This is a genomic window from Acidimicrobiales bacterium, assembly GCA_022452145.1.
GTDB lineage: Bacteria > Actinomycetota > Acidimicrobiia > Acidimicrobiales > MedAcidi-G1 > UBA9410.
In genome coordinates, this window is the sequence record JAKURY010000005.1 from 39,460 (window position 1) to 97,130 (window position 57,671).

At 69.5% G+C, this 57,671-nt stretch carries 52 protein-coding genes, 1 tRNA gene, 1 pseudogene and 2 riboswitches (1 of these 56 running past the window's edge); of the genes and pseudogenes, 48 read left to right on the forward strand and 6 right to left on the reverse strand.

Going from position 1 to position 57,671, the window contains the following annotated elements; all coding sequences use genetic code 11:
- The first annotated feature begins 91 nt into the window (after positions 1-91).
- From nusA to ribH, 10 genes and pseudogenes are all read left to right on the forward strand, one after another.
- On the forward strand, positions 92-1,216 hold the full coding sequence (gene nusA, locus MK177_02890; GenBank protein MCH2426264.1) for a transcription termination factor NusA: 1,125 nt from the start codon (positions 92-94) through the stop codon (positions 1,214-1,216).
- A gap of 519 nt (positions 1,217-1,735) precedes the next feature.
- Positions 1,736-1,753 (forward strand): annotated as a pseudogene (locus MK177_02895) (hypothetical protein).
- A 915-nt stretch (positions 1,754-2,668) separates the two neighbouring features.
- Complete coding sequence (infB, locus tag MK177_02900) at positions 2,669-4,492, forward strand: translation initiation factor IF-2 (GenBank protein MCH2426265.1); 1,824 nt, start codon at positions 2,669-2,671, stop codon at positions 4,490-4,492.
- A gap of 9 nt (positions 4,493-4,501) precedes the next feature.
- The gene (gene rbfA, locus MK177_02905; GenBank protein MCH2426266.1) at positions 4,502-4,894 is read left to right on the forward strand and encodes a 30S ribosome-binding factor RbfA; all 393 of its coding nucleotides are present in this window, start codon (positions 4,502-4,504) and stop codon (positions 4,892-4,894) included.
- A gap of 1 nt (position 4,895) precedes the next feature.
- Positions 4,896-5,798 carry a tRNA pseudouridine(55) synthase TruB gene (truB, locus tag MK177_02910; GenBank protein ID MCH2426267.1) on the forward strand — a complete coding sequence of 301 codons (903 nt, stop codon included), beginning with the start codon at positions 4,896-4,898 and terminating at the stop codon, positions 5,796-5,798.
- 110 nt (positions 5,799-5,908) lie between these two features.
- The gene (locus MK177_02915) at positions 5,909-6,874 is read left to right on the forward strand and encodes a bifunctional riboflavin kinase/FAD synthetase (protein MCH2426268.1); all 966 of its coding nucleotides are present in this window, start codon (positions 5,909-5,911) and stop codon (positions 6,872-6,874) included.
- Between the two features lie 15 nt (positions 6,875-6,889).
- A complete protein-coding gene (locus MK177_02920) occupies positions 6,890-7,624 on the forward strand; it encodes a TSUP family transporter (GenBank protein MCH2426269.1) in 735 nt (244 codons plus the stop codon).
- Positions 7,625-7,725: 101 nt separating this feature from the next.
- A riboswitch (FMN riboswitch) is annotated at positions 7,726-7,882 on the forward strand.
- A gap of 69 nt (positions 7,883-7,951) precedes the next feature.
- Entirely contained in the window at positions 7,952-8,626 is a 675-nt protein-coding gene (locus tag MK177_02925) for a riboflavin synthase (protein MCH2426270.1), read from the forward strand.
- Positions 8,626-9,870 carry a bifunctional 3,4-dihydroxy-2-butanone-4-phosphate synthase/GTP cyclohydrolase II gene (locus MK177_02930; protein MCH2426271.1) on the forward strand — a complete coding sequence of 415 codons (1,245 nt, stop codon included), beginning with the start codon at positions 8,626-8,628 and terminating at the stop codon, positions 9,868-9,870. Before MK177_02925 ends, MK177_02930 begins: the two co-directional genes overlap by 1 nt.
- The gene (gene ribH, locus MK177_02935; protein MCH2426272.1) at positions 9,867-10,337 is read left to right on the forward strand and encodes a 6,7-dimethyl-8-ribityllumazine synthase; all 471 of its coding nucleotides are present in this window, start codon (positions 9,867-9,869) and stop codon (positions 10,335-10,337) included. The genes MK177_02930 and ribH overlap by 4 nt, the downstream gene beginning before the upstream one ends.
- 38 nt (positions 10,338-10,375) lie before the next feature.
- On the opposite strand, the gene MK177_02940 is transcribed toward ribH, so the two are convergent.
- Entirely contained in the window at positions 10,376-10,777 is a 402-nt protein-coding gene (locus MK177_02940; protein MCH2426273.1) for a VOC family protein, read from the reverse strand.
- A 250-nt stretch (positions 10,778-11,027) separates the two neighbouring features.
- Between MK177_02940 and rpsO the strand changes: the two genes are divergently transcribed.
- The 14 genes from rpsO (at position 11,028) to MK177_03010 (ending at position 27,749) form a co-directional block, all read left to right on the forward strand.
- Positions 11,028-11,297, forward strand: coding sequence for a 30S ribosomal protein S15 (gene rpsO / locus MK177_02945; GenBank protein ID MCH2426274.1), 270 nt, complete (start codon positions 11,028-11,030; stop codon positions 11,295-11,297).
- Positions 11,298-11,480: 183 nt separating this feature from the next.
- Positions 11,481-13,976, forward strand: a complete 2,496-nt coding sequence (locus tag MK177_02950) for a polyribonucleotide nucleotidyltransferase (GenBank protein ID MCH2426275.1) — start codon at positions 11,481-11,483, stop codon at positions 13,974-13,976.
- 104 nt (positions 13,977-14,080) lie between these two features.
- Entirely contained in the window at positions 14,081-15,262 is a 1,182-nt protein-coding gene (locus tag MK177_02955; protein MCH2426276.1) for an insulinase family protein, read from the forward strand.
- 171 nt (positions 15,263-15,433) lie between these two features.
- Positions 15,434-16,210, forward strand: a complete 777-nt coding sequence (gene dapB, locus MK177_02960) for a 4-hydroxy-tetrahydrodipicolinate reductase (GenBank protein MCH2426277.1) — start codon at positions 15,434-15,436, stop codon at positions 16,208-16,210.
- Between the two features lie 19 nt (positions 16,211-16,229).
- Positions 16,230-16,970, forward strand: coding sequence for an SURF1 family protein (locus tag MK177_02965; GenBank protein ID MCH2426278.1), 741 nt, complete (start codon positions 16,230-16,232; stop codon positions 16,968-16,970).
- A 5-nt stretch (positions 16,971-16,975) separates the two neighbouring features.
- The gene (locus MK177_02970) at positions 16,976-17,626 is read left to right on the forward strand and encodes a hypothetical protein (protein MCH2426279.1); all 651 of its coding nucleotides are present in this window, start codon (positions 16,976-16,978) and stop codon (positions 17,624-17,626) included.
- A gap of 51 nt (positions 17,627-17,677) precedes the next feature.
- Positions 17,678-18,565: a 4-hydroxy-tetrahydrodipicolinate synthase gene (dapA, locus tag MK177_02975; GenBank protein ID MCH2426280.1), complete on the forward strand. Its 888-nt coding sequence runs from the start codon at positions 17,678-17,680 to the stop codon at positions 18,563-18,565.
- Positions 18,566-18,584: 19 nt separating this feature from the next.
- Positions 18,585-20,255, forward strand: coding sequence for a ribonuclease J (locus MK177_02980; GenBank protein ID MCH2426281.1), 1,671 nt, complete (start codon positions 18,585-18,587; stop codon positions 20,253-20,255).
- Positions 20,256-20,606: 351 nt separating this feature from the next.
- The gene (locus MK177_02985) at positions 20,607-22,937 is read left to right on the forward strand and encodes a DNA translocase FtsK (protein MCH2426282.1); all 2,331 of its coding nucleotides are present in this window, start codon (positions 20,607-20,609) and stop codon (positions 22,935-22,937) included.
- Positions 22,938-23,111: 174 nt separating this feature from the next.
- The gene (locus MK177_02990) at positions 23,112-24,065 is read left to right on the forward strand and encodes a sodium:calcium antiporter (protein ID MCH2426283.1); all 954 of its coding nucleotides are present in this window, start codon (positions 23,112-23,114) and stop codon (positions 24,063-24,065) included.
- A gap of 45 nt (positions 24,066-24,110) precedes the next feature.
- Positions 24,111-25,370: a 30S ribosomal protein S12 methylthiotransferase RimO gene (gene rimO / locus MK177_02995; GenBank protein MCH2426284.1), complete on the forward strand. Its 1,260-nt coding sequence runs from the start codon at positions 24,111-24,113 to the stop codon at positions 25,368-25,370.
- The gene (gene pgsA / locus MK177_03000; GenBank protein ID MCH2426285.1) at positions 25,367-25,939 is read left to right on the forward strand and encodes a CDP-diacylglycerol--glycerol-3-phosphate 3-phosphatidyltransferase; all 573 of its coding nucleotides are present in this window, start codon (positions 25,367-25,369) and stop codon (positions 25,937-25,939) included. The genes rimO and pgsA overlap by 4 nt, the downstream gene beginning before the upstream one ends.
- Before the next feature lie 33 nt (positions 25,940-25,972).
- Positions 25,973-27,235: a competence/damage-inducible protein A gene (locus MK177_03005; GenBank protein MCH2426286.1), complete on the forward strand. Its 1,263-nt coding sequence runs from the start codon at positions 25,973-25,975 to the stop codon at positions 27,233-27,235.
- A gap of 19 nt (positions 27,236-27,254) precedes the next feature.
- On the forward strand, positions 27,255-27,749 hold the full coding sequence (locus MK177_03010) for a hypothetical protein (protein ID MCH2426287.1): 495 nt from the start codon (positions 27,255-27,257) through the stop codon (positions 27,747-27,749).
- Positions 27,750-27,770: 21 nt separating this feature from the next.
- On the opposite strand, the gene msrB is transcribed toward MK177_03010, so the two are convergent.
- Positions 27,771-28,214 (reverse strand): peptide-methionine (R)-S-oxide reductase MsrB, encoded by a 444-nt coding sequence (gene msrB, locus MK177_03015; protein MCH2426288.1) that lies wholly within the window; start codon positions 28,212-28,214, stop codon positions 27,771-27,773.
- 223 nt (positions 28,215-28,437) lie between these two features.
- On the opposite strand from msrB, the gene recA reads away from it, so the two are divergent.
- From recA to dapE, 8 genes are all read left to right on the forward strand, one after another.
- A complete protein-coding gene (recA, locus tag MK177_03020) occupies positions 28,438-29,520 on the forward strand; it encodes a recombinase RecA (protein ID MCH2426289.1) in 1,083 nt (360 codons plus the stop codon).
- Positions 29,521-29,596: 76 nt separating this feature from the next.
- Complete coding sequence (locus MK177_03025; protein MCH2426290.1) at positions 29,597-31,060, forward strand: MiaB/RimO family radical SAM methylthiotransferase; 1,464 nt, start codon at positions 29,597-29,599, stop codon at positions 31,058-31,060.
- A 26-nt stretch (positions 31,061-31,086) separates the two neighbouring features.
- Complete coding sequence (gene miaA / locus MK177_03030) at positions 31,087-31,992, forward strand: tRNA (adenosine(37)-N6)-dimethylallyltransferase MiaA (GenBank protein ID MCH2426291.1); 906 nt, start codon at positions 31,087-31,089, stop codon at positions 31,990-31,992.
- A gap of 43 nt (positions 31,993-32,035) precedes the next feature.
- Positions 32,036-32,896: a diaminopimelate epimerase gene (gene dapF, locus MK177_03035; protein ID MCH2426292.1), complete on the forward strand. Its 861-nt coding sequence runs from the start codon at positions 32,036-32,038 to the stop codon at positions 32,894-32,896.
- Entirely contained in the window at positions 32,889-34,304 is a 1,416-nt protein-coding gene (gene hflX / locus MK177_03040; GenBank protein ID MCH2426293.1) for a GTPase HflX, read from the forward strand. Before dapF ends, hflX begins: the two co-directional genes overlap by 8 nt.
- Positions 34,301-35,434 (forward strand): aminotransferase class I/II-fold pyridoxal phosphate-dependent enzyme, encoded by a 1,134-nt coding sequence (locus MK177_03045; protein ID MCH2426294.1) that lies wholly within the window; start codon positions 34,301-34,303, stop codon positions 35,432-35,434. Before hflX ends, MK177_03045 begins: the two co-directional genes overlap by 4 nt.
- A 148-nt stretch (positions 35,435-35,582) precedes the next feature.
- Positions 35,583-36,407, forward strand: a complete 825-nt coding sequence (locus MK177_03050; GenBank protein ID MCH2426295.1) for a 2,3,4,5-tetrahydropyridine-2,6-dicarboxylate N-succinyltransferase — start codon at positions 35,583-35,585, stop codon at positions 36,405-36,407.
- A 20-nt stretch (positions 36,408-36,427) separates the two neighbouring features.
- The gene (gene dapE / locus MK177_03055) at positions 36,428-37,489 is read left to right on the forward strand and encodes a succinyl-diaminopimelate desuccinylase (GenBank protein ID MCH2426296.1); all 1,062 of its coding nucleotides are present in this window, start codon (positions 36,428-36,430) and stop codon (positions 37,487-37,489) included.
- A gap of 73 nt (positions 37,490-37,562) precedes the next feature.
- Here dapE and lexA read toward each other — a convergent pair whose 3' ends face one another.
- Positions 37,563-38,195: a transcriptional repressor LexA gene (gene lexA, locus MK177_03060; protein ID MCH2426297.1), complete on the reverse strand. Its 633-nt coding sequence runs from the start codon at positions 38,193-38,195 to the stop codon at positions 37,563-37,565.
- A gap of 190 nt (positions 38,196-38,385) precedes the next feature.
- Here lexA and MK177_03065 point away from each other — a divergent pair, with 190 nt between their 5' ends.
- Positions 38,386-38,868, forward strand: coding sequence for a LysM peptidoglycan-binding domain-containing protein (locus MK177_03065; protein MCH2426298.1), 483 nt, complete (start codon positions 38,386-38,388; stop codon positions 38,866-38,868).
- A 132-nt stretch (positions 38,869-39,000) separates the two neighbouring features.
- Here the strand turns inward: MK177_03065 and MK177_03070 are convergent, their stop codons facing one another.
- Positions 39,001-39,762 carry a dihydrofolate reductase family protein gene (locus MK177_03070; protein MCH2426299.1) on the reverse strand — a complete coding sequence of 254 codons (762 nt, stop codon included), beginning with the start codon at positions 39,760-39,762 and terminating at the stop codon, positions 39,001-39,003.
- A 342-nt stretch (positions 39,763-40,104) separates the two neighbouring features.
- Here MK177_03070 and MK177_03075 point away from each other — a divergent pair, with 342 nt between their 5' ends.
- Both MK177_03075 and MK177_03080 read left to right on the forward strand, forming a co-directional pair.
- A complete protein-coding gene (locus MK177_03075; GenBank protein ID MCH2426300.1) occupies positions 40,105-42,879 on the forward strand; it encodes a vitamin B12-dependent ribonucleotide reductase in 2,775 nt (924 codons plus the stop codon).
- 43 nt (positions 42,880-42,922) lie between these two features.
- Positions 42,923-43,573 (forward strand): thymidine kinase, encoded by a 651-nt coding sequence (locus tag MK177_03080; GenBank protein ID MCH2426301.1) that lies wholly within the window; start codon positions 42,923-42,925, stop codon positions 43,571-43,573.
- Here the strand turns inward: MK177_03080 and MK177_03085 are convergent.
- The gene (locus MK177_03085) at positions 43,541-43,993 is read right to left on the reverse strand and encodes a nuclear transport factor 2 family protein (GenBank protein MCH2426302.1); all 453 of its coding nucleotides are present in this window, start codon (positions 43,991-43,993) and stop codon (positions 43,541-43,543) included. The genes MK177_03080 and MK177_03085 overlap by 33 nt on opposite strands.
- 75 nt (positions 43,994-44,068) lie before the next feature.
- Between MK177_03085 and MK177_03090 the strand changes: the two genes are divergently transcribed.
- The 12 genes from MK177_03090 (at position 44,069) to MK177_03145 (ending at position 55,811) form a co-directional block, all read left to right on the forward strand.
- On the forward strand, positions 44,069-45,871 hold the full coding sequence (locus MK177_03090; GenBank protein ID MCH2426303.1) for an acyl-CoA dehydrogenase: 1,803 nt from the start codon (positions 44,069-44,071) through the stop codon (positions 45,869-45,871).
- Between the two features lie 21 nt (positions 45,872-45,892).
- Complete coding sequence (gene lgt, locus MK177_03095) at positions 45,893-46,723, forward strand: prolipoprotein diacylglyceryl transferase (protein ID MCH2426304.1); 831 nt, start codon at positions 45,893-45,895, stop codon at positions 46,721-46,723.
- Positions 46,720-47,253, forward strand: coding sequence for an adenylate/guanylate cyclase domain-containing protein (locus MK177_03100; GenBank protein MCH2426305.1), 534 nt, complete (start codon positions 46,720-46,722; stop codon positions 47,251-47,253). The genes lgt and MK177_03100 overlap by 4 nt, the downstream gene beginning before the upstream one ends.
- Before the next feature lie 6 nt (positions 47,254-47,259).
- Positions 47,260-47,559, forward strand: a complete 300-nt coding sequence (locus tag MK177_03105) for an MGMT family protein (protein ID MCH2426306.1) — start codon at positions 47,260-47,262, stop codon at positions 47,557-47,559.
- A gap of 187 nt (positions 47,560-47,746) precedes the next feature.
- Positions 47,747-48,916: a DEAD/DEAH box helicase gene (locus tag MK177_03110; GenBank protein ID MCH2426307.1), complete on the forward strand. Its 1,170-nt coding sequence runs from the start codon at positions 47,747-47,749 to the stop codon at positions 48,914-48,916.
- 30 nt (positions 48,917-48,946) lie between these two features.
- Positions 48,947-50,554 (forward strand): SAM-dependent methyltransferase, encoded by a 1,608-nt coding sequence (locus MK177_03115; GenBank protein MCH2426308.1) that lies wholly within the window; start codon positions 48,947-48,949, stop codon positions 50,552-50,554.
- Positions 50,555-50,613: 59 nt separating this feature from the next.
- Positions 50,614-50,731: riboswitch (SAM-I-IV-variant riboswitch) on the forward strand.
- Positions 50,732-50,795: 64 nt separating this feature from the next.
- Entirely contained in the window at positions 50,796-52,022 is a 1,227-nt protein-coding gene (locus MK177_03120) for a homoserine O-acetyltransferase (GenBank protein ID MCH2426309.1), read from the forward strand.
- Entirely contained in the window at positions 52,022-53,224 is a 1,203-nt protein-coding gene (locus MK177_03125; GenBank protein MCH2426310.1) for a PLP-dependent aspartate aminotransferase family protein, read from the forward strand. The genes MK177_03120 and MK177_03125 overlap by 1 nt, the downstream gene beginning before the upstream one ends.
- An 85-nt stretch (positions 53,225-53,309) precedes the next feature.
- On the forward strand, positions 53,310-53,702 hold the full coding sequence (locus MK177_03130) for a hypothetical protein (GenBank protein ID MCH2426311.1): 393 nt from the start codon (positions 53,310-53,312) through the stop codon (positions 53,700-53,702).
- Positions 53,703-53,711: 9 nt separating this feature from the next.
- On the forward strand, positions 53,712-53,942 hold the full coding sequence (locus MK177_03135) for a hypothetical protein (protein MCH2426312.1): 231 nt from the start codon (positions 53,712-53,714) through the stop codon (positions 53,940-53,942).
- A gap of 49 nt (positions 53,943-53,991) precedes the next feature.
- Positions 53,992-54,067: transfer RNA gene (locus tag MK177_03140), tRNA-Gly, on the forward strand.
- Positions 54,068-54,251: 184 nt separating this feature from the next.
- Complete coding sequence (locus tag MK177_03145; protein MCH2426313.1) at positions 54,252-55,811, forward strand: AMP-binding protein; 1,560 nt, start codon at positions 54,252-54,254, stop codon at positions 55,809-55,811.
- Positions 55,812-55,844: 33 nt separating this feature from the next.
- Here MK177_03145 and MK177_03150 read toward each other — a convergent pair whose 3' ends face one another.
- Positions 55,845-57,113, reverse strand: a complete 1,269-nt coding sequence (locus tag MK177_03150) for an MFS transporter (GenBank protein ID MCH2426314.1) — start codon at positions 57,111-57,113, stop codon at positions 55,845-55,847.
- 168 nt (positions 57,114-57,281) lie between these two features.
- On the opposite strand from MK177_03150, the gene MK177_03155 reads away from it, so the two are divergent.
- Positions 57,282-57,671, forward strand: the 5' end (the start) of a protein-coding gene (locus tag MK177_03155) for an NAD(P)(+) transhydrogenase (Re/Si-specific) subunit alpha (GenBank protein ID MCH2426315.1). It continues 762 nt past the right edge of the window; 390 of the gene's 1,152 nt are visible here — the first part of the coding sequence; it begins with the start codon at positions 57,282-57,284; the stop codon falls past the right edge of the window.

Genomic DNA, 57,671 nt, shown 5'->3' on the forward strand with positions numbered 1-57,671 from the left:
GCACCGTCTTCGTGTGGACCCCCGAGCCCAAGTCAGTACGCAAGGGGAAGGATCGGGGTGGCGTTGACGCCCCGGGAAGGAAGGTCGGGTCATGAATCCCGAGATGATGGAGGCCCTCGAGGCCCTGGCGGTCGACCGGGGGGTCTCCGTGGACCTCCTGTTCGCCGCACTCGCCGATGCGTTGGAGTCGGCCTACAAGCGCACGCCCGGAGCCCACGAGTTCTCGTGGGTGACCATCGATCCAGACACCATGGAGATCCGAGTGCTGGCCCAGGACCTCGACGAGGAGGGGGAGCCGGTCGGCGAGGAGTTCGACGTCACCCCGGAGAACTTCGGCCGGATCGCGGCCCAGACCGCCCGCCAGGTGATGACCCAGCGGATCCGTGAGGCCGAGCGGGACCTCAAGTACGAGGAGTACGCGGGCAGGGAGGGCGACATCGTCACAGGCATGATCCAGCAGACCGATGCCAGGTACACCCTGCTGGACCTGGGGCGGGTCGAGGCCCTGCTTCCCCAGGCTGAGCAGGTGCCGTTCGAGCGGCCCGAGGCGAACGCCAGGATGAAGGCCTACATCGTCGAGGTCCGCAAGACGGCAAAGGGTCCGCAGATCGTGGTCAGCCGGACCCATCCAGGCCTCATCAAGCGCCTGTTCGAGCTCGAGGTGCCGGAGATCGCCGACGGCGTCGTGGAGATCAGGGCCTGTGCCCGCGAGCCAGGCCACCGCACCAAGATCGCTGTGTGGTCCAACGACCCCAATGTGGACCCGGTCGGTGCCTGTGTGGGTGCCCGGGGCGCCCGTGTGAGGATGGTCGTCAACGAGCTGCGGGGTGAGAAGATCGACATCGTCCCGTTCTCCGAGGATTCTGCCGACTTCGTGATGAAGGGCCTGTCGCCGGCCAAGGTGAAGGAGGTCCTCATCGACGAGGAGACCGGCACTGCCACGGTGATCGTGCCCGACTACCAGCTCTCTCTGGCCATAGGCAAGGAGGGCCAGAATGCCCGACTGGCCGCCCGGATGACCGGATGGCGGGTCGACATCAAGAGCGAGACCCAGGTCGCCCAGGAGGCGGCATACGCCGACGTCGAGTGGGCCGAGGGTGAGTGGATCGTCAACGACGAGACAGGCGAACAGGTCTGGCAGCCCGCCGAGGGCGGTCCTGCCGTCTCCGCCGGCCAGTGGACCGAGGCGGCCACCGAGGGTGGGGAAGAGGAGTAGGGCGACCGCGGGCGGTCCGGTCTCCCTGCCCGGTCTCTTCACGGTCCTACTGTGGGAACTGCTCCCGAGCGGACGTGCATCGCGTGTCGGACGGCCGGCCCGGTCTCCGGTCTGGTACGGCTGGCATGGCCGATGGGAGTCGGTGTGCCCGTCGTGGGCCGGACGGAGCCCGGTCGCGGCGCCTGGGTCCACCTGTCCGGACCCTGTGTCGCCGGCCTGCGCTCCGCCGACCTGGCTCGGGCGTTTCGCCGGACGGTGTCCGCAGACCAGCTCGACGCTGCTGTCGCCGCCTGCCGGGCGGCTGCCGTCCGGGCTGGTTTCGACGGGTGATCGGAGCCCCCAACCGATAGCGTCAGACAGCGGTTCAGTCAGTGCCGGACGGTCTGACGAGCCCCGTCGAACCGGGGATCGAACCTTGAACGAGCAGAATTCAATTAGCAAGAACCCCACTAGCAACAGGACGTCGTAACCACCGTGCCAAAGAACATCCGCGTCTACGAGTTGGCGCGAGAACTGGGGATGACTAACGGCGAGGTACTCGACCTCTGCGCCTCCATGGGAATCGGTGTGAAGAGCCATTCCTCCGGCATGGTGGAGGCTCAGGCCGATCGGGCACGTCGCAAGGCTGATCGTGAGGGCCTGAGGCGCGAGGTGCAGCCCGAGGAGGTCAAGGCCAAGCCAGCCAAGGCCAAGCCAGCCAAGGCCAAGCCGTCCGATGAGCCGACGCCCGAGCCGACGCAGGCGTCCGAACCGGAGCCGGTGTCCGAGCAGGAGCCAGAGCCGACGGTCGACCAGGAGCCGGAACCGGAGCCGACGCCCGCACCTGAACCGACGCCCGCCCCTGAGCCGACCCCCGAGCCCGAGACCTCAGTCCCGAAGCGCGTTATCTCCTCGAGCGGCTCCTCGGCGCCCCCGAGGAGGGTCGTTGAGCCCGAGCCTGTAGTCGCCCAGCCGAGCTTCGAGCCGGTACCCCATGACGATGGTCCGTCGGTACCGGACCTGGCGGCCAGGGTCATCGACCCCGAGGCGTCGCGGCTTCCGCCTCCCGGTGCCACGCCCCCGTTGTCCGCTTCCGGCAAGCCGATTCCGCCACCCCCCGGCCCGCCCGTGTCGTCGTCCGGCAAGCCGATCCCCCCGCCCCCCGGCATGGGTGGTCGCCGTACCCCGCCGCCGACTGGCCCCCCACCGGGTCGCCGTACCGGCCCGCCGCCCGTGGGCCGTCGTCCACCGATGGGTGGAGGGCCGCGCGAGTCCGTACCCGGTGCCGGTGGCGCACGCCCGGGTGGTGGTCCCGGCGGTGGTCCCGGTGGTGGTCCCGGCGGCCGACCGGGTGGTGGTCCCGGGGGTCGACCGGGTGGTGGTCCCGGGGGTCGACCAGGTGGTGGTCCCGGCGGTCGTCGCCCACCTCGTCGAAGGGGGCGACGGCGCCGCAGCCGCGAAGAACTCCAGCCGATGGACGTTCACGCCTATACCCCCGATGACGCGTCGGTGCCCGAGGGCGAGGTGGTGGTGGATCGTGCCTCCACCGCCCAGGACCTCGGCCCCAAGCTGAACCGCACGGCCGCCGACGTCGTCCGCTTCCTGATGCAGCAGGGTGAGATGGTGACGGCCACGCAGTCGCTGTCAGACGACATGATCGAGTTGTTCGCCGCCGAACTGGGCGCCGAGATCCGCATGGTGGATCCGGGCGAGGAGCAGGAGGTCGAGATCCTCAAGTTGCTCGACGTCGTCGACGACCTCGACGACGACGATGCACCGCTCCGCCCACCGATCGTCACCGTGATGGGCCACGTCGACCACGGCAAGACCAAGCTGCTCGACCAGATCCGCAGCGCCAACGTCGTGGACGACGAGGCAGGTGGCATCACCCAGCACATCGGCGCCTACCAGGCCGAACACGGTGGTCGGAGCCTCACCTTCATCGACACTCCCGGCCACGAAGCCTTCACCGCCATGCGGGCGCGCGGTGCCGAATCGACGGACATCGTCGTCCTGGTGGTGGCCGCCGACGACGGGGTCATGCCCCAGACGGTCGAGGCACTCGACCACGCAAGGGCGGCCGGCGTTCCGATCATCGTTGCGTTGAACAAGATCGACCGTGAGAACGCCGACCCCCAGAAGGTGCTGGGCCAGTTGGCCGAGCATGACCTGGTACCGGAATCCTGGGGTGGCGACACCGTCGTCGTCGAGGTATCAGCCCTGCAGAACCTGGGTGTAGACGACCTCCTGGACAACCTGAACGTGGTGGCAGAGATCGAGGACCTCCGGGCCGATCCGAACGGTCGGTCGCAGGGCGTGGTGCTGGAGTCGTTCCTGGACGTCGGTCGCGGCCCCGTGGCCACGGTGCTCGTCCAGCGCGGCACGCTGAAGGTCGGCGATCCGCTGGTGGCCGGCGCCGCCTGGGGTCGGGTGAGGGCCCTGGTCGACGCCAACGGCGAGCAGGTCAGGTCGGCCGGCCCGTCCATGCCGGTGCAGGTTCTCGGCCTCTCCGACGTGGCCGATGCGGGAGAGGGCTTCGTCGTCGCCCCGAACGAGAAGGTCGCCGGCCGGGTGGCCGACAAGCGGGGCCACTGGCGCCGTCAGGTCAACATCGGGCGGGATGCGCACGCCCTGTCGGGTGGCGCCCGCTTGGAGGACATCTTCACGCAGATCCAGAAGGGCGAGACGGCGACGCTGAACCTGATCGTCAAGGCCGACGTGAACGGTTCACTGGAGGCGGTCACAGAGAGCCTCCGAAAGTTGGAGCGCGAGGACGTCAAGCTGGCGTTCGTACACCGGGCCGTCGGCCGGATAACCGAGAACGACATCCAGCTGGCCGCCACGTCGAACGCCACCATCATCGGCTTCAACGTCCGTCCGGAGCGCAAGGCCCGCGAGATGGCCGACGTGGAGAAGGTCGAGATCCGCTCCTACGAGATCATCTACAAGCTGATCGAGGACATCGAGGCGGCCATGCTCGGCATGCTCGCCCCGGAGTTCGAGGAGGTCGTGACCGGCGACGCCGAGGTACGGGAGATCTTCTCGGTGCCCCGGATCGGCAAGATCGCCGGCTGCTACGTCACCAACGGAACCGTCACCCGCGGTTCCAAGGTCCGCTTCCTCCGCGAGGGAGCGATCATCTGGAAGGGCGAGGTCCGCTCGCTCCGACGTTTCAAGGAGGACGTGCGGGAGGTCCAGTCGGGATTCGAGTGCGGCATAGGCCTCTCTGACTATCAGGACCTCAAGGAAGGCGACGTCATCGAGACGTTCGAGGAGCGGGAGATTCCCCGCACCTAGGGGCAGGCCATGGGACGGGGAGCACCGCAGGGTCGCCGACCTGCCGGCGGTGCCCGCGGCTACGACCGGGCCGACCGGCTGAACGAACTGCTGGTCCGGATCCTGGCCGAGGAGGTCGAGCGGATCGACGATGACCGCCTCGGCTTCCTGACCGTGACTGCCGTCGAGACCGACCGTGACCTGAGCATGGCTCGGGTGTTCGTGACGTCCGACATCGACGACGATGACGAACTCCTGGAGGCCCTCCTCGAGCTCAGGCCCCGCCTACACCGTGCCATCGGCGACCAGGCCCGCCTCCGTCGGGTCCCGCCGCTGGACTTCGTGGTCGACGACACGGTCCGTTCCGCTGACCGCATAGAGGAGATCCTCCGCGGGCTGGCACCCTCCGACGAGGAGGAATGACGTGGCCAACCGTCCGCCCGGCCCCGTCGGTCCCGACGGGATCGCGGTCATCGACAAGGCCGCCGAGTGGACCAGCCACGACGTGGTGGCCAAGGCCCGAGGGGTGTTGGGAACCCGCAAGGTCGGCCATTCGGGGACGCTCGACCCCGATGCCACCGGCGTGCTGGTGCTCGGGGTGGGTCGTGCCACCCGCCTCCTGCGGTTCCTGACGCTCCTCCCGAAGCAGTACGTCGGGCAGGTGGTGCTGGGTAGCGAGACCACCACGCTCGACGCCTCTGGTGAGGTAACCGCTGTCCATGACATGTCGGCGGTAACACCGGGCCGCGTGGCCCTGGCCGCCCGGCGGTTCGTCGGCGACATCGAACAGGTGCCGCCCATGGTCTCCGCGGTGAAGGTGGACGGCCGACGCCTCTACGAGATCGCTCGGGAGGGCGGCGAGGTGGAACGCAGGGCCAGACCGGTATCGGTGGCCCGTTTCGACGTCACGCCTGCCGACGAGCCGGGCGTGTTCGACGCCGTGGTGGAGTGCTCATCCGGGACCTACGTGCGTACCCTGGCAGCCGACCTGGGTGTGGCCCTCGGCGGTGGCGCCCACCTCCGGAACCTCCGACGCACGGCTGTCGGGTCGTTCACCCTGGCCGATGCGCATTCGGTCGAATCACCGGTCCTCCTGCCGCTGTCCGAGGCCCTGCGGGACCTCTCCAGCGTCCGGGTAGACGAGGCCACGGCGGCCGACATCTCCTTCGGTCGACCGCTGGCGCTGTACCGCCTTGGACTCGACGCCGATGCGGGAGGAGATGGTCCGTGGCCGGTCCACGGGCCCGACGGCACCCTGCTGGCCGTGTACGAGCCGCACGAGGGTGGGGCCAGGCCGGTGATGGTGCTGGCCGCCGCAGGTTCCTGACCTGCTGGACATGACGGCTGGACGTGACAGCAGGGGGCGTCGTCCCCGATGGAATGTGCCGGTTGGCCGGTTGACGGGGCTACCGGCGGCCTCTCGCTAGCCTCACCCGCGTGGAGATCCGTCGGGAACTGAGCCAGCATGACCCGTCCTCGCCGCGTACCGCCCTGACCATCGGCGCCTATGACGGCGTGCACACCGGCCACCGGCAGGTCATATCAGAGGTCTGCCGGCTGGCCGTCGAACGGGGCCTCACCTCGGCCGTCCTCACCTTCGACCGTCACCCGGCCAGCGTGGTGCGTCCCGGTTCGGCCCCGCTGCTGCTCACCGACACCGACCAGAAGCTGGAAGAACTGGCCACCACCGGCGTGGACCTGACCATGGTGCTGCCGTTCGACGCGGAGCGGGCGACCGAGTCGGCAGAGTCGTTCATCCGCGAGGTGCTGGTAGGCGGACTGGGTGTCGCCCTGGTCGTGGTGGGGGAGGACTTCCACTTCGGCCACCAGCGCCTGGGCAACGTGGCGTTGCTTCGGGACCTGGGCGTCGAGCTGGGCTTCGAGGTGATGGGCCTGGGGTTGGTCGGCCTCGACGGCAGGCCGGCCCGGGACCACGAACAGGTCTCGTCCACGTTCATCCGTCGGGCCCTGGCACGCGGTGACCTGAAGCGGGCGAACGCCATGCTGGGGCGGCCATACGAGGTACGGGGGGTGGTCTTCGCCGGCGACCGGAGAGGCCGGGAAATGGGCTTTCCGACCGCCAACGTACGGATCGATCCCTCGATCCTGCTACCGGAGGACGCTGTCTACGCCGGCTGGTACGAGCGACCCGACGGAGCGGTCCATGCCGCGGCCATCTCGCTGGGGACGCGGCCACAGTTCTACGAGGATGGCGCCGTGGTGCTGGAGGCCCACCTGCTCGAAGTCGGAGGGCCCGACGACGGGGGCCCGGACCTGTACGACGAGGCGGCACGGGTGCGCTTCGTCCGTCGCCTGCGGGGCCAGTCCCGCTTCGACGACCTCGACGCCCTGGTGGCCCAGCTCCACCGTGACGTGGCGGACACCAGGGCTGCCCTGGGCTGACGCGGGATCGACACCGTGGACCTGCCCGACGTGCTGCTGCTGGTCGGTGGCGGCCTGCTAGCTGGGTCGGTCAACACGATGGCAGGCGGCGGTTCGATGCTGACCGTGCCCCTGCTGGTCCTGGCCGGCCTTCCCGGCGACGTGGCCAACGGCTCGAACCGGGTCGGCATCCTGGCCTCCAACCTGAGCGCCTCGGCGACCTTCCGGCGTCTCGGCGTGTCGGGGCTGTCGAGGGTCCTGCCCGTAGTGATTCCGGTGGTCGTCGGTTCGCTCACCGGCTCGATCCTCATCTCCCGGCTGCCCGCCGAGTCCTTCGAGCGGGCATTCGGCGTGCTGATGGTGCCGCTGCTCGTCCTGTCCCTGCGACCACCGAAGGTTGCCGCGGCTGTCCGACCGTGGTCCGGCACGACCGCGGCCCTCGTCTTCTTCGGGGTGGGCTGCTACGCCGGGGCCTTCCAGGCCGGGGTCGGCCTGCTGCTGGTGCTGACCCTGTCGCGGTCCGGCCTGGACCTCGTGGTGGCCAACAGCGTCAAGGTGGTGGTCATCCTGATGGTGACCCTCACCGCCCTTCCGGTGTTCATCGTCGGCGGGCTGGTGGACTGGGGTCCGGCCCTGGTCCTGGCAGCAGGCTTTGGAGTCGGTGGCGCCATGGGCGCACGGGTGACCGTAGAGGGCGGCGAGCGGCTGATCCGGCCGGTCATGTCGGCCGCCGTGCTGGCCATGTCGGGACACCTGCTGGGCCTGTACTGAGCGCCCGTACCGGGTTGTACCTGGGCGCCGAGTGCCCATATCGGGCGCCTGGCGCCGGCTGGATGCCACGGCACTGGGCGCGGATACGCTTGGGCCACAACAACAGTCCTCGGGGTTGGGTGAAAGTCCCGACCGGCGGTGAGTCGGAGTGATCCGATGAGCCCGCGAACCCCGGATGGTCGCCGTGAGGCATCGTCCGGGGCCGACCAGGTGGGAATCCTGGGCCGACGGTCAGAGTCCGGATGGGAGAGGACGTCGGAAGCGGTGATGGTGCCGCGGCCACCGGACCCTCGGTCGGGCGGTCGTGAGCGGTCATCGTGTCCCGTCGTGTCCCGTCGACTCCATGCCCCGGGGTTGGACATCTGGGAGAGCACGGGGCACATGTTCACGGGAATCGTCGAGGAACTCGGCACCATCCGTTCTGTCGACGAGGTCGGCGGCGGCCGACGCCTCGTCGTGGATGCGGCGACCGTGCTCGACGATGTCACCCTCGGCGCCTCCATCGCCGTGAACGGCTGCTGCCTCACCGTCGTGGAGTGGGGGGACGCCTGGTTTGGGGTGGACGCGGTTCCGGAAACCCTCGAACGCACCACGCTGGGCGCCATGGCGCCCGGTGAGGCCGTCAACCTCGAACGCCCCCTGGCCGCCGACGGCCGGTTCGGTGGCCATGTCGTCCAGGGACACGTGGACACGGTCACCGAGGTGGTCGCAGTCGAGGCCCTGTCCGACGGGTCCCGTCGACTCACATTCCGCCTACCCGACGAGCTCGCCGGCCAGGTCATCGAGAAGGGTTCGATAACCCTGGACGGGACGAGCCTGACCGTTGCGGCCGTCACCCGGGACACGTTCGACGTGGCGCTGATCCCCCACACGCTCGATGTCACGACCTTCGGGGATCGCCGGACCGGCGACCTGGTGAACGTCGAGGCCGACGTCCTCGCCAGGTACGTCGCCGGCCTCCTGGCCGCCGGCCGCATTGCCACCACAGACGGGAGCGGTTGATGCCGTTGTCCACCATCGAAGACGCCATCGAGGCCTATGCCCGGGGCGAGTTCCTGGTCGTGGTCGACGACGAGGACCGGGAGAACGAAGGCGACCTGATCATCGCGGCCGATGCCATGACGCCGGAGAAGATGGCGTTCATGATCCGCCACACCAGCGGCGTGATCTGCGCCCCGATGTCCGACCAGCGGGCCGATGCCCTGGACCTGCCGCTAATGGTGGTCGACAACACCGAGTCGATGAGGACGGCGTTCACCGTCTCGGTGGACCTGGCGGCGGGCACGTCGACAGGTATCTCGGCCTCCGACCGGTCGGCCACCGTGGTCGCCCTGGCCGACCCAGCACGCCTGCGCACCGAGTTCGCCCGGCCGGGCCATATCTTCCCTCTACGGGCCCGGACCGGTGGTGTGCTGAAGCGGGCCGGCCACACCGAGGCGGCCGTGGACCTGTGTGCCCTGGCAGATCGGCCGCCGGTCGGGGTGCTGTGCGAGATCGTGAACGACGACGGGACCATGGCCCGACTGCCGGATCTCGAGGTGTTCGCCGCCGAACACGAACTGCACCTCGTCACCATCGCCGACCTCATCCGCCACCGCCGCCGACACGAGAAGCTGGTGGAGCACTTCGGCTCGGCACGCATCCCGACGAGGTACGGCGAGTTCACAGCCCACGCCTACGTGTCGCTCCTCGACGAGGACGAGCACGTGGCCTACGTGCTCGGCGATCTGGCCTCGGTGGATGCCCCGCTGGTGCGGGTCCACTCCGAGTGCCTGACCGGTGACCTGCTGGGCTCGTTGCGCTGCGACTGCGGGTCGCAGCTCGATGCCGCTCTGGCCCGGATCGGTGCCGAGGGCGTCGGGGTCATCGCCTACCTGCGGGGCCACGAGGGGCGCGGAATCGGCATCGGCCACAAGTTGAGGGCCTACGGGCTCCAGGACGAGGGGCTGGACACCGTCGACGCGAACCTCCAGCAGGGCCTGCCGGTGGACTCCAGGGAGTACGGCGTGGGTGCCCAGATGCTCTCCGACCTGGGGATCACCCACATGCGGCTCATGACCAACAACCCGGCCAAGTACGGAGGCCTCGAGGGCTACGGGCTGGTCATCACCGACCGGGTCGCGCTGGACATCACCCCCAATCCGGAGAACGTCAGGTACCTGGAGACCAAGCGGGAGCGGCTCGGCCACATGCTGCCTTCCGAGGAGGCGGCAGGCGGGGTCGCCGGCGAGGGAAGCGCCTCGTGAACGTGATCGACGCGCCGCTGGACGGATCCGGGCTCCACATCGGCGTCGTGGCGGGCCGCTTCAACGACTTCGTGTCGACCAGCCTCGTGGCCGGTACCCGGGCCAGGCTCACCGCCCTGGGCGTGGCCGACGACGACATCCACCTGGCATGGGTGGCCGGTGCCTTCGAGGTTCCCCTTGCCGCCCGGGCGATGGCCGAATCAGGTCGCTACGACGCCGTCGTCTGCCTGGGGGCGGTGATCCGGGGCGAGACCCCGCACTTCGACTTCGTGGCCGGTGAGGCTGCTGCCGGGATCATGCGGGCTGGCCATGACACCGGTGTGCCCGTGGTGTTCGGGGTGCTGACCACCGACACCGTGGAGCAGGCCATGGAGCGGGCCGACGTGGACCGGGGCGACAAGGGCGCCGACTGTGCCGACGCGGCGGTCGAGATGGCCCGCCTGCTGGGGGCCATCGGCGGAGGCTGAACGGTTCCGGACCACCTGGCAGGCTCGGCCTGCAAGGCCTACAGGCCCTGACCGTAGGAGAACTCGACCACGTTGCCGTCGGGATCCGTGAGGGCGCACAGGTAGCCCACCGGAGGCGGGTGACGCTCTGGTTCCCAGTGCAGGCAACCCGAGGAACGCCCCACCTCGGCTGCAGCGTCCACCTCGGCAGGGTCGTCCACGTCGAATCCCAGGTGGGCGAATGGCGACAGCGTGGTCTGTGGCTCGCCCGATGCCCTGGCCTCGAATGACTGCACGACCACAAGGCCGACCGAGGTGTCGTCCTCGGCCAGCCACGCTACCTCGGCATCCAGGTCGGACCGGCGGTGGAAGGCCCGCATCGGCGTGTGGGCCTCGTACCAGTCGATCGTGGCGTCGAGATCCCGGCAGGGGAGGGCCAGGTGGGTGAATCTGGCGGCCATGGCGCCACACTACGGCGGTCCGACGGCCCCGATCCGGTGGCCTCCGCGGCGGACCCTGTGGCGGTCTCCACGACGGCTGCTTGCGGGTGGCCCCCCGGGGTGGCCCCGAACCGGTCCGCTGGTACCCTTCCACTCCGAGGACGACCCGACCGGGGTCGTTCAGGGTCGGGATCGAAGACCTCCGGCCCTCCGTATGGCTTCCGGTGGCGCATCGCGCACCACGAGGCTGGGTCCGATACCCGAGGTTCCGATGCCGACCAACCTGCCCCCCAAGGGCGACACCATCGAGTCCAACCGGCTGCACGAGAGTGACACCGGTTCTCCCGAGGTGCAGATCGCACTCCTGAGCGACCGCATCACCCACCTCACCGACCACCTGAAGGTTCACAAGAAGGACCATCACAGTCGGCGGGGTCTGTTGATGCTGGTGGGTCGCCGCCGGCGGATGCTCGATTACGTCAAGAAGAACGACGTCGAGCGCTACCGGGCGGTCATCGCCAAGTTGGGGCTGCGTAGATAGGTCGTATCAGACACCGGGCGGCTGGAGGGCCGTCCGTGTCGCGTCGGGGACCGGACCAACGGGACCGACAACCAGATCGATGAGTGGGGATGGGCGACACGCGTCCGCATCCCCGACATGCCGCAGATCGCGGCCGTCGAACCGTCCGGAGTTGTTCCGGGCGGGCTACGAGAAGAGAGAAGCATGACTGAAGCAACCACGGTTTCCTGCACATTCAGCGGGACCGACAAGACAATGTCGTTCGAGACGGGCCGCATGGCCGGTCTCGCCGGCGGAGCCGTCCTGGCCCAGATCGGCCGTTCCACGGTCCTGGTGACCGCCACCGGCGCGAAGTCCCCCCGACCGGGTGCGGACTTCTTCCCGCTCACGGTCGACATCGAGGAGCGGATGTACGCCGCCGGCAAGATCCCCGGCTCGTTCTTCCGTCGTGAAGGTAGGGCGCCGGAATCGGCGGTCCTGACCTGTCGCCTCATCGATCGCCCGCTGCGGCCGATGTTCCCGCAGGGCTTCCGCAACGAGGTCCACATCGTGGGCACCGTCCTTGGTGCCGACATGGAGAACCCCCACGACGTGCTGGCCCTGAACGGCGCCTCGGCGGCCCTGATGCTGTCAGGCATCCCGTTCGACGGCCCGGTCGGTGCGGTGCGCATCGCCTGGACCGCGGCCGGCGAGTGGATTCCGCATCCCACCTACGAGGAGGGCAGCGAGTCGGCCTTCGAGATGGTCGTGGCCGGCCGCCTGCTGGACGACGGCGACGTCGCTGTGATGATGGTCGAGGCTGGCGGCACCGAGGCCACCTGCGACGTCTACGAGGCCGGTGCCCCGATGGTCGACGAGGCCGTCCTGGCCGATGGCCTGGAGTTCTCCAAGCAGTTCATCCGCGAGGTCATCGAGCTCCAGAAGGAGCTCGTGGCCGCCGTGGGTGCGCCGGAGATCATGGCCTACGAGGTCACGAGCGACTACACCCCCGAGGTGCTCGCTGCGGTCGAGGCCGCCGGTGCCGAGCGCATCGCCGAGACCCAGACCATTGCCGACAAGGCCGAGCGGAGTGCCGCCGAATCGGCACTCAAGGCCGAGCTCCTCGACGAGTTGCTTCCGCAGTTCGCCGACGTGGACAATGCCGATCGCCACATCGCCGGTGCCATCCGTGCGGTCACCAAGGAGGCCGTGCGGACCCGCATAGTCACCGAGGGCGTCCGCATCGACGGGCGTGGCACGGGCGACCTGAGGCCTGTGTCGTCGGAGGTGGCGGTCGTCTCTACGGCGCACGGCTCCGGCCTGTTCCAGCGGGGTGAGACCCAGGTGCTGAACTTCACCACCCTGGGTACCGGTCGCATGGACCAGATGATCGACGGCATCGACCCGGTCAGCCGCAAGCGGTTCATGCACCACTACAACTTCCCGCCCTTCTCGACCGGTGAGACAGGCTTCATGCGGGGTCCGAAGCGTCGTGAAATCGGCCACGGTGCGCTCGCAGAGCGGGCCCTGTTCCCGATCATCCCGAGCTTCGAGGAGTTCCCCTACACCCTGCGCCTGGTGTCGGAGGTCCTTGCGTCCAACGGCTCGAGCTCCATGGGTTCGGTGTGCTCCTCCAGCCTCTCGATGATGGACGCCGGTGTGCCGATCAAGGCTCCGGTGGCCGGCATCGCCATGGGCCTCATCTACAAGGACGGCGAGTACGTCACCCTCACCGACATCCTCGGTGTGGAGGACGCCTTCGGCGACATGGACTTCAAGGTGGCCGGTACGGCGGAGTTCGTCACCGCACTCCAGTTGGACACCAAGATCGACGGCATTCCCGCCGACGTCCTGGCCAACGCCCTGAACCAGGCCAAGGAAGCCCGACTGGCGATCCTCGGGGTCATGGCCGAGGCGATTCCCGGCCCGCGTGACGACGTCGGCGAGAACGCCCCGAAGATCGAGGCGTTCGAGATCCCGGTGGAGAAGATCGGTGAGGTCATCGGCCCGAAGGGCAAGATGATCAACACCATCCAGGCCGAGACCGGAGCCGACATCAGCGTCGACGACGACGGCATGGTCGGCATCGTGTCGATCGCCTCGCCGGACCGCGACAAGGTGGCCGAGGCCAAGCGCCAGATCATGCTGATCGTGGATCCGCCCACCGCCGAGGTGGGCGCGGTGTACGAGGGCCGGGTGGTGAACATCACCAAGTTCGGCGCCTTCGTCAGCATCCTCCCCGGCCGCGACGGTCTGGTGCACATTTCGAAGCTGGGTGGCGGCAAGCGCATCGACCGGGTCGAGGATGTCCTTGAGCTGGGCCAGCCGCTGCAGGTCATCGTCGAGGATGTAGACCCGAACGGCAAGATCTCGTTGAAGCCGGCCGGCGACGCTCCCTCCAAGTCGGCGCCTGCTGCTTCTGACGAGGATGATGCTCCGGCTGCTTCTGACGAGGTTGGCCATGACGCCCCGGTGGCTGGCTTCGACGTCGCCGACGACGCTGACGAGGTTCCGGCCGATTCTGAGGAGGACGCCCTGGTGGCCGACTCCGACGACGCCGACAAGGCCCCGACTTCGGACAGCGGCCCCATCGAGGCGCGCTTTGAGGAGGCCTTCAAGGCCGAACTCGAGACGGTGCACGGAGACCTTGGTCATGCCGTGTCTGCCAACCGCGGTGGCGGTGGCGGTGGCGGCGGTGGCCGTCGTCGGCGGGGTCGCTGAGCGCTTCCGCTGATCGGGGCCGCCCGCGCGGCGACCGGAGGGCCACCGAGACGGTGGTCGAGTTGAGCCTGCCCGAACACGGGCTGTCGACTGGACCGGGTGTGGTGTCTGAATGGATGCCGGACGCCCACTCGGTCTCGGTCGGTGTGTGGGTCGCCGTCGGTGGGCGGGACGAGGATCCCGCGATAGCTGGCGCCTCCCACTTTCTGGAGCACCTGCTCTTCAAGGGGACCGAGCGTCGCACGGCCCGCGCCATCGCAGAGCTGGTGGACGCCACCGGCGGCGAGATGAACGCCTTCACATCCAAGGAGTACACGGCGTACTACGCCCGCGTGCCGGCCGGAGGCCAGGAGATGGCCGTCTCGTTGCTGGCCGACGTCCTGAGGGAGCCGGCGCTACGGACGGCTGACGTGGAGACCGAGCGTCAGGTCATCCTCGAGGAACTCCACCTCCAGGCCGACGATCCCGACGACGTGGTCTTCGGACTGCTCTACGAGGCGCTCTTTCCGGAGCATCCGCTGGGTCGGGAGGTGCTGGGCACCGAGTCATCGGTGGCAGCCATCGGCCGGGACGAGATCGTCGGATTCCACGACCACTGGTACCGGGCCCCCAACCTGGTGGTGGCGGCCGCAGGCGCCGTCGATCACGGGACCTTGGTCGACCAGGTCGCCGAGGCCTTCTCCGGCCGGACAGGGGGAGAGGCACCCGTGAGGACGGCTCCGACGTTGGAGCCGGTCGAGGCCCGGCGCCTGGCCCGCCCCACCGAGGCCACCCACGTGGCCTGGGGGTGGCGGGGCCCGAGGCGTGACGACCCCCGTAGGCACGCCCTGGCCCTCGGGATCCATGTGCTGGGCGGTGGGCTGTCGAGCCGCCTGTTCCAGACCGTGCGCGAGGACCGTGGCCTGGCCTACAACGTGTTCTCGTCGATGGCGGGCTATGAGGACGCCGGGTTGGTCTCGGTCTACGCGGGCACGGCTCCCGAACGGGCTGGCGAGCTGCGGAAGGTGGTCTCCGACCAGGTGGCCGACGTGGCGTCCCATGGAATCACGGACGCCGAGCTGGCCATCGCCCGCGACGGGTTCGAGGGTTCGATCCTGCTCGGCCTCGAGGACTCCGGCAGCCGGATGTCCCGGCTGGGAATGAGCCAGAGCCTGCTGGGCCGGGTGGTACCGCTCGACGAGTACGTCGAGACGCTGCGGGCGGCCACCCTCGACGAGGTGAACGCGGTCCTGGCCGAGGTGCTCTCCCCCGAACCGGTCGTGGCGATAGTCGGTTCCGGTACCTGAGCAGGCACGCCTGATCAGTAGGCCAAGGCCAGCAGAGCAAGATTGACCGGAGCAGCCAGTCCGGAGCAGTTGGCCAAGACCAGCAAGTCCAGAGTAGAAATCCCAGGTTGGGCCTGTCTACCCTGACCAACTGGCCCGGGTCGCCGTGATGGCGACCGCTAGCCTCGGGACATGTCCGGAGATCCGATTCGTGTCGGGGTGGTGGGGGCCGTCGGCCGCATGGGTCGATCGGTTGCCGAGGCTGTGACCGCCGCCGATGGCATGGTGCTGGCGGCTGCTGTCGACCCGTCGGCTCCCGGGAGCGAGGTCTGTGGGGTCGAGGTGCTGGCCGACGTGGACGCCCTCGTGGAGGTCGGCATAGACGTGGCGGTCGACTTCACGGTTGCCGAGGCCAGTCGGTCCAACCTGCCGGTCCTGGCAGCTGCAGGCGTGCATGCGGTCGTCGGCACCAGCGGGCTGGACGAGGCCGACGTCGGGTCCCTCCGGGCGGCCTTCACCTCCAGCAACTGCCTGATCGCGCCAAACTTCGCGATCGGTGCCGTGCTGATGATGCGCTTCGCCGAGTTGGCCGCCCCGTGGTTCGACACCGCAGAGATCGTCGAGGTTCACCACGACGGCAAGGTCGATGCCCCATCGGGCACGGCGGTGGCCACCGCCGAGCGCATGGCGGCGGCGTCGGCCGACTGGGCGCCGGACCCGACCACCCGCGAGGTGATGTCCGGAGCCAGGGGTGCCGCAGGCCCTGCCGGCATCAGGATCCACTCGTTGCGGATGAGCGGGGTCGTCGCCGACCAGGAGGTCGTGCTGGGCACGACCGGCCAGACGTTGACGATCCGACACGACACGACCGACCGGGGGTCGTTCATGCCCGGCGTGGTGCTGGCCGTGGGTCGGATCGCCGAGGTCCCCGGGGTGACCGTGGGCCTCGACGTCCTGCTCGGCCTCTGACCGGAGCGGGGACCCCACCGTGACCCCGGGCACACGTCGCCTCCTGCGGCCTGCCTGGTTGCTCTCCCACGTGCTGGTCGCCGCCCTGCTGGTCGTCACCGCCAACCTGGGCTTCTGGCAGCTCCGTCGCCTGGACACGCGTCGGAGCTACAACGCGGTGGTCGCAGCGCGGGCCGACGAGCCAGTTGTCGCCCTGGCCACGGCGTTGGGCGCCCTGAAGGGTGGTGGCACGCCAGAGGACCTCCGGCACGTGCGGGTGGTGGTGCCCGGCACCTGGGCCGAGGGGGCACAGGTGTACCTGGCGAACCGGTCCATGGACGGGGTGCCCGGGGTGCACGTGGTCACCCTCCTACTCATCGACGGTATCCACCCCGGGGTCGGCGTGGCCGTCGACCGGGGCTTCGTGCCTCGTGGGCTGTACCTGGATGGTGACCCCGCACCCTGGGCGCCTGCCGCCGCCGTCGAGGTGGTCGGCAGCCTGGACGTCGGGCGGTCGGGCGAGCGTGGCCACGGGGCCGAGGTGGACCGCATCGACCTCGAGGCCCTGGCCGAGCGGTGGGGGACCGCCCTGGCCCCCATGTGGGTCCGCGCGGTCGACGACGGCGCCTCGGGCCTGCCCGTGGCGGCCCCGGTCGTCGACCTGGGCGACGGATCGCACCTCTCCTATGCCTTCCAGTGGTTCGTCTTCACCCTCATCGGACTGGGCGGCTATCCGCTGGTGCTCGTCCGGCTGGCCCGTCGCGACCCGGCGCTAGCGTGAGGACCATGATCCGACCCAGCACCGCCGACCTCCGGGTCGTGCACGTCCTTAGGGTCAAGGGCTTCGTCGACACGCCGGTTGTGGCCGAGGTCGCCGGCCTGTCCGAGGACGAGGCTGCAACCCGGCTGACGGCCCTGGAGGCGGCGGGCCACGCCCGCCACCGTGACGGGCGCGTGTCGGGCTGGATGCTCACGACCGACGGTCGGGCCCACGGCGAGGCACTGCTGGCCGACGAGTTGGCCGACATCGGCTGTCGCGGCGAGGTCGAGGAGGCCTATCGCCGGTTCCTGGAAGCCAACCAGGGCTTCCTGGGCCTGTGCACCGACTGGCAGCTCCGTTCGGATCCGGAGGACCCGGACGGCGAGCGGATCGCGAACGACCACGCGGACGCCGCCCACGACGAGGCGGTGATCGGGCGCCTGGCGGAAACCGACGCGGTCATCCAGCCGCTGTGCTCTGCGTTGGCCGAACTACTGGACCGCTTTGGCGACTACGGCGGGCGGTTTGCCACGGCGCTTTCCCGGGTGCAGGGAGGCGACCTGGATTGGTTCACCCGGCCGATGATCGAGTCGTACCACACGGTCTGGTTCGAGTTGCACGAGAACCTGCTGGCCACCCTGGGCATCCAGCGGGCGATGGAACAGGCCGCGGGCTGAGCCGTGGCGCCCAACTGGGCCCGACCCGGGCCGATCAGGAGGTAACCCAGTATGGAACCGAGGTTCGGGCGGGTGATCACCGCCATGATCACGCCGTTCACCGCCGACGGGTCGCTGGATCTGGATGGAGCGGTCGACCTGGCCTGTTGGCTTGTGGAGCAGGGCAACGACGGCCTGGTGCTGGCCGGTACGACCGGTGAGTCACCGACGCTGACCCACGACGAACAGATCGCCCTGGTGGAGGCTGTGTCCGGTGCCGTGGACTGCCACGTCATCGCCGGTGCCGGGAGCAACGACACGGCGGCCGCAGTCGAGCTCACCCGTCGTTGTACCGACGCCGGGGCGGACGCCATCCTCACCGTCACGCCGTACTACAACCGCCCGTCCCAGTTGGGGCTTTTCGACCACTTCCGAGCCGTCGCGGACTCCACAGGACTTCCGGTGATGCTCTACGACATCCCTCCCCGGTCGGGGCGCAAGATCGACACGGATACCATCCTGCGGATGGCCGACGAGGTGCAGAACATCGTGGCGGTCAAGGACGCCGCCGGCGACGTGGCCGAGACGGCACGTCTGGTGGCCGCCGCTCCGGAGGGCTTCGAGGTGTACAGCGGCGAGGACGCCCTCACCCTCGCCCTCCTGGCCGTCGGCGCCGTTGGCGTGGTCAGCGTGGCCTCCCACTGGGCCACCCCTGAGACGGTGGCCATGGTGGACGCTTTCTTCTCCGGCAACGTGGCCGCAGCCACGGAGGCCAACCGGCGCCTCATCCCGTCCTGGGACTTCGAGTCCGGCGACCTCACTCCGAACCCGGTTCCGTCCAAGGCCATGATGAAGGTCCTCGGCCTGCCGGGTGGCGACTGCCGTCCCCCGATGGGTCCCGAGCCCGATGACCTGGCAGACCGGGCCCGCCAGATCCTCGCCGGGCTCGGCCGGGCCTGACCGACTCCACGTCACCGACATGGCTTCTCCCGTCCACCTCACGTTCCTCGGCGGCCTGGGCGAGATCGGGCGCAACTGCGCCGCGCTCGAGGTCGAGGGGCGCATCGTCGTGCTGGACTGCGGCCAACTGTTCCCCGACGACCTCCCGGGGGTTGACGCCGTCCTGCCGGACTTCACCTGGCTGGTGGAGCGGGCCGATCGCATCGAGGCGTGTGTGATTACCCACGCCCATGAGGACCACATTGGTGGGTTGCCGTACCTGCTCCCGGCGCTGGCCGCCGAGGGCGCGTCCATGCCCATCTACGGTTCGCCGTTCACCCTGGGGATGGTGCGGGGCAAGTTGAAGGGCGAGAAGCTCCCGGTGCCCGATCTGGTGGAGCTCGACGACCACGCCCGCCTTCCCGTAGGGCCGTTCGACTGCGAGTTCCTTCCGGTCACCCATTCCACGCCGAGTGGGCTGATGACGATCTTCGACACGCCGCAGGGGCGCATCCTCCATTCCAGCGACTTCAAGTTGGATCCGACGCCCGTGGACGGTCGGATCACCGACCTGCCGAGGCTCCGGGAACTGGCCGCCTCCGATGGGATACGGCTGCTGCTGGCCGATTCGACCAACGCCGGCGCCGCGGGCTCCTCCACCTCGGAGACCACCATCGGGCCGGTCCTGCGCGAGGTCTTCGAGGCCCACGAGGGCCGGAGGATCATCGTCGGGGCGTTCTCCAGCCACGTGCATCGGATCCAGCAGGTGGCCGACGCCGCAGCGGCGACCGGGCGGACGCTGGTGGTCATGGGCCCGTCGATGGTACGCAACGTCACCCTGGCGCGTGAGCTGGGCCTGCTCAGGATCTCCGACAGGATGCTGGCCGCCGATACCGAGATCGACGACCTGGATCCGGCACGCACCTGTGTGGTCTGCACGGGCTCGCAGGGCGAGCCCCGGGCGGCCCTGAAGCGCCTGGCCGACGGCAGCCACCGCTTCCTCACGGTCGGTGACCGGGACACCGTGGTGTTCTCGTCGCACCCGATCCCCGGCAACGAGGCCGCCATCTCGCGCCTTCACAACGCCCTGGCCCGACGTGGTGTGCAGTTGGTGCACAGCGGCCAGCTGGGGGTTCACACGACCGGGCACGGCAAGGCCGACGAGCTCCTGGCGCTGCACGACGCCGCCGATCCCGAGCTGTTTATTCCCGTTCACGGCGAGTACGCCCACCTGGTCGCCCACCACGACCTGGCGCTCGGACGGGGCATGGTCGCAGAGCGGATCATGCGCTGTACCGACGGCGACCGGGTGTCGTTGACCGACGACGGCCTAGTCCACTCCGGTCGGGTCTCCGACGAGTACGTGATGGTGGACGAGTCGGGTCGGCGGGTCTCCGAGGACCTGGTCGAGGAGCGCCGGGCCATGGCGGGTGAGGGATTCGTATTCGTCCGGGTGGTCGTCGACGGGCGCAAGGGTCGACTGGTCGGGGCCCCGATCGTCGAGAGCCGAGGCTGGGTCGAGCCCGCCGAGCGCCAGGACTGGCACGGCGAGGTGGCCGGTGCGGTGGCCGATGCCGTGGGGAGTGCGGTCGGCGACGGCCAGCGGGATCCAAAGGAGCTGACCCGCCTCGCCCGGCGGGCGACCGGACGCCTGGTGTCGCGCCGCACGGGTAGGCGGCCCGCACTGGTTCCGACCGTCGAGGTCCGCTGACCCCATCGTCGAGGCCTGATGGCCCGTCGTTCGGGTCAGCTGGTACCCGTCGTCCGGGCGTGATGGCCCGTTCCGCCGGGCTGTGGCGGCGCTCTGTCGGGTAGCGGTGCCGGTCCGGATGGGAACCACCTGCCCCGGGCCCGTCACGCCCCGGTGGTACCGTCGACCACGATGGCTTCAAGATCCGCGCGCCCCGGCTCGAACGGTAAACCTGCTGTTGACGACGGTAAAAGCGCCCTCTCCAGCGGATCACGTGGCGGTGCCGAGACAGGGCGCGCCGGCGGCACACGCTCCGGGAGAAGACCCGCAGAGGGCGGGGGCGCCGAACCGAGGGCATCGCTGGTGCGCCGTATGGCCCGAGCCACCTTCGGTGGACGGGGCGACGAGATCCTCGGACTGCTGCTGGTCATCTGCGGTCTCCTGACCGGGCTGTCGGTCTACCTGGACAAGGCCGGTGTGGTCGGCCGGGTCCTGGACTCGGGCCTCGGCTGGACGGTCGGAGCCACCCGGGTGATCCTGCCGGTCGCGATGGTCGGCACCGGTCTGGCCATGTTCCGGGAACGCAGCGAGTTGGGCGAGATCTCCAAGCGCCTGCCGATCGGCCTCCTGATGGCGGTGTTCAGCGTGACCGGCCTGCTCCACATGGGCCGGGGTCGTCCCGGCTTCGACGACGGAGCCGACGGCCTGGGCGTGGCCGGCGGCCTGCTCGGGCTGGGCGTCGGGGGTGGCCTGGAGGCAGCGGTAGCCACCTGGGGTGCCGCCCTCATCCTGATCGGCGTGGGCCTGGTGTCCACAGCGGTGATAACCCGGACCACGGTCCGTCAGGCGGCACGAGGCGCCGTGAAGGGGGCTGCCTTCACAGCCCGCCACGCGGTTCGGGGAGCGGCCGGCGGCCTCCGACCGGCCGTCCGCGGCCTGCGCAGATGGCTGGAGGGGCTGCTCACCCCTCCGGGGGGAGACCGGTCCCCGGAGGTCCATGTGCCCGAGCTGACACCTTCGACGGTGTCCACCCTTGCGCCTGTGCCTGAGACGGGTGCCGCCGATGCCGCTCCGGCACCGTCCCGGAGGAGGAAGGCGAAGCCCCGGTCCGCCGGGGGAGGCGAGCAGCTCACCATCGAACTGGGGGCGGTGGTGGCCGATTCGCCGTGGCGCCTGCCGTCCATGGGATACCTGGCGCGGAGGGATACCCACGACGTCGACGCCAAGGCGGTCGAGGAGCGGGGCCACCGGCTCCAGGAGGCGCTGGCCGCCCATGGAGTCGAGACCCGCCTGGTGGACATGACGGTCGGTCCGACCGTCACCCGCTACGCCCTCCAACTTGGCGAGGGGGTGAAGGTGGCGCGGGTCACCAGCCTCAACAAGGACATCGCCTACGCCCTGGCCGCGGCCGACGTCAGGATCCTGGCTCCCATACCGGGCCAGCAGGCCATCGGCATCGAGGTTCCCAACGAGGACCGTGAGGTGGTGGCGCTGGGAGACGTCCTCACGTCGCCCGAGGCGTCCAAGGCCCGCCATCCGTTGGAGGCAGGGATCGGACGGGACATCAGCGGCCGGTCGGTCATGTTGAACCTGGCCACCATGCCGCACCTCCTGATCGCCGGCGCGACCGGGGCCGGCAAGTCCTCGTGCATCAACGCCCTCGTCACCTCGATCCTGATGCGGTCCACCCCGGACCAGGTGCGGATGATCCTGATTGATCCGAAGCGGGTCGAGATGGGGCAGTACGAGGGCGTGCCGCACCTGCTCACCGCCCCGGTGACCGACCCGAAGAAGGCGGCCAACGCTCTCCACTGGGCAGTACGGGAGATGGAACGGCGGTACACCGTCCTGTCGACCTTCGGCTTCCGCGACATCGGTGGGTACAACGCCGCGTTCGACCGCGGAGACCTGAGGGCGCCGTTGGGGCTGGCAGACGAGGACGGGGAGCCGATCACCTATCGGCGCCTGCCGTTCATCCTCGTGGTAGTCGACGAGCTGGCCGACCTGATGATGGTGGCCGCCCGCGACGTAGAGGACTCCATCTGTCGCCTGGCACAGATGGCCCGGGCGGTCGGTATCCACCTGGTGGTGGCCACCCAGCGACCATCGGTCAACATCATCACCGGCGTCATTAAGGCCAACATCCCGGCCCGTCTGGCATTCGCAGTCTCCAGCCTCGCCGACAGCAGGGTGATCCTCGACCAGCAGGGCGCCGAACGCCTGGTCGGCAAGGGCGACATGCTCCTGCTGGGCCCCAGTTCCAGCGTCGCACAGAGAATCCAGGGTGCATGGGTGGACGAAAACGAGGTCCGACAGGTAGTGGAGTCCTGGGCGGCCCAGGCGCGCGCCATGGCGAAAGCTACCGAGGCTTCGGAGCACGCCCATGATCCGACGGGGCCTGTGGACGTGACCACGGCGGCTCCGGTACCCGACATGATCACCGGGGACGCTTCGCGCCCGGCGGTCGGCGGCTCTCCCGCTGAGGACGACCTGTTCGAGCAGGCCCGGCACCTGGTGGTGTCGAGCCAGCTCGGTTCCACGTCGATGCTCCAGCGCAAGCTCCGGGTGGGCTTCGCCCGGGCCGGTCGGCTCATGGACCTCATGGAGGAGGCCGGCGTGGTCGGTCCATCGACCGGGTCGAAGGCCCGGGAGGTCCTGGTCTCGCCCGAGCATCTCGATAACCATCAGGGGCAGGGCTACTAGCCGTAACCGTCAGGGCTCCCGTAGACGACACCGACCCGGCGAACCCCTCGGCGGTCGGAACCAACGTCACCAGGTCGGTCATAGACCAATCACCAACGAGGCGTGTGACAGCCGACCCGGGCATCCTTATGGCCGGGCACCCAACCTCCGGCAGAGCATCGCTACCCTCGGGCCGTGGCACAGAACGTCATCCTGCTCGTTGTGGCGATGGTGGGTCTGACGCTGTTCGCCGACCGGTTCGTGGCGGGTGCGGCGCAGCTGGCCGCACGCCTGAACGTCTCGACAGTCGTTGCCGGTGCCCTGATCATCGGTTTCGGGACGAGCGCACCGGAGCTGGTCGTCTCCACCGTCGCCACGCTCACGGAGGGGGCCGAGGGAACCGCCCTCGGGATCGGCAACATCGTCGGGGCAAACGTGGCGAACCTGACGCTGGTCCTCTCGGTACCGGCGCTGGTTTTCGGCGGCATCGCCATCCAGAAGGGGGTCAAGCGCCAGGCCGCGCTGTCCGCCACCGGCGTGACGATCTTCGCGCTGGCGGCCTACGCAGGACAGCCGACGGTCGTCAAGGGCGTCGGCATGGCGCTGCTGATGGTGGTCGCCCTGCGGATCGTCGTCCGGTTGGGCGAGGGCGTCGACGACGGCGTCACGTCTGACGGGGCAGGCGGGCCGGGCGCCTGGGTGTGGACGCTCGTGGGCCTGGTCGGGACCGTGGGATTCGCCCACCTCGTCGTCCGTGGGGCAACGGGGATCGCCGACGAGATGGGGTGGACGGGCGGCTTCGTCGGGTTCGCGCTCGTGGCGCTCGGCACGACGCAGCCCGAGCTTCTCACGGCCCTGGCCGCCGCCCGCCGCGGCGAGTCGGGGCTCGTCTTCGGCAACCTGCTGGGCTCCAACCTCTTCAACAGCCTCACCGTCGGGTCGGCGGTCTTCCTGGCGAACGGGAACAAGCCGTATGACGAGGCGTCGCGGCTGCCGGTCGGCAGCCTGCTGATCATGGTGGCCGTGAGTTGGCTGGTGATCGTGATGATGGCCACCGGACGTCGGATCCGCCGCGGCGAGGCGATCGTCCTGCTGGGCGTCTACGGCGCCGTGCTCGGCTGGCTGGCCATGACCGGCGCTACGGCCTGAGCGCAGGCCGGAGGCATGGCGCCGAGCGCCTAGCCTGAGCCGATCATGGGCGAAGGGACCTACCACCTCGTCACCCTCGGGTGTCCGAAGAACCAGGTCGACTCCGACAAGTTGGCCGGGACGCTGGCCGCCGACGGTATGGCGCCGACCGCCAGCCCCGACGAGGCCGACCTGATCGTGGTCAACACCTGTGCGTTCATCGCCGACGCCCGGCAGGAGTCGATCGACACGGTGCTGGCCCTATCGGACCTCCGCAGGGACGGCGCCCGCCTGGTCGTGACCGGATGTATGGCCGAGAGGTATGGCGACGAGTTGGCCACCGCCCTGCCGGAGGTCGACCGCGTCGCCGGGTTCGGGGTGCCGGTGGTGCTAGGCCGCCGCCCGGACCTCCCGTTCGACAGCGAGGCGACACTGCCGTCGTTCGACCTCCTGAACCTGCCGCGGCCCGCGTCGGACCGGCCCTGGGCCTACGTGAAGATCGCCGAGGGCTGTGACCGGGCGTGTGGGTTCTGTGCAATCCCGACCTTCCGGGGCCCACAGCGGAGTCGACCCGTACAGTCCATCCTGAACGAGGTCGAAGGCCTGGACGCCCGGGAGGTGGTCCTGGTGGCCCAGGACCTGGCCGCCTACGGCCGCGACCAGGGCGAGGGCGTGAAGGCCATCGTCCCGCTGGTCGAGGCGGTGGCCGACAGGGTCGACCGTGTGCGGCTTCTCTACCTCTACCCGTCGGAGCTGAGCGATCGGCTGGTCGACGCGATCTGCGCGACCGGTGTCCCGTACTTCGACCTGTCGCTCCAGCACGTCTCGCCACCGTTGATGCGTCGGATGCGCCGCTGGGGCGACGGCGACCGCTTCATGGAGCGGATCGACCACATCCGGTCCGTCGAACCGGATGCCGCCTTCCGGTCCAACTTCATAGTCGGCTACCCCGGTGAGACCGAGGAGGACCACGACGCCCTGCTGGACTTCGTGGCCGGGGCCGACCTCGACTGGTGCGGCTTCTTCGCCTTCAGCGAGGAGGAGGGCACACATGCCGCCACGCTCGACGGCGGCGTCGATCCCGGGCTGGCCGCCGAGCGACTGCACGAGTTGGGCGAGGTGCAGGACCGCATCACGGCGGCCCGCCGGGACGCCCTCATAGGACGACGGGTGACGGTGCTGGTGGACGAGTCGGGGGTCGGCCGCACCCATAGGGAGGCACCGGAGATCGACGGGATCGTGTCCGTTCCCACCGACCTCCCGGCCGGCGGGTTCGCCGACCTGACGGTGACCGGCGCCCTGGGACCCGACCTGGTGGCGGCGTGAAGCACCTCCGTACCATCGTCTCTCCGGCCAACCTGGTCACCCTGGCCCGACTCCTGCTGGCACCCGTGCTGTTCGCCCTGATCCTGGGCGCCGAGGACCGGCGCGGGGCCACCTGGGCGGGCTTCGTGCTGGGGCTGGTGCTCGCCTCCACCGACTACTTCGACGGGATCCTGGCCCGGCGCCGGGGCACGGTCAGCCGATGGGGTGCCTTCCTGGACCCGCTGGCCGACAAGGTGGTGGTGATCGGGGTCGGGGTCTGCCTGGCCATGGTCGGCCGCTACGCATGGCTGCCGGTCGTGCTGCTCACCGTTCGGGAGGTGGCCATCACCGGCTACCGCCTGTGGTTCGCCCGCCGGGGCCTGGCAGTACCGGCTCGGAGGTCGGCCAAGTGGAAGACGACCATCCAGGGGGTGGCCCTGCTGCTGGCCATCATGCCACCGCTGGAGGACGCCGACCTGGTGGTCCAGGCCTGCCTCTGGGTGGCCGTGGCCTTCACCTTGGTGACGGGGGCCCAGTACCTGCTCGACGGTGATCGGGCCACCAGCGCCACCGGTTCGAAGTCGGCCTGAGGGTCGACCCGGCTGGGGAGAGGGGAGCGGCTCGTGCGCTGTGAGATCGTCGCCGTCGGCACCGAGCTGCTGCTTGGCCAGATCGTGGACACGAACTCCTCGTGGATCGGCGAGCGCCTGGCCCTGGCCGGGATCGACTGCCACCGGCACACCGCGGTGGGCGACAACCGGGAGCGGATGAAGGTCGCCTTCACCGAGGCACTGGATCGTTCCGATGCGGTGATCGTCACCGGGGGACTGGGGCCCACCCAGGACGACATCACCCGTGAGGTGCTGGCCGAGGTGCTGGGGGTGGATCTGGTTCGGGATCCCGACGTGGTGGTCCGGATCGAGGCGGTGTTCGGCGGGAGGGGGCGCCCCATGCCGGCCAGCAACCTGCGCCAGGCCGACGTGCCGGTCGGGGCAACCACGATCGCCCAGATGCCGGGGACCGCACCCGGCCTGGTCTGCCCGGTGGGAGCGGGTGGCGACGACAGTCCGAAGGTGATCTACGCGGTGCCCGGCGTGCCGTGGGAGATGCAGCAGATGCTGGATGGAACGGTCCTCCCCGACCTGAAGCGGCGGGCCGGTATCTCCAGCGTCATCCGGTCGCGCACGTTGCGCACCTGGGGGCGTTCGGAGTCGGGCCTGGCGGAGGACCTGGCCGCCGAGATCGATCGCCTCGACGCCGAGGGTGGCCCGACGATCGCCTTCCTGGCCAGCGGTATGGAGGGCCTGAAGGTCCGGATCACCGCCAAGGCACCCACCGACAACGAGGTCGACGACCTGCTGGCCGACGAGGAGGCCCGGGTGCGGGCCATCGTTGGCCCCATCGTCTTCGGCGTGGACGACCAGACCATGGAGTCGGTCGTGCTGGACCTGCTGGTTGACCAGGGCCTCCGTATGGCCACCGCTGAGTCTCTGACCGGTGGGATGGTCGGATCCCGCCTGACCGACGTCCCGGGTTCCAGCCGGGCCTTCGTGGGCTCCGTCGTTGCATACGACGGCGACGTCAAGCGGTCGCTGCTCGGGGTTCCTGACGGCCCGGTGGTCGGCGAGGCGGCGGTGACCGCCATGGCGGCCAACGTGTGCGGGGTGCTGGGGGCCGACGTGTCGGTGGCCGTCACCGGGGTGGCCGGACCGGGGCCCCAGGAGGGCGAGGAGTCGGGCACGGTGTGGATGGCCACCTGCGTGGACGGGGTCGTGGAGGTGGTGCGTACCCGCTGGCCGTTCGACCGCACCCGGATACGGCAGTTCACCGTGATCACGGTTCTCGACGCCCTGCGCCTGCGCCTGCTGGCCCGGCGCGACGCCTGAGCCTCCCGACTCGACGACCGTGCGCCTGTTCGTCGCCGCCCACCCCACGACGCCGGCCGTCGTCGCCATCGACCGCCTGCCCCGACCCGAGGCTCCGGGGGTGCGGTGGCTGCCTGCCGAGCAGTGGCACGTGACCCTGCGATTCCTGGGCGAGGCCGATCCCGAGGCGGCCAGCGCCGCCCTGGCCGGCCTGTCGGCGGTTCCGGTCGAAGCCGTCCTGGGACCCTCCACCCTCCTGCTGGGAGATGCCGTGCTGGTGGCCCCGGTGGCGGGGTTGGACGGGCTGGCCGCAGCGGTGGCAGCGGTGACCGCCGGGGTCGGGGAGCCTCCGGAGGACCGCCCGTTCTTCGGCCACATCACGTTGTGCCGGTTCCGGGACGAGCCGCCACCCGGGGCCGTCGGGGCGGCGACCTCGACGACGTTCCCGGTTGACGAGGTGGCCCTGGTCCGGAGTCGAACGCTGCCAGGTGGTGCTGTCCACGACGTGCTGGAACGGTTCGTGCTCGCCGGCTGAGGCGGGCTCCGCGGTCCTCTGTCAGCCGTCGGGGTGCTCGTCGAAGACCAGGCAGGCCGAGTTGATGCAGTAGCGCTCGCCTGTCGCCCCGGGGCCGTCGGGGAACACGTGGCCGAGGTGGGCGCCGCACGAGGCACAGGTGGTCTCGGTGCGGACCATGCCGAGGCTGGAGTCGGTCCGGACGTCGACGGCGGCAGCACCCGACGGCGTGGTGAAGCTCGGCCAGCCCGACCCGGAGTCGTACTTGTCGTCGCTGTCGAAGAGCGCCTCGCCGCAGGCGGCGCAGCGGTAGGTGCCATCCCGCTTCTCGTCCAGCAGGCTGCCGGTGAAGGCACGCTCGGTGCCGGCATCCTGGGTGCAGTACAGGGTCATAGACCCCAGGCGGTCCGCCAGGCCGGGGTGACTGTCGGTGTGGGCGGCCCGCTTCTCCTCGGGGCTGCGGGTGTCGGTCCGGTCATCGTCCATGTCGACCGACGGTACTCCCCGGCCGGACCGGGGGCGCTCTGTATAGGGGGTACTTGCATCGAACGCCTGTTCGCAATTACGCTCTTGTCATTCGATCCGGATCCGTTGTCACAGGTCCTCCCTAGGGTCACCTCCGACAACCCCGGCAGACACCAAGTCAGACGACCAGGACCGCGAGGGTCCGGAGAACACGGAGCACACCATGGCGAAGCACGGCAGGACGATGAGCAGCGGCGACCTCGAGGCGGGGGACGAGCGCAACAAGGCCCTGGACATGGCCCTCAGCCAGATAGAGAAGCAGTTCGGCGCCGGTGCCGTCATGAAGATGGGCGACAAGGGCTCCATGTCGATCGAGACGGTGCCAACCGGCGCCCTGGCGCTGGACATGGCGCTCGGCATCGGTGGAATCCCCAGGGGTCGCGTCATCGAGATCTTCGGGCCGGAAGGCTCGGGCAAGACCACGCTGGCCACCCACGTGGTGGCCGAGGCCCAGCGAAACGGCGGCATCTGCGCCTACATAGACGCCGAACACGCCATGGACCCGACCTACGCCCGGGCCATCGGCGTCGACGTCGACGAGCTGCTCATCTCCCAGCCCGACACCGGGGAGCAGGCCCTGGAGATCGCCGACATGCTCATCCGCTCCGGAGCCCTCGACGTGGTGGTCATCGACTCGGTTGCCGCCCTCACCCCACGAGCCGAGATCGAGGGCGAGATGGGCGACGCCCACGTCGGCCTACAGGCCCGGCTCATGTCCCAGGCCCTGCGCAAGCTCACCTCGAACCTGAACAAGTCCAAGACGATCCTCATCTTCATCAACCAGTTGCGGGAGAAGATCGGCGTGATGTTCGGTTCCCCGGAGACCACGCCGGGTGGCCGGGCGCTGAAGTTCTACTCGTCGGTCCGCCTCGACATCCGCCGGATCGAGGCCATCAAGGACGGCCTCGAGGTGGTGGGCAACCGCACCCGGGTCAAGGTGGTCAAGAACAAGTGCGCACCGCCCTTCCGCCAGGCCGAGTTCGACATCATGTACGGGCGGGGCATCAGCCGGGAGGGCTCGGTGGTCGACCTCGGCGTGGACCTCGGCATCGTCATGAAGTCGGGGGCCTGGTACACGTACGAGGGCGAGCAGCTCGGTCAGGGCCGGGAGAACGCCAAGAAGTTCCTGGTCGACAACCCCGAGGTCATGGTCGAGATCACCGACCGGGTCTGGCGGGAGGTCCGGCCTCCCGAGGAGACCGAACCCGAGGCGGCTGCCGACGAGTTCACCGAGGCCGACGACCTGCCGATCTCGCTGGACGACTGACGTCCTTCCTTCCCGGGCTTCCTGACGGCCCCGGTACCGGTCCCCTCCCCGGTGTCGGGGCCGTAGCCTTCGTGGCGTGAAGCGGTCCTACGCGGTGCGCACCTACGGGTGCCAGATGAACGAGCACGACAGCGAGCGCATCGCCGGCCTGCTCGAGGCCGACGGGATGGTGCCGGCAGCGTCGGAGGCCGAGGCCGACGTCATCATCCTCAACACCTGCTGCATCCGCGAGAACGCCGACAACAGGCTCTATGGGGCGTTGGGCAACCTCAAGGCCCTGAAGGAGGCCCGGCCGGACCTCCAGGTGGCGGTCGGCGGTTGCCTGGCCCAGAAGGACCGCGACCGGATCCAGGCGCGGGCCGGCCACGTCGACGTCGTCTTCGGGACCCACAACGTGCATCGGGCCGCCGAGCTCCTGGTCGAGGCCAGGGAGCACGGCCCGATCATGGAGATCCTGGAGGAGACGGTACGCAACGATGCTGACGCCTTTCCGTCGGCACTGCCCGCCCAGCGCGACGCCAACCACAAGGCCTGGGTGACCATCCAGATCGGTTGTGACAACAGCTGTGCCTTCTGCATTGTCCCGGCGGTCCGTGGCCCGGAGATGAGCCGTCCGTTCGGTGAGATGGTGGCCGAGGTGGAGGCCCTGGCCGCCGACGGCGTCACCGAGGTGACCCTCTTGGGACAGAATGTGAACTCCTACGGGCGCGACCTGACGTTGCGCCTCAGGTCGACCGACGACTGGAAGGCCGACCGTCACGAGGCGGGCGCGGCCTGGGCCGACGAGGCCGGCCGACGGGTTCGCCCGCTGTTCGCCGACCTCCTGACGGCCGTCGGCGCCGTGGAGGGCATCCGACGGGTCCGGTTCACCAGCCCGCATCCCAAGGACCTGCGGCCGGAGACCATCTCGGCGATGGCAGGGACCCCGGAGGTGTGCGAGCACCTGCACCTGCCGCTCCAGTCCGGGAGCGACCGCATTCTGGCTGCCATGCACCGCGGCTACACCGCCGAGCGCTACCTGGAGCGCCTGGCGGCAGCGCGGGCCGGGATCCACGATCTGGCCGTCACCACCGACCTCATAGTCGGTTTCCCGGGTGAGACCGAGGCCGACTTCGAGTCCACCCTTGAGGTGGTGGCCGAAGCGGCATACGACTCGGCCTACTGCTTCGTGTTCTCGCCCCGCGAGGGGACCGAGGCGGCCGCCATGGTCGACCGGTTCGTCGACCACGACGTGTGCGTCGACCGCTTCGAAAGGCTCCAGGGCGTCCTGAAGCGCTCGGCGGGGATCACCCATCAGGCCCGGCTGGGTCGGATCGAGGAGGTGGTCATCGAGGGACCCGCCAAGCGGGAGCCCGACCAGGTCACCGGCCGGACCAGACAGAACAAGCTCGTGCACCTCCCGGAGTCGGACGGTCTCCGGACCGGTGCCTACGCCGACGTCCGGATTGTGGGTGCCGCCACCCACTATCTCCACGGAGAGCTCGTGGAGGTCACCGCTGCAGCGCGGCACCGACGCCGGATACCCGTCGCATCGGCCTGATCCGAATGAGGCCCAATGGGCACCTGGTGATCGTTGGCGCCACCGCCTCGGGCAAGTCGGTGCTGGCCATGGAGCTCGCCCGACGACGGCCCGGTGTCGAGTTGGTCTCCATGGACTCCATGGCCCTCTACCGGGGCATGGACGTCGGCACCACGGCCCCGACCGCGGCGGAGCGTGCCGAGGTCCCACACCATCTCGTGGACCTGGTGAACCCGACCGAGGACTTCACCGTGTCCGAGTTCCAGGTGGCGGCCCGTCGGGCCCTCGACGACATGGAGGGTCGGGGAGCGAGGGCGGTGCTCGTCGGGGGGACAGGCCTCCACGTCCGGGCAGTGGTCGACGACCTGGAGATTCCCGGGCGGTACGACGAGGTGCGTGTGGCACTGGACGCCGATGACGACACGCCGGGGCTCCACACCCGTCTGGCCGGACTGGACCCGGTGGCCGCCGGGCGGATGGAGCCCACCAACCGCCGTCGTGTGGTCCGTGCCCTTGAGGTGACCCTCGGTTCGGGACGGCCCTTCTCGTCTTTCGGGCCGGGCCTGGAGGCCTACCCGGCGACGCCGTTCACCCAGGTCGGCCTCCGCGTCGACCGGGAGGTTCTGGACCGCCGGATCGCAGATCGCTACCGGCACCAGCTCGAGGATGGCTTCCTCGACGAGGTCCGCTGGCTGGCAGCCCTTGACGGTGGACCGTCCCGCTCGGCGGCACAGGCCCTCGGCTACAGCGAGTTGCTGGCGCACCTCCGTGGCGAGTGCACCCTGGCCGACGCCATCGCCGATGCCGTGGCGGCAACCCGGCGCTTTGCCCGCCGCCAGGAGCGGTGGTTCCGGCGGGATCCCAGGATCGAGTGGTTCGACGTGGGCGCCGACCCCCTGAAGGTCCTGGAAGCGGTGCTGGAGCGGTTCGACCGCTGTGGGGATCCCGGATGAGCCTGCACACAGGCTTTGAACGGGTCGTGGCTACGGGTCGGTGGTGGGCGAGACTGGTGTCGTGGAGCTGACCAGACACCACGGCCTCGGCAACGACTTCCTGATCACGTTCGCCGATGACGTTCCTACCGATGCTGCCGACGTGGCGCGCCGGCTGTGCGACCGCATGGACGGGATCGGGGCCGATGGACTGGTGTTCGGCACGCCGGTCGCCAGTTCCGGAGAGGCGGACTGGAGGTTCACCCTGTTCAACAGCGACGGCAGCCCCGCCGAGGTGAGCGGAAACGGCCTGCGGTGCTTCGGCCATGCGCTGCTCCGCAGGCAGGCCGATGGAACCTCCGGCCTGGAGGCCGTCGTCGAGACGCCAGCTGGACACCGACGGATCACCCTCGTCGGGTCGGCGACCGATCTCGAGGTGGATGCCACCGTGGAGATGGGCGTCGCCGGAACCGGTCCATCGATCGAGGGCCTGGACCTCGACCTCGGTGGGTTTCCCGTGCAGGCCGTGGACAGCACTGACTTCGGCAATCCGCACCTGGTGGTCGTCGTCGACGATCCCGGTGCGGTGGACCTGGCGTCCGTGGGTCCTGTGATCGAGTCGTTCTTCAGCCCGGTCGGCTGCAACGTCAACCTGGTGTCCGTGGTCGACCGGTCGGCTGTGCGGCTGCGCACCTGGGAACGCGGGGCCGGGCTGACCAGGGCGTGCGGATCGGGCGCCTGTGCGGCTACCCACGTGCTCCACTGTCTGGGCCTGGTCGAGGACGTGGTGGAGGTCCGGATGCTCGGCGGTGCGGCGACAGTCACGATCGGCGAACCTGTACGGCTCGCCGGACCGGTCACCTTCGTCGAGGTCCACACGGCGACCACCGGTTCCGACCCCTACGGACCCCCTGGCGATGGGTGATCCCACCGACCTCGAGGAGGTGCCGTACCAGGAGTCGGACCAGGAGACGCACCGGGGCGCGTTCGGCGAGTTCGCTGGCGAGTCGACCGGCCTTATCGACCGGGCGTTCAGGGAGCGCATCGTCCTCGCCGGTGTCACCCTGGGTCGCTCCGACCCGGAGGCAACCGACGCCTCGATGGACGAGTTGGCACGTCTGGTCGAGACGGCCGGGGCGGACCCGGTGGCCCGGGTCCTCCAGCATCGCGATTCCCCGGACCGGGCGACCTACGTCGGCAGGGGAAAGGTCCACGAGATCCGGACGGTGTCCGAGACGCTCGACGCCGACACCGTGGTCTTCGACAACGACCTCACGCCGGCCCAGCAGGGCAACCTCGAGGAGATCCTGAACCGCACCGCGCTGGATCGCACGGCGGTAATCCTCGACATCTTCGCCCAAAACGCCACCAGCCCCGAGGGAAAGGCGCAGGTGGAGTTGGCCCAGCTCCGGTACCGGCTGCCCCGGCTGCGGCGGTCCGGCCGCACGTTCAGCCAGCAGGCCGGCGGCATCGGCACCCGGGGCCCCGGCGAGACCCAGTTGGAGGTGGACCGACGACGGCTCATGCGTCGGGTCACCCGCCTCGAGTCCGACCTCCGCCGGATCCGCAAGAACCGCTCCACCCAGTCCAAGGCCCGCAAGCAGACCAGCAACCGGGCGGTGGCCATCGTGGGCTACACGAACGCAGGCAAGTCGACGCTGTTGAACCACCTGACGGACGCCGAGGTCCTGGTGGAGGACCGTCTCTTCGCCACCCTGGATGCCACCACGCGACGGCTCCAGCTGCCCGGTGGCGAGGCGGTGTTCCTGAGCGACACGGTCGGCTTCGTACGAAAGCTGCCCCACCAGCTGGTCGAGGCATTCAAGTCCACCCTCGATGTGGTGGTCGACGCCGACCTGCTGGTCCACGTCGTGGATGCCTCGGACCCGGACCCGGAGGGCTCCATCGCCGCCGTGCGAGCGGTGCTCACCGAGATCGGTGCCGACCGGGTACCCGAGCTCTTCGCCTTCAACAAGGCCGATCTGGCACCGGCGGCGGCGAAGCGCCTGGTCGATCGGGAGCCCGGCTCGGTAGCCGTCTCGGCGACGCTCGGCGAGGGCTTCGACGACCTGTTGGCCATGGTCGGTCGCCGCCTCCGCCGCCAGGCCGTCGTGGCCGCCCTCTTCGTGCCCTATGCCCGCGGGGACGTCCTGGCCATGGCCCACCGCGAGGGCGAGGTGCTCGACATCGAGGAGGCCGCCGACGGCTGGGCGCTGAGGGTCCGGGTAGACGAGGGCTCAGCGGGCCGCCTGGCCGCATTCCGGGTCGATGTGGACGTCCCGACCGGGGATGTGGATGCCCCAGCGGGGCACGAAGAGGCCGACCGACCGTGACCGCCCCGGCTCATCCGACCGGCTTCGTGCCACCGCCCTACCCGTTCGACGTTCCGGCCGAGGTACGCGACCTGGCCGAAGCGGTACCCGGTGGGGCCATCGACCTGTCCCGCGGGGTTCCCTGTGATCCGGTGCCGGACGTGGTGGCCGCGGCCCTCGCCGAACCCGATCCGGCCCGCCCCTACCCGCCGTCGGTCGGCACGCCTGACCTGCTGGACGCCGTGGTGGGCTGGTGCGGGCGACGCCTGGGGGTAGAGCTGGACCACGACCAGGTGGGGGCCTGTGTGGGGACGAAGGAGCTGGTCACGGGCCTTCCCCACCTGCTCCGACTGCGCCGTCCGGAGCGGGACACGGTGCTCTATCCGGCTCTCGCCTATCCGTCGTACGAGATGGGAGCGGTTCTGGCCGGTTGCCGTGCCGTGCCCGTACCGCTGGACGCCTCCTGGAGGATCGACCTGTCGGCCATCCGCGACGAGGACGCTGCCCGCGCTCTGTGCCTCTGGGTCAACACGCCCGGCAATCCGGCAGGCGCCCTCGACGACCTGGGAGCTGTGGCCGCATGGGGGAGGGCCCGCGGAGTTCCGGTGGTGTCCGACGAGTGCTACGTGGAGTTCACTTGGAGCGGGCCGCCGCGGTCGATCCTCCAGCACGGCAGCGACGGGGTGCTGGCCGTCCACTCCCTGTCCAAGCGATCCAACCTGGCTGGGCTGCGGGTGGGCTTCTACGCGGGCGACCCCGACCTGGCCTGGTACCTGCGGGAGACCCGCAGACACCAGGGGTTTCTGATCCCCGGGCCGGCCCAGGCGGCCGGTGCGGCCGCCCTGCGCGACCAGGACCACGTCGACGTCCAGGCCGCCCGCTACCACCGGCGCCTGGAGGTCCTGGTCGACGTCCTCGTATCTCTGGGCGTGGCGGCGGAGATGCCGGAGGGCGGCTTCTACCTGTGGGTGGATGCGCCGGAAGGCGACGAGATGGCCCTGGTGCGTCGACTGGCCGCCGAACTGGGGGTGCTGACCAGCCCCGGCACCGTGTTCGGCCCCGACGGCGCCGGCCGGGTACGGGTGGCGGCCGTGGTGACCGACGACGACCTTGAGGTCGTGTGTCGTCGGGCGGCCGACATGGGGTCTTGAGACACGGGGTCCTGGGACATCTGGGACACGGGGTCCTGATCGGGCCGGTAGAAGTCGATCGGGCTCGGGACCGTCCAGCGGGCCGTCAACCGACCCATCCGTCAAACAGGTCCCAGTCCGGTCGGGGCGTGGCAGTAGCCTCGGCGCCATGTCGGACCTCCAGGCACAGATCGAAGGGCTGTGGTCCGGCCGCGACGACCTCGACGTCGACGACGTCGAGGCCAACGCGGTCATCCACGCCGCCATCGACCTCCTCGACACCGGGCAGGCCAGGGTCGCCGAGTCGGACGGCTCCGGTGGGGTCGTGGTCAACGAGTGGCTGAAACTGGCCATCCTGCTTCTGTTTCGCCAGTCGCAGATGACCACCATCGAACTCGGCCCGTTCGAGTTCGCCGACAAGATCCCGCTCAAGCGCGACTGGATGGAACGCAGGGTGCGGGTGGTTCCCGGGGCTCAGGCACGCTGGGGCAGCTACCAGGGGCCGGGCGTGGTGATGATGCCCAGCTACACCAACATCGGTGCCTACGTGGGCGACAACACGATGATCGACACATGGGCCACGGTGGGCTCGTGCGCCCAGATCGGTCGCAACGTCCACCTATCCGGTGGCGTGGGCATCGGGGGTGTCCTCGAGCCTCCCAACGCCGTGCCGGTGGTGATTGGCGACGACTGCCTGATCGGCAGCCGGTGCATCGTGGCCGAGGGTGCCCGCGTGGGCGACGGCGTGGTGCTCGGCGCCGGGGCTGTGCTGACCGGATCCATTCCGGTCATAGACGCGGCTACAGGCGACGAGCTGGGCCGCGGAGAGGTGCCCGACTGGTGCGTGGCGGTCCAGGCCAGCCGCACCAGGGCGTTCGACGGTGGCGAGTTTGGCCTGCCATGCGTGCTGGTCCTCAAGTACCTGGATCCGGGCGAACGCCACGACAAGTCGGCCCTCAACGACATCCTGCGTACGCACGGCGTTACTACCTGATCCCGGTAGGCGATCGTCCAATGACCGACCTGCTGGGCCTGACAGCCGAACTGGTCGACATACCGTCGGTCAGCTTCGCCGAAGCCGACCTCGTAGCGCACCTGGAGGCCGAGCTGCGTGCTCTCCACGGGCTGTCGGTCGATCGGATCGGCGACAACCTGGTGGCCCGTACCAACCTGGGCCGTGGGTACCGGCTGATCCTGGCGGGCCACACGGACACGGTTCCCGGCGACACCTCCGGTTCCCGTCTCGAAGGGGACACCCTCTGGGGCCTGGGCACGGCCGACATGAAGGGCGGCCTGGCCGTCATGCTGGAGCTGGCCCGCGTCGTACCCGAGCCTGCGGTGGACGTGACCTGGGTCTTCTACGCTCGCGAGGAGGTGGCGATCGCCGACAACGGCCTGCGGGAGCTCTTCGCCGAGGCACCCGACCTGTTGGCGGGTGACGTGGCCATCCTGGGAGAGCCGACCGGTGGCGCCATAGAGGCGGGTTGCCAGGGCACGATGCGGTTCGAGGTCACGCTGGCTGGTGCCAGGGCCCATACCGCCCGCCCGTGGATGGGCAGCAACGCCGTGCATCGGCTGGGGGCCCTGCTGTCGGCCCTCGACGCCTATGCGCACCGTGAGCCGGTGGTCGAAGGTTGCCGCTACCGGGAGGCGCTCCAGGCGGTGCACGTCGAGGGTGGGGTGGCCGGCAACGTGGTGCCCGACCGGGCCATGGTGCGGATCAACCACCGCTATGCCCCTGATCGCTCCGGAGCCGAGGCCGACGCCCATGTCCGCGACGTACTCGCTCCCTTCCTGGAGGATGGCGACGTGGTGGAGCTGGTGGACCACTCGCCGGCCGCCCTACCGGGACACTCCCATCCGCTCCTGCGTGCCGTCACCGATCGGAACGGCCTGGAGGTACGGGCCAAGCTGGGCTGGACCGACGTTGCGTTCTTCGCCGAGCACGGGGTGCCTGCCGTCAACCTGGGTCCTGGGGAGCCGACGCTTGCCCATACCGCCGGCGAGCACCTGGAGCGGGCGCCGTTGGAGTCCTGCTTCGAAGCGTTGCGGGACCTGCTCGAAAATGGCGCCTGACCAGTCGTAGGACTGTGGCCTCTCTGCCGGTGTTCGGATCTGCCGTGGGGCGGTGGCCGCGCTACCGGGGGGTTCAGATCCGCCGTAGGACGGTCACGACCAGGCCGAATATCGTGACCTCGTCAGCCGGGTGGCGGAGTTCGGAATAGGCGGGGTTCGCCGGCGACAGCACCACGGTGTCGCCATCGCGTCCGAAGTACTTCACGGTGCCCTCGTCCCCGGGAATCCCGGCCACCACGAGGTCGCCGGGCTCGGCGGTCCGCTGGACCCTCACGACCACGTGGTCGCCGTCCAGGATGCCGGCGTCGACCATGGACTCGCCACGGACCCGGAGCATGAACAGGTCGCCGTCGCCTGTGAACTCGGCGGGTAGGGGGAGTGACCCCTGGATGTTCTCGTGGGCTAGGACGTCGGTTCCGGCGGCCACGTCACCGACCAGGGGGACGTGTCGTACCGTGCTCCGTTCGACGGCGGCGCCGCTGATCGGGTCGAGGCAGACCTCGAGGGCCCGGGGCTTGGTCGGGTCCCGCCTCAGGTAGCCGCGGTCCTGGAGGGTGGCCAGGTGGGAGTGGACGGTTGACGGGGACGTGAGCCCGACTGCCGTACCGATCTCGCGGACGGACGGCGGGTAGCCGCGCTCCCGGGTTTCGGTGTCGATGAACTCGAGGATCTGCTGCTGTCGCTGGCTGAGCCCGGTCACGGTCATGGGGTGCGCTCTCTGCTGGTCGACCGACCGGTTGCCGGTCTGCTTGACAGCGAACACCTGTTCGATACACTGATGATGTGATCGAACACCTGTACGCCGAATACATGTTCCCCGAACAGGCGTTCCGTGTCAAGGACCCGGTCGGCCAGACGCATCGCCGGTGTCACACTCTGTCGTCAGGATGTAGTGCATGAACGCGATGACCCTCGAACTTCCGCTCGACCTGGCCCTCGAGGCCGGCTCACGTCCGGTCCCACGTCCCGTCGGCCATGGCGTCGTCCAACGCCTGTTCACCGACGTTCTCTCGGCCGAGCCGTACGCCGTCGGATCCCGGCGGAATGGACCCGCGGTTCGTGCCGCCGTGGTGGGACCGGCCGTCTACCGCCGCCGTCGCCTCATCGCGGCGGTGGTCCTGGGTCTGCTCATCTCGAGCCTCTCGTTGCTGGGCGGTGAGCTGATCGGGCGGGTGACCGGCACGCCTGGCTCCACCGTGGTCGAGGCGGCCGGCGAGCCGATCATCTACGTGGTCCAGCCGGGCGACACGCTCTGGTCCATCGCCGAGCGGGTGAGCCCGCACGGGCGGGACATCCGGGACACGGTCGACCGCCTCTCGGTGGTCACCGGCGGGTCGTTGCTCCATCCCGGTCAGCGCATAGTCCTCCCGTACGGTTGATCGGCCGGGTCGCCGACCGCTCGACCAATTCCACGATGGTCCCGCCATCCTCCCCGGTCAGGTCCTTCCCGGACGGGTTCCCCTCAGGCGGGTTCTCCTCGGGATGGTCCCATTCGGCCAATGAGGTACCGGTCAGGCAATGAGGTACCTGCAGAAGAGGAACCCCTGATGGGTCGATACCTGGTCCAGCCGGAGGCCGGAGGGCACGGCGAACGGCGCACCGTCCAGGAGCCCCCGGCTCGTGGCTCCGGCGCCGCCGACCAACATGGGCGAGATCGTGAGGCAGAGCTCGTCGACCAGGCCGGCTGCCAGCAACTGGTGGTTGAGGTCCGGTCCTCCCTCGCACAGCACGGTTCGGGCACCGAGGTCCCCGAGGGTGGCCAGCAGCCCGGTGAGGTCTACCCGTGTCTCGCCCAGGGCGATCAGGTCGGCCACAGGCTCGAGTGCCGCCCGCCGGTCGGCGGGTGCCGACCTGACGGTCGCAACAAGGGGCGGCTGATCCGCTGGAAGGCGCCCGGCGAACAGCGGGGCCATCGGGTCGAGGTCGAGTCGCTCCGACACCACGACCAGCCTCGGACGGGCAGATCGCCCGGCGGTGGCACGCACCACCGCCATACGGTCGTCGGGAGTTCGCGGTGGTTGGTAGTCCTCGGCCCTCACGGTTCCCGCTCCGACCAGGATCATGTCCGCCACGCCGCGCAGTGCCCGGAAGACCTGACGGTCCCCCGGGCCGCCCAACCGGCCGGACCGACCGTCTACGACGGTGGCGCCGTCGACGGACGCCACCATGTTGATCATCACCCACGGTCGACCGGGCGGTGGAGGGCGCTCAAGGTCCAGGTGGACGTCGACCGGGTCGACCTCGGGCCCGGTTCCCGGATGGAGGCGGTGCACGACGTGACGGTACCCCGCGCCGGCTGTGGACAACCTCGTAGTAGTCCACCGGGAAATCCACAGTGAATACCACTATCGGTCCACAGCCCGCCGTCCCTAGGTTTCGACTTCGTGGCCGGTGGTGGTCGGCCCGGCAGAAACCGTCAAACCGATCCGTCGGGGAGACGCTGGGAGGACCGCACCGATTGCCGGTAAGGGTGTTCGCGTGACGGGCTCCTGGACCTGGGCCCTCCGCCCTCGGCCACGACAGCCGGGGCGCCCCGGGACTGTCACAGGTGGTCCGTACCATCGTGGCCGGTGGGCCGACCGGTCGGACTCGGGTGCAGGAGGACGGAGCAGGAAATGTCGATAGCGCCCGAGCGGGGGGTCCTGGGTATCCGCCGCCACTTCACCACGCCGGGAATCGATCCCTACGACGAGATCGACTGGGAGGTACGCACATCCCGCCTGGTCGACCACCGTGACGGGTCGGTCGCCTTCCAGCAGGACGACGTGGAGGTGCCGGCCGACTGGTCTCTGAACGCCACCAACATCCTCGCCCAGAAGTACTTCCGGGGCCCGCTGGATGGTCCCGACAGGGAGTCGTCGCTTCGCCAGGTGGCCGACCGCGTCGTCGGCACGATCGCCGACTGGGGCCGGAGGGACGGCTACTTTGCCGACGGTGACGAGGCCGAGGCCTTCGCCGCCGAACTCCGGTACCTGATCGTGACTCAGCGGGCCGCTTTGAACTCGCCGGTGTGGTTCAACATCGGCGTACCCGGAGTCCCACAGCAGGCCTCCGCCTGCTTCATCCTGTCGGTCGAGGACCAGATGTCCTCGATCCTGAACTGGTACGTGGAGGAGGGCACGATCTTCAAGGGCGGTTCCGGTGCCGGGGTCAACCTGAGTGCCATCCGGTCCTCCAGGGAGGCCCTGCGGGGCGGGGGCCAGGCCAGCGGTCCGGTCAGCTTCATGAGGGGCGCCGACGCCTCGGCCGGCACCATCAAGAGCGGCGGCAAGACCCGACGGGCCGCCAAGATGGTCATCCTGGACGTCGACCACCCGGACGTCCAGGAGTTCATCTGGTGCAAGGCCCGCGAGGAGCGCAAGGTCCGGGTCCTCGCCGAGGCCGGGTTCGACGTCGGCTTCGACGGCGCCGACAGCCATTCGATCATGTACCAGAACGCCAACAACTCGGTCCGGGTGACCGACGAGTTCATGCGGGCCGTCGAGGCCGACGCCGACTGGGACCTCACGGCGGTCACCGACGGCTCGGTGGTCGAGACGGTCCGGGCCCGAGACCTGTTCCGGCAGATGTCCCAGGCGGCCTGGGAGTGCGCAGACCCCGGCCTCCAGTTCGACACCACCATCAACCGGTGGCACACGGCGTCCAACACCGGTCGGATCACGGCCAGCAATCCATGCGCGGAGTACGTCCACCTGGATGACAGCGCGTGCAATCTGGCGAGCCTCAACCTGTTGAAGTTCCTGGGTGCCTCAGACGACGACACCGATGCCATCGGCGGATTTGACATCGACGGCTTCCGCCATGCGATCGAGGTGGTCTTCACGGCCCAGGAGATCCTCGTCGGCAACGCCGACTATCCGACCGAGGCCATCGGCCAGACCACCCGGGCCTTCCGCCAACTCGGGCTGGGCTACGCCAACCTCGGGGCACTCCTCATGGCCCTTGGCCTGCCCTACGACAGCGACGACGGGCGGGCGGTGGCAGCCGCCCTCACGTCGTTGATGACGGGCCACGCCTACCGGACCTCGGCCCGACTGGCCGACCGGATGGGGGCGTTCGAGGGCTTCGAGCACAATCGGGAGCCGATGCTGGGCGTGCTGAACATGCACCGCGAGGCGGTCGAGCTTCTGGATGCCGAGGTGGCGCCGGCCGTCGTGGCGGCAGGCCGCACCGCCTGGTTCGAGGCCTGCGCGCTTGCCCAGCGTGTGGGCGTCCGCAACAGCCAGGCCACCGTGCTGGCGCCCACCGGCACCATTGGCCTCCTCATGGACTGTGACACCACCGGGATTGAGCCCGACCTCAGCCTGGTGAAGCACAAGCGCCTGGTCGGCGGCGGCACCATGTCGATCGTCAACCGCACGGTTCCCAGGGCGTTGCGCCGCCTCGGCTACGACGACGAGGCTGTCGGCGCCATCCTGGCCTGGGTCGACGAGCACCAGACGGTGGTCGGATGCCCCGACCTCCGGGCGGGACACATGGCGGTGTTCGCCACGTCGATGGGCGACAACCCGATCCACCACACGGGCCACATCCGCATGATGGGCGCAATCCAGCCGTTCCTCTCAGGTGCCATCTCCAAGACCTGCAACATGCCCGAGACGGCCAGCGTGGACGACGTCGAGGAGCTCTACCTGGAGTCGTGGCGCCTGGGCCTCAAGGCGGTGGCCATCTACCGCGACAACTGCAAGGTCGCCCAGCCCCTGTCCGCCGGCAACGGGTCCGGGGCGGAGCCGGCGGCGGCCGTTGCGGACGTCGCAGCAGCCCTGGCCGAGCCGGTCCGTCGCAAGCTGCCACGGAGCCGACGCTCCCTCACCCTTGAGTTCCGGGTGGCCGACTGCAAGGGCTTTGTCACGATCGGCGAGTACGACGACGGCCATCCGGGCGAGATCTTCGTCCGGGTCTCGAAGCAGGGTTCGACCCTGGCCGGGATCATGGACGCCTTCGCCATCTCGCTCAGCCACGGCCTCCAGTACGGCGTGCCGCTCCGGGCGTTCGTGGATGCGTTCACAGGCATGCGGTTCGAGCCGGCCGGCATGACCGATGATCCGGACCTCCGGATCGCCACGAGCCTCATCGACTACCTGTTCCGTCGCCTAGCCGTCGAGTACCTGAGCGTCGAGGAGCGCGCCGAACTGAACATCCTGACTACCAGCGAGCGGACCCAGCCCACCCTGCCCGGCGTCGAGGAGTCGGTGACCGAGACCCGCCAGGGTTCCGACCTTCCGGCGGATCCACCGACCCTGCCGTCGGTGGCCCAGTTTGCCGCCCAGCTGGCACTCGCCCCGTCCGGAGCCGATGCCCCCCTGTGCATGCAGTGCGGCGTGGCCATGCAGCGCGCCGGGTCCTGCTACGTCTGCACCGACTGCGGTGCTACGAGCGGCTGCTCGTGAGCCACGTGGCCGGTGTCCGGGTCTGTGTCGGAGGGCGCCGCTGATGGCCGTCCTGCGCTTCTCCTTCGGGACCATGGGGTCGGGCAAGAGCACCCTCGCGTTACAGATCCACCACAACCTGCGGGAACGCGGCCTTCAGGGAATCCTCTGCAGCCAGCTGGACCGGTCCGGCGGCAGGGTCTCGAGCGCCCTCGGGGTGTCGGCGGACGCCATAGAGGTCGGCCCGCGGCTGGACCTGTTCGAGCTCGCCCTGGCCGTGGCCTCCCGACGGGGGAGCATTGACTACCTGGTCTGTGACGAGGCGCAGTTCTATCGCCCGGAACAGATCGACCAACTTGCCAGGATCGTGGATGGGCTGGGTGCCGACGTCTTCGCCTTCGGCCTGTTGACGTCCTTCCAGGGAGAGCTGTTCGAAGGGACGAAGCGGCTCCTGGAGTTGGCCGACGAGCGGGTCGAGGTGCAGGTCGAGGCCCGGTGCTGGTGTGGAGGACGAGCCACCCACAACGCCCGGCTCGTCGACGGGGTGCAGGTCTACGACGGCAAGCTCTTCGTCGTCGACGACCCTGCCGACCGTCGGGTCACCTATGAACTGCGTTGCCGGCGCCACTGGTTCGCCGGCGATGCCGGTCCCGCAACGGCACCCGGCGATCCGGGGCCCGGTTCAGAAGTCGAGTCGGCGCAGCAGGTGGTCTGACAGGTCTCCCACGAGGTCCACGGCGTAGGTCCGCTCGGTGAACCTCCAGACGCCATGCGCCCGCTCGAACCGATCGTGGTACGTGCCGCTGATGACCGGCTGAAGTGGCCCGGCGCCTACCTGCTGGAAGACCGTGTAGGTGCTGCGACAGGTAGCCGTACCGGCCTCCTCGTCCACCTCCAGGATCGGCGTGCCCACAAGGTGGCGGGTCCGCGGGGTGCCGTCGTCGTGGATGGCTACCAGCGACCGCCAGACCTCCAGCAGGCCGTCCCGGCCCACCACCACGGGAGGATCGGCGTCGGAGTCCAGCACGACGCGTGCGTTGGCGAACAGGTCGGAGCACTCCTCCAGCCGCCCGGCGTCCATGAGCTCCGCGTAGCGGTGGATCAGGTTCGTGATCTGGGTGTCGGAGGTGGTCACGGGGACGAACCTAACCCGCTCGGTTCCGTCGGCCCCGCTCCCGTCCGGCCGACGACCGGGCGGTATCGTGCGCACATGGGCGACTACCGACCTCCCCTGGACGACATCCGCCTCGTCCTCGACGAGATCAGCGACATCTCGGCCATCTGCGACCTGCCGCCCTTCGAGCACGTCGACGTCGAGACCATCGACGGCGTTCTCGACGAGTTGGGCCGGTTCGTGGCCGAGGTGATCGCTCCCGTGAACCGGATCGGCGATGAGCAGGGCTGTTCGGTTGCCGACGGCGTGGTGACCGTTCCCGACGAGTTCGGGGCCGCATGGGAGAAGTTCGTGGAGTCCGGGTGGGGTGCGATCGGCCAGGATCCGGACTACGGCGGCGGCGGTTTCCCCGGCACGGTCCAGACGGTGGTGACCGAGTTGCTGGCCACGGCGTCGCGCGCCTGGTCGATGGGGCCGATGCTCACCGTCGGTGCCGTCGAGGCAATCCACGCCTTCGCCGACGAGGGCCAGAAGGAGACCTTCCTGCCGAAGATGGTCACCAGCGAGTGGTCGGGGACCATGAACCTCACCGAGCCGCAGGCAGGTTCCGACGTGGGAGCGCTCACCACCCGGGCCGTGCCTCAGGACGACGGCACCTTCCGGATCTTCGGAACGAAGATCTTCATCACGTTCGGCGAACACGAACTGACCGAGAACATCATCCAACTGGTTCTGGCCCGTACCCCGGGCAGCCCGCCCGGCACGAAGGGGATCTCGCTGTTCATCGTGCCCAAGTTCCTCGTCGCCGACGACGGCAGCCTCGGCGAACGCAACGACTACAGGTGCGTCTCGGTGGAGCACAAGCTCGGTCTGCACGCCAGCCCCACGTGTGTCCTCTCGTTCGGCGATGCCGGCGACGGGGCCGTGGGCTACCTCCTGGGCGGCGAGCACCAGGGCATGCGGTGCATGTTCAGGATGATGAACAACGCTCGCCTCGGCGTGGGGATCGAGGGGTTGGCCGTCACCGAACGGGCCCTCCAGCAGGCCTCCGACTATGCGGCCGAGCGCCGGCAGGGCCGGGCCATCGGTGGCCCGGCCGGAGAGCAGGCGGCGATCATCGAGCACGCCGACGTCCGGCGAATGCTGCTCACCATGCGGGCCTATACCGATGCCATGCGCTGCCTGCTCTACCTCAACGCTGCCTGCCTCGACGTGGCGGGCCACCACGCGGATGCGGAGACCCGGCAGCGGGCGGCGGAGAGGGCAGAGCTGCTGACGCCGATCTCCAAGGCCTGGTGCACCGACCTCGGCGTGGAGATGGCCTCGGTGGGCATACAGGTCCACGGCGGCTACGGCTACATCGAGGAGACCGGTGCCGCCCAGCACCTCAGGGACTCCAGGATCTCGCCGATCTACGAGGGCACCAACGGCATCCAGGCCATGGACCTGGTAGGACGCAAGCTCCCGATGCGCGAAGGCGGCGTCATGGGTGACCTGCTGGCCGAGATCGCGGGCACGGTTGGCGACCTGGCCGCGGCGGGCGACGGGTTCGCCTCGATGCGGTCCGGTCTGGCAGACGCCCTGGCGGCCACCGAGGAGGCCACCATGTGGCTGATGCAGAACGGCCCGGCCAACCCCAACGACGCCATGGCCGGAGCGACGCCGTACCTGCGGATGTTGGGCCAACTGTTGGGTGGCTGGTTGATGGCCAGGCTGGCGCTCGGAGCCCATCGACGTATCCAGGCTGCCGACGGCGATGCCGACCACCTGGGGTCCAAGATCGTGGCCGCCCGGTTCTACGCCGAACAGCTCCTGCCGGTGGCCACGGCCCAGCTCGGGGCGGTGACCGCCGGTGCAGGCGACCTCTACGCCGTGCCGGACGATGCCTTCTCAGCCTGAGCCGGACCGTCGGGAGGGCGAATGATCCCGACCGGGCTCCTCGGCGCCATCCCGAGTCCGTCCGGGAACTCGATCTCCGTCGGACCCCTCGACCTCCGGGCATACGGCCTGATGATCGCCCTGGGGGTGCTGGCCGCGGTGATGTGGAGTCAGCGTCGCATGGCGGCCCGGGGCGGCGATCCCGAGGACATCGCGGCCCTCTCCATGTGGGCCGTACCGGCCGGCCTCATCGGCTCCCGGCTCTACCACGTGGCCACCGACTGGCGATCCTTCCGGGGGCGCTGGGAGGACGTGCCGGCGGTCTGGCAGGGGGGCTTGGGCATACCGGGAGGGCTCATGGCCGGCGTGCTGGTGGGAGTGCTCGTGGCCCGTCGTCGCGGCCTCACGATGGCTGCCGCCATGGACGTCGTGATCCCGACCCTCCCGGTGGCCCAGGCGATCGGGCGGTGGGGCAACTGGTTCAACCAGGAGGTCTTCGGTCGGCCCACGGACCTGCCGTGGGCATTGGAGATCGACGCCGTCCACCGTCCGGCAGCCCACCTGGACGCCACCACGTTCCATCCGACATTCCTCTACGAGGGGCTCTGGAACGTGGCCCTGGCGGTGGTCCTGGTGCGCGTCGAGCGGCGCGGAATCCTCCGCCCCGGCTACATCGTGGCGCTGTGGGTGTTCGGCTACGGGCTGGGACGTCTCTGGGTGGAGGCACTGCGGGTCGATGCCGCCTCGCTCATCGCCGGTGTCCGGGTGAACACCTGGATGGCCCTCGTGGCGATCCTGGTCGGAGGAGCGGTCGCGTGGACCGGGCGCATCCTGACCGGAGCGACCGCCGGTGGCGACGGGATGACCCGATGAGCGGCGCAGAACTCCCGAGGAAGGCACTGAAGCGCGTGGAGCGCACCTTCGCCTTCCTGGACCTGTGCGGGTTCACCGCGTACACGGACAAGGAGGGCGACACGGCGGCCTACGACGTGATCTCCAAGTTCAGGACGGCGGTTCGCCAGGTGGCCTCCGAGCGGGGGGTGCGCCTGGCCAAGTGGCTTGGCGACGGCGTGATGATGGTCGGGGTCGAACAGGAGGACCTGGTGGAGGCGGTCATCGACATCGAGTTCCTGGTCGATGAGAGCAGGTCGCCGTTGCCCATGCGGGCCGGCATCGCCCGGGGCCCGGTGCTCCTGATCGACGGTGACGACCACGTCGGGTCCGCGGTGATCCTGGCGTCGCGCCTCTGCGACCGGGCCGAGCCCCACCAGATCCTGGCCCAGGCCGGCACCGTCGCCCGCCAGATGGTGAACGCCGAGGAGATCCGGCTGGGGGAGCACGACGTGCCGGGATTCGCGCACAAGATCGAGATCGTGCAGCTCACGTCGCTCGGCGGCCACTGAGGCTCCGTGTCCGCTGCGTCGGCGGGAGCCGGTGACCGCTTCACGCCGTTCGAGGCGTCGGTCGCAGCGGTGCTCGACGCCCTGCGACCCGGCGAGGTGGTGACGTACGGCGAGGTCGCCGCCGAGGCCGGCCACCCCGGGGCCCATCGGGCCGTGGGTAGGTTCCTGGGCGTCCACGACGGCTTCCCCTGGTGGAGGGTGGTCACCTCGACCGGCCGGCTGGTCCCGGGACACGAGGTCGAGCAGGCCGACCGCCTCGCCGCCGAGGGCGTGGCGACCGGCGACGGCCGGGTACGGCCCGGCTGACGCCTGACCGCCCGTCACGCTCGGGACAGGCGGCGCGACGGTAGGATGGGGACACCCACCCGGGTCCGGTCGGCCGCCTGTATGCCGACCCCGGGTCGGATTCGTCACCCGGGATGAGCGGTGACGGTACCCGCCGAGGTGCGGGTGACGATTCGGTGGCCCGGCCGCCGGGAAAACAGGAAATCCCATGACGACGACCCAGTTCGCCGATCTGGGCATCGACCAGGACCTGGTCGATGTCCTCGCTGAACGGGGGATCACCACCCCGTTCCAGATCCAGTCACTCGCCATTCCCGACGGCATCGCCGGGCGGGACGTTTGCGGCAGGGCCAAGACCGGGTCGGGCAAGACCCTGGCCTTCGGAATCCCCATGATCCAGCGGATCCCCAAGGCGAAGCCCGGTCGACCCACCGGCCTGGCCCTGGTGCCCACCCGTGAACTGGCCGTCCAGGTCTGCAGGGAACTCGAGCCCCTGGCGGCCGTCCGGGGCCTCACGTTCGAGGCCATCTACGGCGGTGCGCCCATCGAGAAGCAGATAGCCGCCCTGAAGAGGGGCGTCGACTTCGTGGTGGCCACCCCGGGACGGATGATCGACCTCATCCAGCAGGAGGAGCTCTCGGTCGCCGACCTGGAGGGTGTCGTGATCGACGAGGCCGACAGGATGGCCGACATGGGCTTCATGCCCCAGGTCGAGTGGATCCTCAGGCGAGCCGAGAAGGACCACCAGACGCTGCTGTTCTCCGCCACGCTCGATGGCATGGTCGGCGCCCTGATCAGCCGCTACCAGACCGACCCGGTGACGTACGAGGTGGCATCACGCGAGTTGACGGTGGCCGAGATGGAGCACCGCTTCCTGGCCGTCCACGAGATGGACCGGGTACGGGTCGCCGCCCGGATCATCGAGGCGTCCAACAGGACCATCATCTTCTCCCGCACCAAGTGGGGCGCCGACAAGCTGACCGGGAAGCTGGTCGGCGAGGACGTGAGTGCGGCGGCCATCCACGGCGACCTCCGCCAGGTCCAGCGCGAAAAGGCCCTGGCCGACTTCAAGATGGGCAGGATCAAGTGCCTGGTGGCCACAGACGTGGCCGCCCGGGGCATCCACGTGGACGACGTGGACGTGGTCATCCACTACGACCCGCCGTCCGACGCCAAGACGTACGTACACCGCTCGGGCCGGACAGCCCGGGTGGGGAAGTCCGGCGTGGTCGTCAGCCTGGTGTTGTGGAACGAGGAGTTGGAGGTCCGCAAGCTGCTGCGCCGCCTCGGGATGAAGCAGCCGATCGTGGAGGTCTACTCCAACGACGTGCGCCTGGACGACCTGATGGCGTGGGACCCGGCCGACGAGGCCGCCTGATCCCACGCAGGTGACCGGGACCGGCCCGGAGTGACCGACCGGCACCTGGACCTGGCTGCTGACCGGCTTGCCGCCGAGGCGGCCTGCCGGCTCCAGGAAGCAGGGGACCGTCGACGACGCGGTGTCTTCTTCACACCGCCGGACGTCGCCGCTGCCCTCGCCGACCAGGTGGTGGAGAGGGGAACGGTTCTGGATCCGGCCTGTGGCGGCGGGGCGTTCCTGCTGGCCGCGGCCCGTCGCCTGCTGGCCGTAGGCACTTCGGACCGTCGGTCCATCGTGAGGGGACACCTGTTCGGTGCCGACGTGGATCCGGCCTCGGTGGCGGCCACCCGCCGGATCCTCGGTGCCTGGGCCGACATCGATTCCGACGAGGTGGCCGGTGTGGTGGTCGCAGATCCGCTGCGTGACGGCGCCTCGGCGTGGCCGGACCGCCCGGTCGACGGGTTCGACGCCGTGGTCGGAAACCCACCGTTCCTGGGCCAGCTGCGGGCATCCACCTCGAGGACGGGCGGCGAACGGCTGCTGCTGAGGGAGCGCTTCGGTGGCCTCGTGGCGGCCTACACGGACGCGGCCTGGCTGTTCCTGGCCCTGGGCATGGACGTCCTGGCCCCGGGCGGTCGGATGGTCCTCATCCAGCCCCAGTCGCTGCTGTCGGCCCGGGATGCCGGTCCCGTCCGTGACCTGATGGTGACGTCGGGTCGACTCGTGGGCCTGTGGCTGGACCGCTCCGGAGTCTTCGCCGGCCATGCAGAGGTCTGTGCCCCGGTCGTCGAACGCAGGGTCGACGGCACGTTGCCACACGGACAGGTACGCCTCCTCGTCGACCGGTCGGCCGAGCTTGTCGGAGAGGTGCCTCCACCGGCACCCGGAGGGCCGTGGGGCTCCCTTGTGGGTGGCCTGCTGGGCATTCCCGAGGTGGGGTCGATGGATGGCCAGCAGGCATCCGCTGGGCGGATCGGCGACCGGGCGGGCGTCACCGCCGGCTTCCGGCAGCACTACTACGCCCTGGTAGGAGCGGTGCACGAACGGTCGGGACCCGGGGACCGTCGGCCACCGCTGGTCACCACATCGTCGGTCGATCCGCTGCACTCCCGGTGGTCGACCACCACGTGCCGGTTCGACGGACGCCGATGGGCGCTTCCGGTGGTCGACCTGGCAGCGGTGTCGGTGGTCGATCCGGTCGTGGGTGCCTGGCTGGAGGCCCGCCACCGGCCGAAGCTCCTGGTCGCCACCCAGACGACCGTCGTCGAGGTGGTCGCGGACCCGGCCGGGGACATGGTCCCGCTGACCCCGCTGGTCGTCGTCGAGCCGGAGCCCGAAGAACTGTGGCACCTGGCTGCGGCACTCAGTGCCCCGGCGGTGTCCGCCATGGCCGCCCGACTGTCCGTCGGCGCGGCGCGGTCCGCCGGACGCATAAAGCTGTCGGCACGCCAGGTGGCTGACCTGCCGGTTCCCACCGACCGGACGGCATGGGACGAGGGCGCAGGCCTCGCCATGGCACTCCACGAGGCCGGCCGGACCGCCACGCAGGAGGCCTGGCTCGAGTTCGGGAAGACCATGGGTCGTGCCTACGGAACCCCGGACGGGGACCTCCTGGAATGGTGGTGGGCCCGCCACCCCGCCCGGTCGAGGGTCTGACCAGCCACCGGACACCGATCAGGCCCGTGTGACAGGTGGCCGGTCGGCCTACAATGTCTGGACAACATCACGAGAGGCCCGGTTCGCCGGGTCCGGCAACCTGGGACGGACACCCAAGGTGCTCACCCGCCGGAGACGGTGGGGATGTGGCCCGAGAGGGCAACGAAGTGTCCGCCGGCTGGCCTCCTGGCCACGCTGTCGGCGCAGAGCGCTGGTGCCACCCAATCAGGAGACCGGCTGCATGACGCACGAACAGACGAGCGACGACGGGCATCCCGTCGATCAGCCCGTTCATCCGCGCGCCTATGCGGCCGACCTGCCGGTAACCGGGGCCTGGCGCCCTGGCGACCCGGTAGGCGACCGGCGCTTCGCCCCGGTCGGTGGCGGCCGCCCCTTCGTGCTGGAGGGCGGTGGCGTGCTCTCCGACGTGTCGATGGCCTTCGAGACCTGGGGTGAGCTCTCCCCGGCGGCCGACAACGCAATCCTCATCTGCCATGCCCTCACCGGCGACAGCCACGCCCACGGCGAAGCCGGCGACGCCCATGCGACCCCCGGTTGGTGGAACGGCGTCATCGGTCCGGGGTGTGGCATAGACACCGACCGGTACTTCGTGGTGTGCGTGAACTCGCTGGGGGGCTGCCAGGGTTCCACCGGCCCCTCGTCGGTGGATCCGGAGACCGGTGCCCCCTACGGCTCGACGTTTCCGACGGTCACAACGCGCGACATCGTCCGCTGTCAGGCTGCGGTGGCCGACCACCTAGGCGTCGACTCCTGGCTGGCCGTCGTCGGCGGCTCGATGGGCGGAATGCAGGTCCTGGAGTGGGGAGTGATGTTCCCGGACCGGGTGCGTGTCATCGCCCCGATCACCACGACGCTGGCGGCCACTGCCCAGCAGGTGGCGTGGAGCGCGGTGGGCCGGACGGCCCTGGTACTCGACCCGCGCTTCCGGGGCGGTGACTACTACGACGCCAAGCCGGGCGACGGCCCGTTCGCCGGCCTGGCGATTGCCCGGTCGGTGGCCCAGATCACCTACCGCAGCGCCGAGGTGTTCGACGGGCGCTTCGCGCGTGACCTGGTGGACCCGCGGTCGGTGTTCGGGCACTGGGACCGGTTCCAGGTGGAGTCCTACCTCGACTACCACGGCGAGAAGCTGGTCCGCCGGTTCGACGCCAACACCTACCTGATCCTGAACCGGACCATGGACCTGCACGACCTGGCCCGCGACCGCGGATCCATGGAGTCCGCGATCCGTCGCCTGGCCCACCTGCCTGCGCTGACCCTGAGCATCAGCTCCGACGTGCTCTATCCGACGGCCCAGCAGGCGGCGATACGGGATGCCATCCGTGCGGCCGGCGGCCGCTGCGACCACCATGTGATCCAGAGCCCGGACGGGCACGATGGCTTCCTGCTGGCTGCCCGGCAGGTCGGATCGCACCTGGCCGGCTTCCTGAGAGAGGTAGGTGTCTGATGGTCGAGCCACGGGACCGTGCGGAGGACGAGGGCGGGCCCGAGGTCCGCCCGGAGACGGCGGCCGTCCTGGCCGGCCGGACCGTCGACGAGCGGTCGTTGGCGCCGGTGCTCTATCCGACGTCGACCTTCGGGTTCGACACCGTGGAGGAGGGGAGGCGCCAGGCGACGGCGATCGCACCCGACCGCTTCTACAGCCGGTACGGCAACCCCACGATCAACGCCTTCGAGGCCACCATCGCCGAGTTGGAGGGCGCCGAGGCGGCCCGGGCCTTCGCCTCGGGCATGGGGGCTGTCAGCGCCGTGGTGCTCGGCATCTGCTCGACCGGGGACCACATCGTGGCCCAACGCCAGCTGTACGCCGGGACGCAGTTGTTCCTGCAGACGGCCTGTCCGCGGTTCGGGATCGACGTGACCTTCGTGGACGGCACCCAGCCCGGTGCATTCGCCGAGGCGGTGGTGCCGGGAAAGACGATGCTGGTGCTGGCCGAGACGCCGGCCAACCCGCGCCTCGACATCGTGGACCTGGACGCCCTGGGCGCCATCGCCAATGCCCTGACCGTGGTCGACTCCACCTTCGCCACCCCGCTGGGCCAGACCCCGCTGGCCCACGGCGTGGACCTGGTGCTCCACTCGGCGACGAAGGGGATCGCAGGCCACAACGACGCCACGATCGGCGTGGTGGCCGGCTCCGACGACCTCATGGCCTGGCTCTGGGGCTTCGCCGTGCTGCACGGTGCCAACGCCTCGCCGTACGACGCCTACAACGCGCACCGTGGGGTGCGCACCCTGGACGTGCGCCTGCGCCACCAGGCCGAGTCGGCCCGGCTACTCGCCGAGTACCTGGAGGCCCACGACGGCGTGTCCGACGTGCGGTACCCGGGGTTGCCGTCCCATCCCCAGCACGAGTTGGCGGGTAGGCAGATGCGGACCATGGGAGGCCTCCTGACCTTCGACCTGGCCGGTGGGATCGATGCCGGGCGACGGTTCGTGGAGGCGACGTCGATCGCCCGCCAGGCCACCTCCCTGGGAGGGCCGGAGACGCTGCTCTGCCATTCGGCCACCACCACCCATGTGGGCCTCACCCCCGACGAGCTGGAGGCCTCCGGAATCGGCGAAGGGACGGTCCGGGTGTCGTGCGGCCTCGAGAACGCCGACGACCTGGTTGCCGACTTCGGTCGGGGGCTGGATGCAGCGGGCTGAGGCCCGCAACTACCATCGGGTTTCGGAGAAGGGGCTGCCCGTGACGCATGCGCGTTCGACAACGAGGAGATCACCGCGTGCCGCCGTGGCCGTCGTCGTGCTGGCCGGCTGGTTGCTGTTGGGCATCGCCGGTCCGGCCCTTGCCCAGGTCACCACCGTGGAGACGGTGCCGCCGGAGGTCGACGAGGACGGACGGACGGCGGGGGAACGCGTGGACCGGATCGTCGTCACCCTGCGCCTGCTGGCAGGGGTGGTCATCGTCGGGACCGCCGCCTACTGGTGGCAGACACGACCGGCCACCAGGTTGGCCCGCGCCGTCGCCGACCCGGGGCCTCCCGACGGAGACGCCCGCGAGGTAAGGATGCCGACGATCCAACCGCCGGACGACCTCGAGGCCGTGACGCTGCTTCCAGCGATGGGGACAATCGCGGATCTTGTCGACCATCCTGGCGACCGCCCGCCCGGTGATCCTGCCTAGGGTCTGGCCATGTCCGAACCAGAACTCGACCTGGATGCGATGCTGCAGCGGTTCAGGGAACGGGCCGCCGCCGTCCGGACCCGCACCCTGCCGCCTGTGGGTGGGGAGGAGCGGCAACGCTTCATCGACCAGGCCCAGAACGACTTCCAGGACTTCGCCATCATCGGCGACGCGGACGCCAGCCTGGATGACGGCGTGCTGACCCTTCGGATCGACCTGGGTGGGGGTTCCGAGGGCTGACCCCCGGCGGCGCCAAACCGGCGACCGGCCGCTATCGTTCCGGTCTGACGCGGACGTAGCTCAGCTGGTAGAGCATCACCTTGCCAAGGTGAGGGTCGCGGGTTCGAATCTCGTCGTCCGCTCCACGGGAACCCCCTGCTCAGCAGGGGGTTCTGCAGTTTTAAGACTCTGTGGGTTCTGAACCAGTCAAGTAATGACTGAAGCGAAGTCCCTCGGCTAGGCCCTGCTGACGGGACGTAACGTGGGCGCCATGCAAGTCAACGGCTACAAGATTGAGCCACGGGCGAAGTCAAAGAGAGGGGTCGAACCATGGCGGTACTGACAAGGGAAGCGGCGGCCACACGCGGCGACGAGCTCGCACTCGCCGACGACGACGACACACTGACATGGGCTCAACTCGACATCAGGGTGAACCGCCTCGTCCACGCACTCAGGGACGCCGGACTCGGGTCGGGCGACACCATCTCGGTGGTGTCCGGCAACCGCAACGAGTGGTTTGAGGTGGCTCTCGCCTGCTCACACGCCGGCGTCGTGTTCGTGCCCGTCAGCTGGCATCTCGTGGCCTCGGAAATGGCCTACATCATCGAGGACTCCGGTTCCAGGGCTGTCCTGGTTGGCCACCGCTTCGCCGACGTGGTTGCCGAAGCCCTTGCCGACCCCAGGTCCTCCGCCGTGGAACTGGCGGTGGCCATCGGCGCCCCGGGCGATACGCGTTTCGCCGACTTCGAGGCGTTCCTCGGCTCCGGGTCGGACGCCGAACCGAAGGACCAAGCCTTCGGTGGACCGATGTTCTACACCTCGGGAACAACCGGGCATCCCAAGGGCGTCCGGAGCAGTCTGTCCTCCCCCGAACCCGGCACGCCGCCCGAAGTGTGGCAACTCGTCGCCTCCGGCTTCACCGATCTCATGACGCTGCCGGGAACCGCCGTCCTCTGCGGGCCCTTCTACCACTCGGCCCAGTGGGCCTTCTCGTTTCTGCCCCTGGTGGGTGGGTCGGCGGTGGTGATGCAGCACCGGTACGACAGCGCTGGCGTTCTGGACCTCATCGACACCCACGGAGGCACCAGCATCCACCTGGTTCCTACCCAGATGAAGCGCCTGCTCGAGTTGGATGAGGAGCGCCGGGCCGCGTTCGACGGTTCGTCGCTCGAGATTGTCCTCCATGGCGCAGCACCCTGCCCGCCCGTGGTGAAGCGGGGCCTGATCGACTGGTGGGGGCCGAAGATCGTCGAGTACTACGGCTCCACCGAAGGCTCGATCATCACGATGATCGACAGCCCCGAATGGCTCGAGCGCGGTGGAAGCGTCGGACGACCAATGCCGAACATGGAAATCCTCGTGGTGGACGACGACGGGGAACCCAGGGCCGCCGGCGAGGAGGGCACCCTGTACTTCCGAAACTCCATGGGCACGGACTTCGAGTACCACAACGCCCCCGAGAAGACGGCCGAGGCCCATCTGGGCCCGGGCGTGTTCACTACCGGCGACGTCGGGTACCTCGATGACGACGGCTACCTGTGGCTCTCCGATCGGAAGATCGACATGATCATCTCGGGCGGTGTCAACGTGTACCCGGCTGAGATCGAGGGCGTGATCGGAGGGCATCCTGACGTGGTCGACGTGGCCGTCATCGGTATTCCCAACGAGGAGTTCGGCGAAGAGGTCAAGGCACTCGTGGTCGCCGCCGGTAGTGCCGACAACGACGACCTGGCCACCAGGCTCATCGTCCTCTGCCGAGAGAGCCTCGCTGGCATCAAGGTGCCCCGGTCCATTGAGTTCAGGGAATCACTGCCCCGTACGGGCACGGGCAAGCTGCAGAAGCGCCTGCTACGCGAACCATTCTGGTCCGGCTACGACCGCCGAATCTGATTGCGGCCTGGGTGGATTGGCAGTCTGATGGTTTCAGCCGCTCGTCGTTTCCATGGCGAAGTGTCGTCGGTACAGGAAGGCCAACAGGGCGACCGCAAGTGGTAGCACGGTGAACCACAGGCTGGCACTCCGGTAGCCACCGAACACGATGCTCCCAAGCGAGAAGGTCAGGGCGCCCAGTGCCGAGGTCAGCACGCTTATCAGAGCGAGGGTTCCCGAGATCGAACCGATGTGCCCCACGCCGAACAGTGCCGGCAGCAGGGAGCTCTGCACGGCAGCGCCGCCGCCCATCGTCATCCCCAGGACCACCGTGTAGAGGAGCACCGCTGGGAAGGTGGTGGACGTGCCTCCCAGCAGCATCGTCGATGCCAGGAGCAGCGCTACGACCGTCGGGAGTATCGGCCGGGCCGCACGATCGGCCAACCACCCGAACGCCAGCCCTCCCATGACGGCGCCAATCGCCTGAGGTAGGAACATGGCGGCGGCCTGCGCATTCGAGTAGCCGATCTCGCCCAGCAGGTTGGTCTGGTGGAAGAGCAGGCCGGTGCCGAGCAGTGAGTTCGTAGCGGTGACGGCGGCGAGGGCCCAGAAGGCAGTCGACCTGAGTGCCGTCGACCGGGTGAGCGACGGTGGAGCCGAGCCGAGTTGGCCAACGTGGACCGGCGGTTCACCGTCCGGCAGTTGTCCCAGGTCAGCGGGCCGGTTCACGTATCCGAACCAGCTGACTGGCACGGCCGTCAGGGCGATGACCGCTGAGGCGGCCAACCAGGCGATACGCCACCCCCATGCGTCGATTGCGACCGCCAGCAGGATCGGCACGATGGACATGCCGCCCATGGTCAGCGTCATCTTGAGGCCGAGTGCGAAGCCTCGGCGGCGGTCGAACCAGTGCATGACGGCCACGGTCGAGGTGAGGCTGAGGGCTCCCTGGCCGAGGAGTCGGATGCCGAAGAACCCGGCGGCGAGCCATACGACGCCCCGGACCATCGACATGTGTGCGAGGGCGAGAGCGAAGGCGATTCCGAAGGCCGTGGATGCCCGTCGTACCCCGACCTGGTCGACCCAGCGACCGATCCTCGGCTGGAGCGTCGAGGACAGCAGGGTTCCCACCAGATAGGCGGTAGCGATCGCCGAATCAGAGAGATGCAGTCCGTCTGACAGGTGCTGGCGAAACACCGAGACCCCGATCGACTGTCCGGGACCGGTGAGTACGCCGACGAGGCTGGCCAGTCCGACGATCCACCAGCCGTAGAAACCGGCAGGTGAACGGGCAGCCGGTCGGGCGTCCGGAGCAGCGTTCACCGCGGCACGCTACCCAGACAGCCATCGGTGGACGGCGTCCCCCTCAGGTCTGCAGCGTTCCCCTCAGGTCTGCACAGACCTCAGTCGGTGATCCGATTCCGCGCCGGCACTACGATTCGACGCTGGTCGACGAGTGGCCGTGGCCCGTTGGTCCGGTCAGGGGTGCCCATGAGGATTGCGGTGCTGTGCGAGCGGAGGGCGGGTGACCGGCGGGTCGCCGTGACGCCCGAGGCCACCGGGGCGCTGGTTGTCGACGGGCACTCCGTGGTCGTGGAGACCGGTGCCGGAGCCGCCGCCGGCATGCCCGACGATGCGTACCTGGCGGCTGGTGCCTCCATCGCCCCGGACCCGGCTGCGGCCATCGGCGAGGGTGGTGTGGTGGTGTCGGTCAACGGGCCCACGGACGGCGAGGCGCTCGGCCACCTCGGGGCCGACCACGTCGTCGTCGGGCTGTTCGACCCGGTCTGGCGTCCCGATGTCGCCGTGGAGGTGGCGGCGACGGGAGCGACGATGCTCGCACTCGACCTGGTGCCGCGCAGCACGCGAGCCCAGGCCGTC

What these genes read in the sequence shown, in the direction of transcription:
- nusA (MCH2426264.1), top strand. Translation starts at nt 92, where the DNA reads ATGAATCCCGAGATGATGGAGGCCCTCGAGGCCCTGGCGGTCGACCGG.
- infB (MCH2426265.1), top strand. Translation starts at nt 2,669, where the DNA reads ATGGACGTTCACGCCTATACCCCCGATGACGCGTCGGTGCCCGAGGGC.
- rbfA (MCH2426266.1), top strand. Translation starts at nt 4,502, where the DNA reads ATGGGACGGGGAGCACCGCAGGGTCGCCGACCTGCCGGCGGTGCCCGC.
- MK177_02930 (MCH2426271.1), top strand. Translation starts at nt 8,626, where the DNA reads ATGCCGTTGTCCACCATCGAAGACGCCATCGAGGCCTATGCCCGGGGC.
- MK177_02940 (MCH2426273.1), bottom strand. Translation starts at nt 10,777, where the DNA reads ATGGCCGCCAGATTCACCCACCTGGCCCTCCCCTGCCGGGATCTCGAC.
- rpsO (MCH2426274.1), top strand. Translation starts at nt 11,028, where the DNA reads ATGCCGACCAACCTGCCCCCCAAGGGCGACACCATCGAGTCCAACCGG.
- MK177_02950 (MCH2426275.1), top strand. Translation starts at nt 11,481, where the DNA reads ATGACTGAAGCAACCACGGTTTCCTGCACATTCAGCGGGACCGACAAG.
- dapB (MCH2426277.1), top strand. Translation starts at nt 15,434, where the DNA reads ATGTCCGGAGATCCGATTCGTGTCGGGGTGGTGGGGGCCGTCGGCCGC.
- MK177_02970 (MCH2426279.1), top strand. Translation starts at nt 16,976, where the DNA reads ATGATCCGACCCAGCACCGCCGACCTCCGGGTCGTGCACGTCCTTAGG.
- dapA (MCH2426280.1), top strand. Translation starts at nt 17,678, where the DNA reads ATGGAACCGAGGTTCGGGCGGGTGATCACCGCCATGATCACGCCGTTC.
- MK177_02980 (MCH2426281.1), top strand. Translation starts at nt 18,585, where the DNA reads ATGGCTTCTCCCGTCCACCTCACGTTCCTCGGCGGCCTGGGCGAGATC.
- MK177_02985 (MCH2426282.1), top strand. Translation starts at nt 20,607, where the DNA reads ATGGCCCGAGCCACCTTCGGTGGACGGGGCGACGAGATCCTCGGACTG.
- rimO (MCH2426284.1), top strand. Translation starts at nt 24,111, where the DNA reads ATGGGCGAAGGGACCTACCACCTCGTCACCCTCGGGTGTCCGAAGAAC.
- msrB (MCH2426288.1), bottom strand. Translation starts at nt 28,214, where the DNA reads ATGGACGATGACCGGACCGACACCCGCAGCCCCGAGGAGAAGCGGGCC.
- recA (MCH2426289.1), top strand. Translation starts at nt 28,438, where the DNA reads ATGAGCAGCGGCGACCTCGAGGCGGGGGACGAGCGCAACAAGGCCCTG.
- hflX (MCH2426293.1), top strand. Translation starts at nt 32,889, where the DNA reads ATGGGTGATCCCACCGACCTCGAGGAGGTGCCGTACCAGGAGTCGGAC.
- MK177_03050 (MCH2426295.1), top strand. Translation starts at nt 35,583, where the DNA reads ATGTCGGACCTCCAGGCACAGATCGAAGGGCTGTGGTCCGGCCGCGAC.
- dapE (MCH2426296.1), top strand. Translation starts at nt 36,428, where the DNA reads ATGACCGACCTGCTGGGCCTGACAGCCGAACTGGTCGACATACCGTCG.
- lexA (MCH2426297.1), bottom strand. Translation starts at nt 38,195, where the DNA reads ATGACCGTGACCGGGCTCAGCCAGCGACAGCAGCAGATCCTCGAGTTC.
- MK177_03065 (MCH2426298.1), top strand. Translation starts at nt 38,386, where the DNA reads ATGAACGCGATGACCCTCGAACTTCCGCTCGACCTGGCCCTCGAGGCC.
- MK177_03075 (MCH2426300.1), top strand. Translation starts at nt 40,105, where the DNA reads ATGTCGATAGCGCCCGAGCGGGGGGTCCTGGGTATCCGCCGCCACTTC.
- MK177_03080 (MCH2426301.1), top strand. Translation starts at nt 42,923, where the DNA reads ATGGCCGTCCTGCGCTTCTCCTTCGGGACCATGGGGTCGGGCAAGAGC.
- MK177_03090 (MCH2426303.1), top strand. Translation starts at nt 44,069, where the DNA reads ATGGGCGACTACCGACCTCCCCTGGACGACATCCGCCTCGTCCTCGAC.
- lgt (MCH2426304.1), top strand. Translation starts at nt 45,893, where the DNA reads ATGATCCCGACCGGGCTCCTCGGCGCCATCCCGAGTCCGTCCGGGAAC.
- MK177_03100 (MCH2426305.1), top strand. Translation starts at nt 46,720, where the DNA reads ATGAGCGGCGCAGAACTCCCGAGGAAGGCACTGAAGCGCGTGGAGCGC.
- MK177_03110 (MCH2426307.1), top strand. Translation starts at nt 47,747, where the DNA reads ATGACGACGACCCAGTTCGCCGATCTGGGCATCGACCAGGACCTGGTC.
- MK177_03120 (MCH2426309.1), top strand. Translation starts at nt 50,796, where the DNA reads ATGACGCACGAACAGACGAGCGACGACGGGCATCCCGTCGATCAGCCC.
- MK177_03125 (MCH2426310.1), top strand. Translation starts at nt 52,022, where the DNA reads ATGGTCGAGCCACGGGACCGTGCGGAGGACGAGGGCGGGCCCGAGGTC.
- MK177_03135 (MCH2426312.1), top strand. Translation starts at nt 53,712, where the DNA reads ATGTCCGAACCAGAACTCGACCTGGATGCGATGCTGCAGCGGTTCAGG.
- MK177_03145 (MCH2426313.1), top strand. Translation starts at nt 54,252, where the DNA reads ATGGCGGTACTGACAAGGGAAGCGGCGGCCACACGCGGCGACGAGCTC.